Origin of the sequence: Pseudomonas tensinigenes (genome assembly GCF_014268445.2) — a bacterium.
In the GTDB taxonomy this organism is placed as follows: domain Bacteria; phylum Pseudomonadota; class Gammaproteobacteria; order Pseudomonadales; family Pseudomonadaceae; genus Aquipseudomonas; species Aquipseudomonas tensinigenes.
On the sequence record NZ_CP077089.1, the window covers coordinates 3,796,491 to 3,852,362 of the forward strand.

Sequence of the window (55,872 nt, forward strand, 5' to 3'; positions counted from 1 at the left end):
GTTACCAGCCCGCCCTACTTCGGCCTGCGCGATTACGGCGTAGACGGGCAGATCGGTTTGGAGGAAACCCCGGGTGAGTTTATTGCCCGTCTGGTCGAAGTATTCCGCGAAGTGCGCCGAGTACTCCGCGACGACGGCACGGCCTGGGTGAACATGGGTGACAGCTACGCCGCTCGCTCAACAGGGAATCTTTCGTTCCGGCGAGACAAAGCTGCCGTCTCGCCAGATCGCGCACCGCTGACGGATGGGATAAAGGTGAAGGACATGATGGGCATGCCGTGGCGTCTGGCCTTCGCGCTACAGGATGACGGCTGGTATCTGCGCCAAGACATTATCTGGCACAAGCCGAACCCGATGCCGGAGAGCGTGCGCGACCGGTGCACTAAGGCCCACGAGTACATCTTCCTGCTAAGCAAGTCGCAGAAGTACCACTTCGACCAGGGTGCGATCCTCGAACCCTGCTCACTGAATACCCACAACCGGCTTTCGCAAGATGTCCTCGCACAGATTGGCAGCGACCGGGCCAATGGCGGGGCCAAGAGCAACGGCAACATGAAGGCAGTCGCCAGGAAGTCGAATGGAGTCGGATGGGGTCACGGAACAGACGATGAGGAACGCGGCCTGGGGCGAATCAAAGACAACGAGTCGATGAACTCAGCCCTTGCGGTAATGCCGAGTGAGCGGAACAAACGCAGTGTCTGGACCGTATCGACCCACAGCTTCAAAGGCGCCCACTTTGCGACCTTCCCGCCCGATCTGATCCGGCCATGCGTTTTGGCAGGCGCCCCGCGTGGTGGTGTGGTGCTGGATCCGTTCGGCGGTGCCGGTACCACGGCGGTGGTAGCCATGCAGGAAGGTCGTAAGTCGATCCTGTGCGAACTCAACCCGGACTATGCAGCCATGGCCGAGCGCCGTATCGCGGCCGCTTGGCTCGATGGCGCGGCACAAATGGACGTTTTTCACGACTCTGCGCCGGCCGCCTGACCGTTTAAGCAGAAACTCCGTGTTTGATGCAGAAATCATAAAGGGCTGTGCTCGCTTCCGTGGCTTCCTTCTGAAGTTGCTCAAAGACTTCCAGCGCATCTGGTTTTGAAAGATCAAGATTCCGGCGTCGAAAATCATCCTTTTGTTTGATTTTCTCATCCATAAACACTCGGAGCCTCTCTCCGTTCCTAATTGCTTCTTCCTGCGTCAATGCCTGATCCCCCGTTCAAAATTTCCGAACACAAATACCCCACTTCGATGACTTACGCCAGCCGGCGAGGACATAGTCCAACATCAGCCTTTCTTACCTGACGGAGCATTTCCTCTGTGATCGCCCGAAGGGTTCGGCGTTGTACTTGGCCAATTACCACCTGGCCCTGGATGAGTCGAAGGTCCGCGTGAACTGCCGGATCCTTTGCTTGATCCACCTGAATTGCTTGAGCTTTTACCGCCTCCACTTTTGGACATGATGATCTCCTTGGTAATGGGAACAGCCCATTGAGAGTAGGTCATCACGGGCCCACTCATGGCCCGCCTGTCCGGATACCCCACTTCAACGAATCGAGCCAGTCGGCGAGGCAGGCGTAGACACCCTGATGGAGATAAACGTGACGGCCGCTGTCGATGGCTTTCAACGAGCAAAAAATCATTAACTCAAAAGACGTCTTTCATCCAAGACAGAAACCATGGGAAGCATGAGTCTCGCTAGGTAAGAGTTCACATCTTCATCCTTGGACTTTATTTTCCTTTCAAAAACAAGCCAGTTTGCAGACGCAAGACTGGCTTGATCCTCTTTTTCAGGCTTGTATCCAGAACCATCATATATTCTGTTGCACGCTCTGATAGTTTCAGCGCAGTAGTGCTCAAAATGATTTAACCATTTCAACTCAGCTTTGAACTTCCCACGCCAGAGTGCAGCGCATTTCGTTGCGACAAGTTCGAACTCTGATCGCCCTTTTTCAATCTCACCCAGCCAATGATTGAAGTAACTTTCTGGAAGCCCATCATCCTCCAGCCCCATCCAGCAATCGCTCTCAATCTTGTAGATTGCGTGCCCAGCAACCTGCCACGACACGTGCAAAATTTCTTGATATTTGTAAGCAGCAATCAACATCTCCTCAGCGAGCTGATAGTCAGATTTGCCACGCAACTGTTTCTTCCATGCATTCACACCCTGTATCGCGGCAACGGCCGCAATCAACGCCCCAAAAGCAGCCACTCCAGAAAACACCAACCCAAGTATGTCTTTTGTTAACTCTAATTCAGCATCAGTGATCGCGAAACAAATCGACATCCCTATCCCCCCATAAATTCAGTCGCAATATACCGGCGAGGATCCCCTATGTCCGCACAACATCCCCGAATTGTCTGCCAGTTCAGCTGCGGCGCTGCCTCGGCGGTGGCTACCAAGCTGGCATTGGCAAAGTACAGCGCGACACACGACGTGCAGATCATCAACGCATTCCTGGCAAACGAGCATGAAGACAACCGGCGCTTCCTTCTGGACTGCCAAGAATGGTTCGGGCAGAAAATAGTGCAACTGCGTGACGAGAAGTACGGCGCCGACATCATCCAAGTGTTCCTGCGCGAGCGATTCATGAAAGGCCGAACCGGCGCGCCATGCACCAAGTTACTGAAGCGTCGTCAGCTCGATACCTGGAAGCAACCGGGCGACATCATGGTGTTCGGCTATACCGCCGAAGAAGTCGACCGCCTGGAAGACTTTCGCGAGCGCAACCCTAATCGCCCCGTCATCGCGCCTCTGATAGACGCCGGCCTTGGTAAAGACGACTGCAAGGCAATGGTCGAGCGTGCGGGGATCGAGTTACCGCTGATGTACCGCCTAGGCTACGACAACGCCAACTGCATCGGCTGCGTGAAAGGTGGTGAAGGCTACTTTCGAGCGATTCGCGAGGACTTCCAGGAGCAATTTGAAGAGCTTTGCCGTGTTCAGGATGAACTTGGCCCAGGCGCGTACCTGCATCGCAACCGCAAGACCAATATCCGTTTCTCTCTACGCGACCTTCCACTTGGTGAGCCCCGCCGAAACGAGGCACTTCCAGCTTGCTCTTTCTTTTGCGAGATAGCTGAGGCCGACTATCAGCTGAGTACTGGGGACATACCACCAGATCGGTCGTAACCTGATGCTGAGTGAACACTCGAAGCTTTCAGCTCTCTATGCAATACGCGATGACAGTTGGCGCAAAGGCAAAGCAATTGATCGAGTGTTGTCTTGTGATCCTCCCCCATATCAGCAACCTTTACAGAGTCATGATGAACCTCGATGCAGGCTTCACCCTGTTCGCCATAGGTTTCAACTGGATCTAATCCACACCTCTCACAGAAAAGCCCGCCATGAGCTTTGATAAAATCAGCCTTTTTTGCTTTGGCTAGACCTGGAGAACGCTCTCTGCGCAAATGTGTTACCAACTTAAGCTGACCCTCTGCCCACTCTTGCACTTCGGCATCGATAGGTACGTCTATCAACTCAATTGGGTCCCCTTTAGCGATGATTTTGTAGCCCGCAGCTTCCAGCAGCTCGAAACACACAGTCCCCTTTCCCGCAGTGAAATGCTTCGGCATTACCTTGAATTTCAGCGCTTCCGATGCAGCGAGTCCGAAGACCTGCTTAGGAGCCAGCCTGACGTTCGCGTCAACCAAGAGGTCGTAGTCGATAGAGGGTCCAAAATCCTCTGGCAGAGCGCCTTGAAGGAGATATTGGACTGCTTTCCAAATGTACTCAGCAGTAACCTTTCGTAATTCTTCCGCCGGCAAGCGAGCACTGCCCGCCAGCCCAGTCCCGTCTGCGGAAACTAAGGCTTGCTTCGCAATTATTGCTTCAAAATCAGGGGCACCCAAAAGGCTAAAAATTACGTAACCCAATGCAACTGAAATGGCCGCCAGGTAGCAGCCCTGGTTACCGTTACCACTTGACTGGAGAGGTGAATTTTTCTTCGGCAGAAGCTTTAGGATTTTGTCGATATGAGCCTTCGGCGAAATCGGAGTCGATAATGCGATCCAGTTGATCGACACCAAAAATCCCGTAGCAGCCCAGCTTGCGCCAATCGATCCAAATTCTTCTGGCTTTGGAGCTTCTGCGCAATTATTGATTGCGATGCCAATAGCTTTGATCCGTCCATTAGCGTAGGACACCACTACATCCCCAGGCTCCACCTGGGTCAAATTTTCATAAGTTTTGTTGCGAGCGCCATTTTTATTGGTTTTCGGAGACCAAATATAGCCACCGTCAAACTCAGCCTTAAAGGTCTGCTTATGGTTTACCCACCAAAATTTATACCCGGCGGTTAACGTGTCTTCAAAGTCACGTAGGCGTGATGCCGAATGCTCTACTGCCTCCGGGGAAAAAATTTCCGGATGCCTAACCACAACGGCTTCAAATGCGAAATCCTGTAACCCAAGGCTGAGTAGAGCTCTGTAGCCTTGCGTTTCTGCCTCACGGATAACCACTCTCTCGACGCCCGAAACGATCCCGTGTTTTTCGAGCATGCGCCACGTATAAGCAGCGGGCTGTCGCTTCCCATGCTTCTGGAGCAGCGTCTGCTCGTAAGACAACACAGCGAGAATCGACTCAATCTCCGCCGATGAAGTTGCACCAAACCGCTCAAGAGCAATGCGTTCCGCTTCTAGCTTCAGGGTATCAATCTTGTGTGCGTCCATGTTTGCTCTCTCCGGTGAGGAGCAGATTCTAAAGCAGGTAGATGGCATTCCGACATATCTACATTTCACTACCTACCGACGTTCTGCTTACACAGTGCAAATTGAGTATTGGCAAAATTACAGACTGATCTAATAGCTCAGTAACCCCTCCCTTTCAAAGTCAGCCGCTATAGCGGCAAGGAACCCCTATGCTCGATGCAAACATCCACCACTCACTGAACACGCTCACTGCAAGCCAAATGGCGAAGCTGCTCGTCATGCGCAAGGGGCTTGAGTTCGGCTACGCCTACACGTCTACCGATGATAATGGGCAGGACAGCAGCATCGACAATGCTTTTCTGTCCGCCGCACCGGGCGAACTACTCGACACCCTGTTCGGCGAAAATGAGCATGACGACGCCATTAACGAAGTGCGTTATGAGGCTGAAGACGTTCGCGGCATCCCTTCTTGGTGCCACTACAGTTGGGAGCGCAACTACGAGGTTGATGTGAAGGCTTTCATCCTGCCCGATGGTCGTGCTCTTGCCTTTTGTGAGATGAGCGGCGGTGGCAAGCACGGCGAGCCCGACGCCTACCCTTGGGTTGAAGAGGCCAAATTCATCAAGGTCTCCGGCGTCGAAGAGCGCGTCATCAAGACTTACAAGTTTGAGGATATTCCAGAAGCCTCAGAGGTGACGCCATGATCGCCCTGGCCTGGTTCACCTACGTGTACTGCTACAAGGGGCTGCGGTGATGGCCGGACAATCAATCGAATAGTCGGGAAACCGTCAATTCAATACAGCGACGATTGAGGCTCAGCTGAAGAGGAACGCCTCATGAACAGTTTCAAAGAAGCCCTATTGGTTATTCCAACACTGAAAAGTCGCAAGTCCCGAAATCGTTTCTTCCGCGACTTTGATAGGTGGAGCAATCGCATATTCACGAAGGGCCTGATCAATCTCCACCAACGGCAAGAACTACGCCTGCATATCGCAGGCGCCTATATCGCAACACTGATGTAACCCCTCCCCCAACTCAACAGCCTGCCGGTGTGCGGCGGGCGAGGTATTCCTATGCCCGAATTAACGTACGACCAGAAGCTGATCCACTACGCGACAGCACCAAAAGCCACCGCCGGGCCCATCCGCCAGATCGAGGGCCATAGAATCGTCACTTACTGGTGCGGGAAGCTGCGCGGCGACTTCGTCAAATTCGGCGCGGACTGGAAAGCCACCACCAAAGAAGAAGCCATCGAATCCGCTCGCCAGTTCCGCGAACAGTGCAAAACGGAAGCGAAAGCGAAAGGCCTGCTGTCCGCATAACCCATCACCACCTTCTGCCGCCGCGCGCGGCATGGAGTAATACCTAATGGAAACCGAAATCCTCTCCGACGATGAACTAGCCGCACTCACCGGCTACAAGGCCCGAGCCTACCAGCGCCGCTGGCTGATTGATCGCCAGTGGGTGTTCGTCGAAAGCCGCGGCAAGCGCCCGCTGGTGGGCCGCATGTATGCCCGCATGAAGCTGGGCATGATCAGCCCTACGATTGCCGATCCGAACCCGCCGCCGGTTGCACCGGCATGGACGCCAGACTATTCGCGAGTGAACTGATATGCGCCCCCGCAAGACCGAGCACCAGCACCTTCCCCCTCGGATGTATAAGCGCTCACGGAAGCGCAAAAATGGGAGTACCTGGACTGCGTATTACTACCGAGACCTGATCGGCAATGACATCCCTCTGGGCAAGGATCTCGACAAGGCCAGGCTGAGGTGGGCCGAGCTTGAAGCAAAGGAAAAGCCGCTCGACCTGCGCACCATGAAGGGAATTTTCGACCGGTACATTCGCGATGTGGTGCCAAAGAAAGCACCGCGCACGCAGAAGGACAATTTGGCAGAAATCAAGCAGCTTCGGCCGATGTTCGACAGCGCTCCGATCGACTCGATCACGCCAGCAACGATTGCTGGCTACCGAGACGCACGATCGGCGAAGGTCCGGGCGAACCGTGAGATCGCTACCCTCTCCCACATTTTCAACATTGCACGGGAATGGGGGCTGACGACGAAGGAGAATCCCTGCCAAGGTGTGCGCAAGAACAAGGAGACGCCGAGGGACTACTACGCGAATGATGTGGTTTGGGAGGCGGTATACAAGAAGGCAGCTCAGGAGCTGAAGGAAGCGATGGACCTAGCCTATCTGACCGGGCAAAGGCCGGCAGATGTGCTGGTTATGCGGAAGGATGATGTTGAAGGCGGGTATCTGACTGTTCAACAGAACAAGACGCACAAGAAGCTGCGCATTCAGATGACGACCGCCGGAGAGGCTAACAGCCTGGGCATTTTGATCGCGGCAATCACAGAGCGAAACGCTACTCACGTTTCGAGCTACCTGATCATCAACCGGAGCGGTAAACGGATGACTGCGACGATGCTGAGGAAGCGATGGGACGCGGCGCGAGAGAAGGCAAAACTGGAAGCTCTTGAGCAGGGAGACGAGCTGCTGGCTAAGCGGATCGGTGAATTCCAGTTCCGGGATATTCGGCCGAAAGCGGCGTCGGAAATCAGCGATGTTGGTGACGCCAGCCTGTTGCTCGGGCACACAAAAGGCGACATTACTGAGCGGGTTTATCGCCGTGTCGGCGCGATCGCCAAACCCTCAAAATAGACAAAAAATGCGTTCCATAACTCGAAACGCGCCCCTTGTAGAATGCGGTCTGTAGAGGTGCTGCAAAACAAAAGTATTGGAACTAAAAAACGTCTGACGCCGCTTATTCGGCGGCTTTCCATAGCGGTCTTGAAAACCGTCGACTGTAACAGGTCCATGAGTTCGAATCCCATCGCCTCCGCCATATTTGGTACCGACAAAGCCCTGATTATTCAGGGCTTTGTCGTTTCTGGCGTTTGAGATTCTTGCGGCTTTTTGCCCGACATGCCGGAGAACAGCCCCGAGCGGCTGGCGAACCTGCCAGAGCTTTTTAGATTCATATGGCGGACGAAAAAATCACCGCGAGATCCATAAGTCCGCCCCCATCCCCCCACCATCTTATCTACAACAACCCCCCCAATTATTCAGAGCCTCATCGTTCCTAACGTTCGGCAACTGAACCATCACCTTACTTCGGCTTGGTCCGATAAGTCGGCCGGTACTCGGTGTAATACACAGTGTTGTCTGGAATATCCTTGTTCACGAACGCCTGGGCGCCGATCGTCACGTTGTTGCCGATATTGATTTCACCGACGATGCAGACGTTTGCGCCGATTTCGACGTTGTCACCGAGGCGCACGTGACCTTGGGTATAGTCCTTGGAACCGATCGTGGTGTTCTGGCGAAGGCGAAGGTTTCGGCCGATGATGGCCCGGTGGGTAATGACGATGCCGATGCGATGCGAGAAGCAGATACCCGGACCGATTTGTGCCGACAAACCAATGTCGATGTTGTGCTCGCGGATCAGTTTTCGATTTATCCGCTTTGCCCACTTCTTGTAGTTCCAGAACCCGCGAGGCTTGTTGTGCAGGTACTGGGCAATCCTGAACCAGAAAACGTAGTGGTACCGTTCCTTGGCCAGAACCCTGTTGATCAGGGTGCTCAGTTTTACGCTGCCGTCTTCCTTGGTAGCAATTTCCTCCTTCAGGTAAGCGCACAGCTCCTTGAAATCCCTCATTTATCTTTCCGAAATATTGGCCGATTGTAACGGCGTTAATCATGAGGCGGATTATGTCAGGGCTGAAATAGTATCGATACAGATCGTTATGCCCGATCGCTATCTGGAAAAGTGGTGGGATGGAGAGAGCATTGCCTTCAGTGCAAGCAAGTCAATTCAGGGAAGTGCACCGTTTAATCCATGAGCCGCCGGCGGTAAACTCCTGGCTCAGGCCGCCGGCCCATTCGGATCGCTACGCCACCGCGCAGATCCAGCGGTGATTCTGCCGATAAGGCGCGCGAGTGAAGTGGACATCTGCAACCAGATTCAAACCGCGCTCCTTGAGCGCTTCGGTCAGTTGTACGAGTGTCTCTGCCTGGATAGTCATTGCTGTTACCTCGTCAGATTGACTGCGTTCATGATTCTTGACCGGGCAGGCAACTGACTAATTCAAACTTTCTCCGGCGAATACTTTTTGCCTTGCAGGACAGCAACGAATGCCGAAAAAACCACCCGTCGCCCGAGAGGCCGCCACCGCTGCCGACATCGAGCGCGCCATCCAGGCCTTGAACAAAATGGCCGAACGTCTGTGGGGCGATGGTCGAGAAGCAGAAGCCAAAGCGCTGCTCGACGCGCTGGATGCCTTGAACCGGGCGCTCGACCGGATCCGCATCGGCGAGAGTCGCCGAGCGGTGACACTTCATTGAGTCTTACGGCTTGAGAATCAACACGGGCTCGCCCTTCTTCACAACATAAGTCGCCAACTCCGAGCCCTTGTCCGAGCCAATGTTTTTGGCGATATGCGCAACCCCTTCCGGGATGAACAGCGAGTCACCCGCCTTCAGCGTCACCGGTGCCCTGCCCTCCAGTTGATATTCGAAAGTGCCGCTGATCACGTATGCCACCTCGACGCCCGGATGCGCATGCCTTGGTGAGGCCACGCCGGACTCGAAATCGACCCGCGCCTGGATCACTTCGCGATCCGCAGCGCCGAGGTCCTGGCGAACCAGATCGGTGCGGCTAAGTCCTTGCTGCCAGCTCTTGGGTTGCGTGTCAGCGGCGTGTGCGATGCCGGTCAGGGAAGCGAGAATGGCGGTGGTTGCCAGAAAGAGTGGACGGCGCATGATGTAGCCCTCTTGTGCGTAGTGGTGGTGTGACCTCTACTGTGTGTGGGGCATGTAGCGTGGATGTGTCGTGAACCCGTTGTTTGTTATTGACATGTGTATCCGGTGGGGATTGATACACGCTTATACAAACCTTTCGCTGCTTTGGCACTGCGCCAACAGCCATGTCCTCAAGGCGACGATTTTCTTCGAGTTGGCGGTTTCATGGGGCGTCACCAGATAGAAGCCCAGATCATCCTTCAGGCGCAAAGCGAAAGGCGCCACCAATCGTCCGGCTCGCAGGTCATCGTCGACATAGGTCGAGCGCCCGATGCATACGCCCTGCCCGTCAACGGCTGCCTGCACCGCCATCATCGCCAGGTCGAAGGTCAGTCGCGACCCTTTGGCCAGTTTCGCTGGCTGATCCGCCGCGCTCAGCCAGGTGTTCCAGTCTGCGGCGGTCATGCCGCTGACTTGCAGCATCGTGTGGTTGGCCAGATCGGCCGGCGTCTGTAAGGCCTTCCCACCCTTGAGCAAGGCCGGACTGCACACCGGGAAGATTTCATCGGACATCAGCCAGTCCGCACGCAAGCCCTTCCAGTCACCGCGACCATAACGAATCGCCGCATCAATCCCGCCATGGCGAAAATCCACCAGATCGGTGGCGGCGCTGACCCGCACTTCGATATCAGGGAACGTCTGCTGAAAGGCCGGCAGGCGCGGCAACAACCATTTGGACGCGACCGACACTAATGTGCTGATGGTCAGCACCGTGTGGTCGCGTGCCGCGAACAGCTGCTCCGTCGAGTAGCGCAACTCATGAAACGCCGAGCGGATGCCGGGCAAGTAAGCCTGCCCGTCCTCAGTCAGTGCCAGGCCGTCCTTGAGCCGCAAAAACAGCGTCACACCAAGCTCCGCCTCAAGCCTGCGAATCTGATGGCTGATGGCGGTTTGCGTGACGTTCAACTCTTGCGCAGCCTGGGTAAAGCTCATGTGCCGCGCGGCGGACTCGAAGGCTCTCAAGCCATTCAAGGAAGGTAGTCTGGCGACCATATGGCGTTAAACACTCATGAGATTTTGTCATACGCTATCACTTGAAATGACCTTTGCGAAACGCTCAGTGACGATGGATTCTGGCGCCTTCTTTCAAAAAGGATCTGCCATGAAACTGTATTTCGCGCCGATGACCTGCTCGCTGTCATCGCACATCGTGTTGCGGGAACTGGGCTTGCCGTTCGAGCTGATTCGCGTCAATAACCACAGCAAGCGCACTGCCGATGGCCGCGACTTTCGTGAGATCAACCCCAAGGGATACGTGGCTGCCTTGTTGCTGGATAACGGCGAGGTGTTGACGGAGGGGCCGGCGATTCTTCAATACCTGGCCGATCAGGTTCCGCCGCATAAACTGGCGCCGGCCAATGGCACGTGGGAACGCTCGCGTCTGCAGGAGCACCTGAACTTCATCAGCAGCGAAATCCACGGCGCCAGCGCGCCGCTGTTCAACAATGAAATCCCGGAGTCGATCAAGGCGATCTTCAAACAAACACTGTTCAAGCGCCTGGACTTTCTCAGCCAGACACTCGCCCCCCAGGACTATCTCATGAGCACATTCACCGTGGCCGACGCTTATTTGTTCACTGTCTTGCAGTGGCTGCCGACCTTCAATATCGACATTGAAAACTGGCCGGTACTGGCGACCTACATAAAGCACATAGCCGAGCGCCCAAGCGTACGCTCGGCCATCGCGGCAGAACAAGCCACACATCCGGTCTGATCCGTGCCGATACGCAAACGGGCGATGTCGCCAATGAATCTGTAAACTGGCGCGATTTACTCGCTCAGACAAGGGATCAACATGGCCAGCCAAGACATCACCTTCACCCCGGATCCGGACGCAGACTCCATTTCTTCCGACGTAGCGACCTTCGCTGGGATCATGGTGTCGACCCAGATCCCGACCCGCGCCGATGGCAGTCTGGAGCTGGGTGGTATCACCGAGCAAAGTGAGTGCACATTGCAAGCGCTGAAAGTCGCCCTGGAGCGCGCCGGCAGCTCGATGGACCGGGTCATGCACCTGACCATTTACCTGACCGACATGGCTGATCGCGCGGCATTCAACGAAGTTTACAAACGCTACTTCGCCAAGCCATGGCCGGTGCGTGCAGCGGTGGGGGTGGCGTCGCTGGCGGTTGAAGGGATGCGCGTGGAAGTGACTGCCATGGCCGCCAAGGCCTGACACACCACCCCAGCCCCTGTAGGAGCTGTCGAGTGAAACGAGGCTGCGATCTTTTGATCTGAGCTTCAAGATCAAAAGATCGCAGCGTGCCGCAGGCTCCTACAGGTCCGGAGTGGAAGTTCACCATCGGGCAGCACAGGCGTGCCGGGCGCGCGTTTCACGGGTAGAATGCGCGCCTAACCGTGACAGCCTGACTAAAAAAACTATGTCCTTGCCCAAGCATCATCTGGAATTGCTCAGCCCTGCCCGCGATGTCGCCATCGCCCGTGAGGCGATCCTGCACGGCGCCGACGCCGTGTACATCGGCGGACCGAGCTTCGGCGCGCGCCACAACGCCTGCAACGAAGTCGGCGAAATCGCCGAACTGGTGGAGTTCGCCCGCAAGTATCACGCGCGCATCTTCACCACCATCAACACCATCCTGCACGACAACGAACTGGAGCCGGCGCGCAAGCTGATCCATCAGCTGTACGACGCCGGTGTCGACGCGCTGATCGTTCAGGATCTGGGCGTGATGGAGCTGGACATTCCGCCGATCGAGCTGCACGCCTCGACGCAGACCGACATCCGCACCCTTGAGCGAGCGAAGTTCCTCGATCAGGCCGGTTTCTCGCAACTGGTATTGGCCCGTGAGCTGAACCTGCAGGAAATCCGCGCGATCGCCGACGAAACCGACGCAGCCATCGAATTCTTCATTCATGGCGCGTTGTGCGTGGCCTTCTCCGGCCAGTGCAACATTTCCCACGCGCAGACCGGGCGCAGCGCCAACCGTGGCGACTGCTCGCAGGCCTGCCGCTTGCCGTACACCCTCAAAGATGAAAAGGGTGGCGTGATCGCCTATGAAAAACACCTGCTGTCGATGAAAGACAACAACCAGAGCGCCAACATCCGCGCATTGGTTGAAGCCGGTGTGCGTTCGTTCAAGATCGAAGGTCGTTACAAGGACATGGGCTATGTGAAGAACATCACCGCCTATTACCGCCAGCGCCTCGACGACGTGCTCGAAGATCGCCCGGATCTGGCCCGTGCCTCCAGCGGCCGCACCGCGCACTTCTTCCTGCCTGACCCGGAAAAGACTTTCCACCGGGGCAGCACCGATTACTTCGTCACCGATCGCAAGATCGACATTGGCGCTTTCGACTCGCCGACTTTCACCGGTCTGCCGGTGGGTATCGTCGAAAAAGTCGCCAAGCGTGACATGCAGGTGGTGACCCACGAGCCGCTGTCCAACGGCGATGGCTTGAACGTACTGGTCAAACGCGAAGTGGTCGGTTTCCGCGCCAACATCGCTGAAGCCAAAGGCGAGTTCGAAGAAGACGGCGAGAAGCGCTACCGCTATCGCGTCGAGCCGAACGAAATGCCCGAAGGCTTGTTCAAGCTGCGCCCGAACCACCCGCTCAATCGCAACCTCGATCACAACTGGCAACAGGCGCTACAGAAGACCTCTTCCGAGCGTCGCGTGGCCCTGAGCTGGGTCGCGCGTTTGCGTGAAGAACAGCTGGAAGTCACCGCCACCAGTGAAGAAGGCATCAGTGCCAGCGTGACCCTCAACGGTCCGTTCGGCGTGGCCAACAAGCCTGAGCAAGCGCTGGAGCAGTTGCGCGATCTGCTCGGCCAGCTCGGCACCACGCAGTACCACGCCACCGACATCAAACTGGATGCGCCTCAGGCGTTCTTCATCCCTAACTCGCAGCTCAAGTCGCTGCGCCGTGAAGTGATCGAAGCCCTGACCGCCGCCCGTGTCGCTGCGCACCCGCGTGGCGGCCGTAAAGCCGAAACCAGCCCGCCGCCGGTGTACCCGGATTCACACCTGACCTTCCTCGCCAACGTCTACAACCAGAAGGCCCGCGACTTCTACCACCGTCACGGCGTGAAGCTGATCGACGCGGCATACGAGGCTCACGAAGAGCCGGGCGAAGTGCCGGTGATGATCACCAAGCACTGCCTGCGTTTCTCCTTCAACCTGTGCCCGAAACAGGCCAAAGGCGTGACCGGCGTGCGCACCAAGGTTGCACCGATGCAGTTGATCCACGGCGATGAAGTGCTGACGCTGAAGTTCGATTGCAAGCCGTGCGAAATGCACATCATCGGCAAGATGAAAGGCCACATCCTCAACCTGCCGCAACCGGGCAGCGTGGTCGGCCATATCAGCCCCGAAGATCTGATGAAAACCATCCCGCGCGCACCGCACTGAGTGGTTGGCGAGTACGGTGTTTCGGCGCCGTACTCGCCCACCCTTCTGCGAGCACACCAAATCGCAGGCATAAAAAAACGCCAACCTCTTGCGAAGTTGGCGTTTTTTTCGAATATGGCAGGGGCGGCTGGATTCGAACCAACGCATGGCAGGATCAAAACCTGCTGCCTTACCGCTTGGCGACGCCCCTACTGCTCTTTCCAGCTACTTCGTTAGGTTCGCTGTGAGAACGGGGCGCAATTTACCAAGGTTTTTTGGCTTTGGGAAGCGCGAAGTGAAATATTTTTTGTTTTAAAACAGCGACTTATTATTTTGGCCTGAATCAGGTCCAGGCTGAGTCGGTTTAACCGCCGTGTATCACACTGTGTACGAACCCTCTCGCGACACATCGACTTTCGATAAAGCCGTTCTTCGACACAGGCCAGATACGTCCCAACGCTCAAATGCACTCAAGGTTTCAAGGGTTCATTCAGACCCCTTGGCCAAAGGCTCGCAAAGGAGACGTCACCATGAAGATGGCACTGCACACCCGCAAAACCGCGTTCGGTTTGTCGATTCTGGCTTTGTCGTTGTTCGCTTTTGGCAGCGCTCAGGCGCAAACCGCTGAACCCGCCGCCGCCAGCTATTCCGCGCCCTCGCCTTTCGGCCCGCTCAAGCGTGTGAAGGCCGGCGTGCTCGACGTCGCCTACGCCGAAACCGGCCCTGCGAATGGCCCGGTGGTGATCCTGCTGCACGGCTGGCCCTACGACATTCACAGCTACGACGAAGTCGCGCCGTTGCTCGCGGCCAAGGGTTATCGGGTGTTGATGCCGTATGCGCGCGGTTATGGCGATACGCAGTTCCTTTCCAAAGACACCCTGCGCAATGGCCAACCGGCGGCGCTGGCCAGTGACGTCATCGACTTCATGGACGCGCTGAAGATCAAGCAAGCGGTGCTCGGCGGTTATGACTGGGGCGCGCGTTCGGCGGACATCGTTTCGGCGTTGTGGCCGGAACGGGTGAAAGCGCTGGTGTCGGTCAGCGGTTATCTGATCGGCAATCAGGCCGCCGGGCAGAACCCGCTGCCGCCCAAGGCTGAATTGCAGTGGTGGTATCAGTTCTACTTTGCGACGGACCGTGGCCGTGCCGGCTACGAGAAGAACACGCATGATTTCGCCAAGCTGATCTGGCAAACCGCGTCGCCACAGTGGAAGTTTGATGACGCCACGTTCGACCGCAGCGCCAAGGCACTGCAGAACCCCGATCACGTCGACATCACCGTGTTCAATTACCGCTGGCGTCTCGGCCTGGTACAGGGCGAAGCGAAGTACGCAGCGCTGGAGCAGAAGCTCGCCACCGCACCGTCGATCAGCGTGCCGACCATTACCCTCGAAGGCGATGCCAACGGCGCCCCGCACCCGGCGCCGGAGGATTACGCCAAGCGTTTTACCGGCAAGTATCAGTTCCGTTTGATCAACGGCGGGATTGGCCACAACTTGCCGCAGGAAGATCCGCAGGCGTTTGCCAAAGCCGTGATCGACGCCGATCACCTGTAGAAACTAAAAAGCAGTCAGCCGCGAAGGCTGACTGCTTGAGGGTGGGATTGAGGCTTGTGGGATGGTCACGTTTTGCAGATTCTTTGCCTGAACGGACGCCATCGCGAGCAGGCGAACGCCTAAAGGGGGAACGCATTTCAAATGTAGGAGTGAGCCTGCTCGCGATGACGCTAGAACAGACACCCTCAACCCCGACTAACGTGCGCAATCACTCGGTTGGCACAACCAGATCCAACGCTTTGTTCACCGCCAATTCCCCCAACATGACCACTTGCGCAATGCCCAGCAGGGTATGACGATCTGCGCCCTCCAGCATCCCGGCAAAATTACCGAGCATGACCGAGGCGGATGCCAACGATCCGCAAGCATTGGTCAGCAACGCCTCGGTGTCTGCTTGCGGGTTGGCCATGAACAGAGCGTTGGGCGTATAGGGTTCGGCCATGATCGCGGCAGGCAATAGGTAATGGTCGAGCGCCCGTTCTGCCGCTTCGTGGAGCTTTCTTGAATTGGGCGATGCATACGGGGACACCAGGTCTGTGACCTGTGGTTCGGGTGGCTGAGACATCAGCTGAAACTCCAGACAAGAACCGCTTCAGGTTCTTTGATAGAAGGCGTGAAGCGCCGTGATCGCGGACGCTTCCGTGCAAATGAGGGCGCGAGCGCCCTCACCCATCTGCATCGCGACTAGTGCGGCAAGCGCTGGTTATCCAGGACTCGGCCGACCACCAGCTCACTGAGCATGATCACCTGTTGCAGGATCAGCATCTTTTTGCGCTGTGAAGGATCGATCACGTCGGCGAGATCTCGGGCCATGTCACTGGCGCAGGACAAGGTTTCAGTGGCTTCGACGAGCAGGGTTTCGTTATCCACCGTGGGGTCGATCAGGTAGATCTTGCCGGTTTTTCGGGTGGGTATTGAGGTCTTCAGCGCGGAGGGATTGAGGTAGAAGTTGATCGCGCGGTCGGTGGCCTCTTTGATGTTTTGAGGTTCGAGCGCGGCGTCGTAGGGGATTGGATCGGTTTCTGGCGGGTTTGGCGTAATTTTGAACATAGATGACACTCGCTTAACAAAAAATAAGGAGCCATCACTCACGCTACCAAACGAGGTGGTGACCATTGCGCAGGTTGGTAGACCGGTCTAAGCGAGTAAACCCCGGCGCTCCCGAAGGAGCCCCACGCATGGCCACCATATAAAACCGAGCCTCGAAAAGAGACTGCATATAGCGGCGCATTACGCTTAGAAAACGGGCTACCAAACCCGATCACTGTTTTGCAGTGACAAGGAAACGATACAGCCCGCCTCAAGGCGCGTAAGCCGGCGGATTCTGGCGTACGCGTAGGCAACGGCGCAAGGTGTTGTAGCCGTTATGGCGTAACAGTGCGTGTAAGTTAAACGTGCGTGGGTGATGGTGTTTAAGAGCCCCTCACCCTAGCCCTCTCCCCGAGGGAGAGGGGACTGACCGGGGTGTTTGGGGGAGGTACGCCGACGTGGGATACCGAGGTGAACTCAGGTGGGTGACGGCTTGGGTTATTTGACCAGGCGTTTTTCTTTTGATGGGCGATAGCCGAAATATGAGCTGTAGCATTTGCTGAAATGGCTTGGCGAGACGAAGCCGCACGCGACCAGCACTTCCACTTGTGAAAGCTCAGTGTGCTGCAACAACCGTCGCGCTTCGGTGATGCGCAGTTCCAGGTAATAGCGCTGCGGCGTGGTGCCCAGTTGCTCCTTGAACAAGCGCTCCAACTGCCGACGAGAACGGCCGGCATACACCGCCAGTTGCTCCAGCTCCAGCGGCTCTTCCAGATTGGCATCCATCAGCTTCACCACTTCACGCAACGGCGCACTGACGCAGATGTTCTCGTCTGGTTTGATGCGCCGGTAACGCGATTCCTCGAAGGCGAGGATGTCTTCGATCCCTTCGACCAGGGCTTTACCGTGCAGGCTCTTGATCCAGTCCAGCGCCATGTGGAAAGCGCCGGACGGGCTGGATGCCGTGAGCCGGTCGCGGTCGATCACGTAAGGCTCGCTGCTGACATGGGTGGTTTTGGCGATTTCAGTCAGCGCCGGGCGGTGTTCCGGGTGGATCGCGCAGCGATAGCCATCGAGCAATCCGGCGCGGCCGAGAAACCACGAGCCATTCCATAACCCGGCGAGACTGATGCCCCGCTCCGCTGCTGATTTGAGCAGGCCGATGAACTCATCACTCGCGCGCAGTTCGGTGCGATACCCGCCACACACCACCAGCAGATCCAGCTGCTGAAGCGCGGCCGAATCCAGACGTGCATCGGGGCGGATCACCAGGCCCAGGTCACTGATGACTTCACCGTCACCCAAACCAAACGTGCGCGAAGAAAACAGCCCCGGGCGCAGCAGGTTGGTGGTGACAACCGTATCCAGCGCTTGGGTAAAGGCCGGCAGTGAAAAGTGCTCGAGCAGCAGAAAACCGGTGCGGGTCAGGCGCGTGTCATCCGCGCCTTGCTCATTCAGATAGCGGAGGTTTTTCCCCTTCATGCCTCCGCTGAATTGGCGTCGTTCGATCAAGTTGTGGTCCATCGGTCATGTTGTTATGCGCCGATAGTTGGCTTGATCGGTGAAAGAGTCAATCACGCCTGTGGTGGATGGCGGGTGACGCAGTGACCTGCGCCACCACTGGGGCGATGGCAGCGATCCGAATCCAGACTCAAACAGCCGAGAAAAAACCGGCGCCTAAACGCCCCTCGAGACGCCCACACAGCACGTAGTGCTGATAGCCGCTGGAGAACGATCCCTGGGAAATCGCTATCCTGACATCGTCATTCAATCGAAGGTATTGGGCTTCATCAAAGTTCTCTGCGCTGACTTCGCCGGCACGCCCGAGCCGCTCGCTGTCCACCGTGAGACCCTGGCTGGCGAAGTGCTCGAAATCGATGATGCGATTCACCGCGTGCCGCTCCAGCACTCCCTGATTGGGATGCATCGAGTAGATATGCAGGCCTTTATTGGCGCAGCGGTCGCACATGTCGACACAGTTTTTCTGCGTCGATTTGCGCCGCGTCAGTTCTGCAAGCGGCATGTCGAGGTACTTGCCGACCTGATACTCGGTCTGATTGAAGATCGTGCAGCACAGCACCGTGTTGCCATTGCAGTCGATGACCAGCCAGTCATCCTTGAGCGTGCACGCCATCTTGGGAAAGTTCTGGATGACATTGACGAGATCGTCGTACGGCGGCAGTGCGAGGCGTTTCAGGGTATCAAGGTCGGTAGCCGTGACAGACGGGTCACGCTCGACAATGGCCAGTGTCTTCTCCAGCGGCATCATCACGGAATACCCGGTGGTGAACATGAAGCCAAGACGTTCACTGAACTCGCGCATCAGTGATTCTTCTTCGATGTTGTCCAGGTAGCGGTGATAGTAAACATCAACGCGGGTCCTCAGACCGAGGCGCTGTTTGATCTCCTGCAGGGCGATCATGTTTTGTTTTACAACTTCGATATCGCCGCCAACATGGCCCTTTTCGTAGGTCTCCTGATAAAAACCCGAGAGCGAAATACGGAAGTAACTCGGCTCGGCCATCAAGGCCTTTTCCATATTCTTGGCGAGGTTCAGGTTGGTGCTGATGCCGCTGCCCAGGCCGGCAGCATTGATGACCTCGATAAACTCGCCAATTTTTGGATGAATCAGCGGCTCGGTCCAGTTATAGAGGTAGATCGTGTTGACGCCCTCTGTCTTGGCCTTATCGACAATCTGCTTGAACATCTCGAGCTGCATGGCTTTTTTGAAATTGAGATTTTCCGAGTTGCCCATTGGGCAGGACGGGCAGCTCAGATTGCACGCACCGACGATATCGATGTACATATTCATGCGGGTGAAGCTCCTAGAGTTGAAAGCCATGCATCTCATCACTACGGGCTTTCAAGTCGCCTGATTGTGTTGGTATTTTGACGGCACTGGCACAGCAGCTAGCAATAACTGCACCACAATGCTGCTACGCCATCAACTCAACGACCCAATCGATGAACACACGCAATTTCAGACTGACATGCCGGTTCGGCGGATACGCGATGTAGAGCGGCATCGGCGCGAGTTTCCAGTCTTCGAACAGCGGCACCAGCTCACCGCGCGCCTCGTGGGCGGCAGACATGTATTTGGGCAGCCATAACACCCCCATGCCCGCCAGACCTGCCGCGAGATAAGCGTTGCCGTCATCGACTGCCAACACGTGACGCCCCTTGACTTGCAGGTTTTCGCTGGCGTTGTGCAAGGCGTACGGTACCGGTCTGCCGGTGCGTGCCCAGAGAAAAGCGACGACCCGATGATGGCTGTCTTCCAGGTCCCGTGGGTGCGCAGGCGTACCGGCACGGGCCAGGTATTGCGGCGCGGCAAACACGCCCAGTTCCAGATCAGCGACCTTGCGCGCCATCAGCGACAGATCCATGAGTTCGCCCCCGCGCACCACGCAGTCGACGTTCTCATCAATGATGTCGACAATACGGTCGCTGACGCCCATGTCGATCTGAATGTCCGGATAACGCGCGTGAAACTCAGGCAGGGCCGGCACCAGAATCAACCGTGCGAACGGACTCGGAACGTCCACGCGCAATCGCCCTTTGGGCAACGCCGCCGCGCCGGGCAGGCTGGTTTCGGCGTCGTCCATATCCGCGAGTAACTTGATCACCCGTTCGTAATAAACGGCGCCATCGGCGGTGACGTTGACCTTGCGCGTGGTGCGATTGAGCAATTTCACCCGCAGCCGCGCCTCCAACTGCTGAACCAGTTGGGTCACGGTGGTCTTGCTCATGTGCAAGGTTTCCGCCGCTTTGGTGAAACTCCCCGCCTCGACCACCCGGGCAAAGGCCTGCATTGCGTCAAAACGGTCCAAGCTGCGCCCCCCGATTGTTTGGATTTTACAAACAGTGAACGCCAAGCTTGCGCGTTTATCGATCAGCTGCAAATACCTAAAGTGGCCCCCATCAACTCACCGATGGAGACACCCCCGATGACTCAGCGCGATGTAGTTTTCCCACCCGCACGACGCACGCTCTATGAACGCCATCGCTACTCGCCGGCGATTCGTTCCAACGGATTCCTGTTTGTCTCAGGGCAAGTCGGCAGTACCGAGGACGGCACGCCCGAACCGGACTTGGAGAATCAGGTGCGCCAGGCCTTCAACAACCTGAATGCGATTCTCACCGAGGCCGGTTGCAGCTTTGACGACGTGGTCGATGTCACCGTGTTCATCGTCGATCCGCCGTCGAAATTCGAGACGATCTGGAATGTCGTGCTGACAGAGTTCTGGGGCGACGCGCCGCATCCGACGGTGACGGCGGTGGGCGTGACGTGGCTGTACGGGTTTGATTTCGAGATCAAGGTGATTGCGAAGCTGCCTGGATCCTGACATGCATCAAACCTGATGCTGCGGCACGCTGCGATCTGTTGATTTTGATTTTAAAGATCAACATCAACAGATCGCAGCGTGCCGCAGCGCCTACAGGGACAGGGCGTAAAACATCGTAAAGCTCCAATGCTGGCCTTTGCCGCCTCGAATGCGTATAACCTCGCCGTTTCGTCTACCCTGAGTTTGCGCCTCACGTCGCCACTTCAGCCCTTTTGACGCTCACGAAACGGAGAATTCCATGCTCAAACGAACACTGGCACTGACCGCCGGCCTGGCCCTGTCCTTTTCTACTTTGATGGTGCAAGCCGCCGACGTTTTGCGCGTCAGCGCGATTCCCGATGAAGCCCCGACCGAGTTGCTGCGCAAGTTCGAACCGCTGGGTGCCTATCTGGAACAGCAACTGGGCATGAAGGTGCAATTCGTGCCGGTGGCCGATTACCCGGCAGTGGTTGAAGCACTGGCGACCGATCGCCTCGACATGGCCTGGCTCGGCGGCTTCACGTTTGTGCAGGCACGCTTGAAAACCGATGCAACGACGCCGGTCATTCCCTTGGTGCAGCGTGAACAGGATGCGCAGTTCACCAGCAAATTCATTACTGCTGACCCGAATGTGCATAGCCTCGCCGACCTGAAGGGCAAGACCTTCGCTTTCGGTTCGGTGTCGTCCACCTCCGGCAGCCTGATGCCGCGTTACTTTATGCTGAAAAACGACAGCATCAAGCCTGAGGGTTATTTCAGTCGCGTTGCCTACTCCGGCGCCCACGACGCCACCGTGGCCTGGGTGCAGGCTGGCAAGGTTGACGCCGGTGTACTGAACGCCAGCGTCTGGCAGAAACTGGTCGACGCCGGCAAGGTCGACACCAGCAAGGTCAAGGTCTTCGCCACCACCCCGACCTACTTCGATTACAACTGGACCGTGCGCGGCACCCTCGACCCGGCTCTGGCGGCGAAAATCAAAAAAGCTTTCCTCGATCTGGACCCGGCCAACCCGGAGCAGAAAAAGATTCTTGATCTGCAGGCCGCCAGCCGTTTTATCGAGACCAAGCCTGAGAACTACAAGGGCATCGAGGAAGCCGCCCGCGCTGCCGAACTGCTGAAATGACCCTGAGCCTCAACCAGGGCAGCCTGCGCCACGCCAATGGCGTCGACGCCCTGCGCGGTGTCGATTTGCAGATTGGCGTCGGCGAACAGGTCGCGATCATTGGCCCGTCCGGGGCCGGTAAATCGAGTTTGCTCAACCTGCTGGCTACCGCGTTGCGGCCCAGCAGCGGTGAAATTGAAGTGTTGGGTGAACGCGCCTGGCACTTGTCCGCCCGCCAGCGCCAACGCCTGCGTGCGCGAATCGGTCTGGTGCATCAGGCGCCGCCGTTGCCGCCGCGTCAGCGCGTTGTGACAGCCGTATTGGCCGGCAAGCTCGGCCAGTGGAGTCTGGGTAAAAGTCTGTTGAACCTGTTGCATCCGCTGGATGTGGCTGGTGCACGCGCGGCGTTGGCGCGGCTGGATCTGGGCGACAAATTGTTCGCCCATTGCCAGCAACTGTCTGGCGGTCAGCTGCAACGTGTCGGCATCGCTCGCGTGTTGTATCAGGCGCCGGAAATTCTGCTGGCCGATGAGCCGGTGTCGGCGATGGACCCGGTGATGGCCGGGCACACGCTGTCGATCCTCTCGCGGCATGCCCGCGAACATAACGTCACGCTGGTGGCCAGCCTGCATGCGGTGGATCTGGCGTTGTCGCACTTCCCTCGGATCATCGGTTTGCGCGACGGGCAGATTCTGTTCGACAGCCCTTCTGATCGCGTCACCCCGGAAATGCTCGACGCGCTGTACGCCAACGAAAAACTGCAATCGCCGACCGCTGCGGTGGCGCCTTTGACTGTGCAGATTCCACGATGCTGAAAGCCGATTCACGCGATCCCGCGGCGTGGCCACGGCTGCTGCTGACGCTATTGGCGATTGCCTTGCTGTGGCCGGGCATTCAGCTCAGCGAGTTGAATCTGGGCGTGCTGCTGCCCGATAGCCAGAATGAAATGGGCCGTTTTGTCGCGCAATTCTGGCCACCAGCGCACGACGAAGCGTTTCTCCAGTTACTGCTCAAAGCCACTCTGCAAACCCTGGCCATCGCCACCGCCGGCATGGCATTGGCGCTGTTGCTGGCGATACCGGCCGGCCTGATTGCCAGCCGCGCGCTGTCGCTGTCCGCCGCCTCGCGCGGTGGTGTACCCAGTCGTCTGGGGCGTCTGCTGCGCTGGCCGGTTCGCGGTTTGCTGATCTTTTTGCGCAGCGTTCCGGAAATCGTCTGGGCGCTGTTGTTTGTCCGCGCTGTTGGACTGGGTACGGCGGCGGGCGTACTGGCGATCGCCATCACGTACAGCGGCATGCTCGGCAAGGTCTACGCGGAGATTTTCGAGTCGACTGACCAGCGCCCGGCACACGCGTTGTTGCAGGCCGGTAGCGGCCGACTGGCAGCGTTTGCTTACGGCACGTTGCCCAATGTCGCGTCGGAACTGCTGTCGTATACGGTCTATCGCTGGGAGTGCGCGATCCGCGCATCCGTGGTGATGGGCTTTGTTGGCGCCGGAGGGTTGGGTCAGCAGATTGACCTGTCGATCCGCATGTTCGCCGGCGGTGAAGTCGCCAGTATTCTGCTGTGCTTCCTGATTCTGGTGCTGGCCGCCGATCAACTCAGCCGCTTGTTGCGCTGGAGGCTGACATGAATCGCCTGCTCAACCTGCTGCTGATCGCGGCCATTGCGTTGGCGGTCATCGCCTCCTTCGTTTATCTGGGGCTCGATCTCGGCGAACTGGGCAGCGCCACCAGCCTCAAGCAGATGGGCGCGTATGTGCAGCGTTTTCTCAGCCCGGATCTGAGCGCGGATTACCTCAAGGCAATCTTCCACGGTTCGTTGGAAACGTTGGCGATGTCGGCCCTCGGCACGCTACTCGCGGCGGTGTTCGGCATAGTCCTTGCGTTGCCTGCCGCCGGACGGTTCGGCTGGCCGCTGCAAAGCGCCTCGCGCCTGCTGCTCAATGCCTTGCGGGCGATTCCGGAACTGGTCTGGGCGGCGCTGATGGTGCTTGCCGCCGGCCTCGGCCCGAACGCCGGCACCCTCGCCCTCGCTCTGCACACCACCGGCGTGCTCGGCCGCTTGTTCGCCGAAGCTCTGGAAAACACCCCGCCGCAACCGGCCGAAGCGATTCGATTGCAGGGCGGCAATCCAATCCTTGCGTTCTGCTACGGCACACTACCGAACTTGGCGCCGCAGCTGCTCGCCTACATTCTGTATCGTTGGGAAAACAATATTCGCATGGCCAGCGTGCTGGGTTTTGTCGGTGCCGGTGGGCTTGGGCAGATGCTTTATGTGAGCCTCAGCCTGTTTCAGGAAGCGCAAGCCAGTACGGTAATTCTGGCAATGCTGGTGCTGGTGTTTGTGGTCGACTGGCTGAGTGCGTGGAGTCGTCAGCGCTGGGTCAAAGCCTGATGCGCGGGCCGGCGGGTGGATATCTGGCAAAAGCTGATTATGCTTCAGGAAACCTTGCAGCAATGCGAGGCAGTCAGACTGTGCAAGTTTCACGCGAGAGCAGTTGCGGCATACGCCACAAGGCCAGAGTGCGATAAGCGGTAACGGGGACTCCGGCCTTCAACAATAAGCACGACGGAGAACACCCATGGCCACAATCGACACAGCATCCACCGGCAGTCCACCGCGCAGCGGCGGCATCACCAAGGAGGAGCGCAAGGTCATCTTCGCGTCTTCCCTGGGCACGGTTTTCGAGTGGTACGACTTTTACCTGTACGGCTCACTGGCGGCGATCATCGCCAAGCATTTCTTCGCCGGCGTCAACGAAACCACCGCGTTCATTTTTGCCTTGTTGGCCTTCGCGGCGGGGTTTGCGGTGCGGCCATTCGGAGCGATTGTGTTTGGCCGGCTCGGTGACATGATCGGGCGCAAACACACGTTCCTCATCACCATCGTCATCATGGGCGTCTCGACCGCGATTGTCGGTATTTTGCCTGGCTACGCGACCATCGGTGTCGCTGCCCCGGTCATCCTGATTACCCTGCGCCTGCTGCAAGGTCTGGCACTGGGCGGCGAGTATGGCGGCGCCGCGACCTACGTGGCCGAACACGCGCCGCGCAACAGGCGTGGTTTCTTCACATCGTGGATTCAAACCACCGCGACCCTCGGCCTGTTTCTGTCGCTGTTGGTCATCCTCGCCTGCCGCACGGCGCTGGGCACTGAAGCCTTCGAAGCGTGGGGCTGGCGGATTCCATTTCTGCTGTCGATCCTGCTGCTGATCGTCTCGGTGTACATCCGCCTGCAACTGAGCGAGTCACCGGTATTCCAGAAAATGAAGGCCGAAGGCAAGGCGTCGAAAGCGCCGCTGACCGAATCCTTTGCACGCTGGGACAACCTCAAAGTGGTGATCATGTCACTGCTTGGCGGCACGGCCGGGCAAGCGGTGGTCTGGTACACCGGGCAGTTCTATGCGCTGTTTTTCCTGCTGCAAACGCTGAAGATCGACCCGCAAACCGCCAACCTGCTGATCGCCGGTTCACTGCTGATCGGCACGCCGTTCTTCGTGATTTTCGGCAGTCTCTCCGACCGCATCGGGCGCAAGCCGATCATCATGGTCGGCTGCATTCTGGCGGCGCTGACCTACTTCCCGATCTTCCACGCGCTGACCCAGTACGGCAACCCCGACGTGTTCATCGCCCAGGAGAAAAACCCGGTCAAGGTGATCGCCAACCCGGACCAGTGTTCGTTCCAGTTCGACCCGGTGGGCAAGGCCAAATTCACCAGTTCCTGCGACCTGGCCAAGACCCTGCTGGCGAAGCGGGCGATCCCGTATGAGAACGTGATCGCCGAACCCGGCACCGTCGCGCAAGTGCGCATCGGTGACAAAGTCGTCGAGAGCTTCGAAGGCAGTGCGCTGCCAGCCGCCGACTTCAAGACGCGCAATGATGCGTTCACCGCGACCCTCGGCACCGCACTTAAGGAGGCTGGTTATCCGGAGAAAGCCGACCCGGCGAAAACCAACTACCCGATGGTGTTGCTCCTGCTGACCGTGCTGGTGATCTACGTGACCATGGTTTACGGCCCGATTGCCGCGTGGCTGGTCGAGCTGTTCCCGACCCGCATCCGCTACACCTCGATGTCGCTGCCCTATCACATCGGCAACGGCTGGTTCGGCGGCTTCCTGCCGACGGTGGCGTTTGCCATGGTCGCAGCGACCGGGGATATCTATTACGGGCTGTGGTACCCGATCGTGATCGCGGTGATGACGGCAGTACTGGGCACGTTCTTCCTGCCGGAAACCAAGGATCGCGACATTCTCAAGGACTGAAAACCGTCAGCGCGCCCTCTCCATCGCGGGAGGGCGCCATTCGGCACAACCCGGCAAAAATATCGAACGCCTGCCGCACTGCCTGCCTCCAATGTTTACACCACTGGAGGTCACCAACATGAACAGCAACGATAAAACCCCGAACGCCCCGCCAACCGATACGTCCGGCAAATCGGTGAATGTGGTCGAGCGCGATCTTCAAGACCGGGACGATGACAGCGAAGCCGTGGATAAGGTCATCACGCCCTCGTCCACAAGAGTGAAGGAGCAGGACGCCGAGACGCTGCAGCGCAAGATCGATGAGATAGAGCGCAAAGTGGCCGATGGTAATTAGTGTTTTTTCAGGCGATCGCAACCGTCTGCTGGCTCTACCCCCTCACCCCAGCCCTCTCCCCCCAGGGGGCGAGGGGGAAAGGGAGCCGATTTGTGTGCTTTTCAAATCTTGCGTTCAACTCGGTATTTCAAGTCGGCGTAACTTGCACAAACACCTCGGCCAGCCCCCTCGCCCCGCGGGGCGAGGGGGAAAGGGAGCCGATTTGTGTGCTTTTCAGATGTTGCGTTCAGCTCGGTCTTTCAAGTCGGCGTAACTTGCACAAACACCTCGGTCAGTCCCCTCTCCCCGCGGGGCGAGTGGGAAATGGGCCCGATTTGTGTGCTTTTCAGATCTTGCGTTCAACTCGGTCTTTCAAGTCGGCGTAACTTGCACAAACACCTCGGTCAGTCCCCTCTCCCCACGAGGCGAGTGGGAAAGGGAGCTGATTTGTGTGCTTTTCAGATCTTGCGTTCAGCTCGGTCTTTCAAGTCGGCGTAACTTGCGCGAGCAACGCGGTCAGTTCCCTCTCCCCACGGGGAGAGGGGTAAAGGGAGCCGATTTGTTAGCTTTTCAAATCTTGCGTTCAACTCGGTATTTCAAGTCGGCGTAACTTGCACAAACGACTCGGTCAGTTCCCTCTCCCCACGGGGCGAGTGGGAAAGGGAGCTGATTTGTGTGCTTTTCAGATCTTGCGTTCAACTCGGTATTTCAAGTCGGCGTAACTTGCACAAACGACTCGGTCAGTCCCCTCTCCCCCTGGGAGAGGGTTAGGGTGAGGGCTTTTTCGCCAGGTTGAGTTTCACGGCCGCCTGAATCTGCGCCAGCGTCAAGGCGTTGCCCAGCGCTGCGCCGCTGGCGGTGTTGTCGAAAATGCACCAGGTCGCGGCACCTGCTGCGGCCGCTGACTGCAGGGCTTGTGCAAGGTTTTGCAGATAAGTGGAATCGTAGGCGCTGTGGTAAATGCGCGGTGAACCGTGCAGGCGCCAGTAACGGGTGCCCGCCCAGCCACTGGGCGCTGCATCACCGCTGATGCGCGAGGGATCGACGGCCGCTTGGGCGATCTGAAAAGTCTTCAACACTGGCTCAGCGCTGACCCACGATTCATGCCGTGGCTCAAGCAGCACAGGGCCAGAGAAGCGCTGACGCAATATCACGAAGAAGGCTTCGGCGATGGCTTCGTTGTACGCCAGCGATGGCGGCAATTGCACCAATAAGCAGCCAAGGCGCTCGCCCAACCCGCCGCATTCAGTCAGAAACTTGTCCATCGCTGATTCGCACCCGGCGAGGCGCAATTCATGACTGATGTGTTTGGGCATTTTCACCGAAAAGCGAAAGCCCTCCGGCACGCCATCCGCCCAGCGCGCATAGGTCTGCCGGCGATGCGGACGATAGAACGAGCTGTTGATTTCCACGCCATTGAGGCGCGCGGCATAGCGCTGTAAATGCGTGCCCTCTACGGGAAATGCCGGCCAGTGTTCGCGCCCCAGACTCCAGCCTGCACAGCCGATAAAAATCAAAAACACACCTCCTCACCTGTAGGCGCTGATCGTTCCCGCGCAGAGCGCGGGAACGATCAACCTGTGTGTTAACCGGTTATTTCTTGCCGGGCAACACCGCTCCCAGCACCTGTTTCGCAGTCTGCACGATCACCCCCGCCTCATCCGGATCGCCCTTGAGCAATGTCGTGGCGAATTTCTTCGCCTGTTCAAGCTTGATGTGCGGCGGTAACGGCGGCACGTTCGGGTCGGTCTTGAACTCGATCACCACCGGCACCTCCGAGGCCAGTGCCTTTTCCCAGGCAGCGGCGACGTCTTCTTCGCGATCGACAAAAATGCCTTTCAGGCCTATGGAAATGGCAAACAAGTGATAAGGCACGTCCGGAATACTTTGCGAAGCTTCGAACTTCGGATCGCCCTCCATCACCCGCTGTTCCCAGGTCACCTGATTGAGATCTTCGTTGTTGAACACCGCGCAGATCCATTTCGGGCTCGCCCATTGCCGCCAATACTTGGCGACGGTAATCAGTTCGGCCATGTTGTTCATCTGCATTGCGCCGTCACCCACCAGCGCGATCACCGGACGTTCGGGATAAGCAAACTTGGCGGCAATTGCGTAAGGCACTGCCGCCCCCATGGACGCCAGACCACCGGACAACGAGCATTGCATGCCACGGCGGATTTTCAGGTCACGGGCAAACCAGTTGGCGCACGAGCCGGAGTCGCTGGTGATGATTGCCTCATCGGGCAGGCGCGGCGACAGCTCATACACCACCCTTTGCGGGTTGACCGGGTCGGCTTTGGCCATCGCACGCCTTTCCAGGGTTTTCTCCCAGCTACCGCGCCAGCCTTCGACTTTCTTGCGCCACTTGCTGGAGGTTTTCTGTTCGAGCAGTGGTAATAACGCGGCGAGGGTTTCCGCCGAATCGCCGACCAGATTGACCTCCATCGGATAGCGCAGGCTGAGCATGTCGGGTTGCAAATCGATCTGCACGCCACGGGCCTGACCTTCCTTGGGCAGGAACTCCGAGTACGGAAAACCCGAACCGATCATCAGCAAGGTGTCGCATTCGCTCATCAATTTGTAGCTGGGTTCAGTGCCGAGCAGGCCGATGCTGCCGGTGACCCAAGGCAAATCGTCCGGCAACACGGCTTTGCCCAACAGCGCCTTGGCGACGCCGGCGCCGAGTTTTTCCGCCACCGCGATGACTTCATCAGTCGCTTGCAATGCCCCGGCGCCGACCAGAATCGCGACCTTTTCGCCCGCGTTCAAAACGTCGGCGGCACGCTGCAGATCGACGTCATAAGGCAGCACTTTGGGTTTCGTGTAACCAACCCCGGAATGCGCGGTGCCATGGGCGCGCGCCGGTGCTTGGTATTTCAGCTCCTGCAAATCGTTGGGCAGAATCAGCGCAGTTACCCGACGCTCGCCCACGGCGGTCCGCACTGCCCGATCGAGCAAATGCCGCACCTGCGAAGGCGCGGATGCTTGCTGCACAAATGCCCCGGCGACGTCTTTGAACATCGACACCAGATCGAGCTCTTGCTGGTAGTGACTGCCGAGCGCCGTGCGCGCCTGCTGACCGACGATGGCCAACACCGGCATGTGGTCCATGCGTGCGTCGTAGAGGCCAGTGATCAGGTGCGAGGCACCTGGCCCGGAAGTGGCGATGCACACACCCAACTCACCGGTGAACTTGGCATGTGCCGAGGCCATGAACGCGGCCATTTCTTCATGCCGCGCCTGGACGAATTCGATCTTTCCCTTGGCCCGGCTGAGCGCGCCGAACACGCCGTTGATGCCATCCCCCGGATAGCCAAAAATCCGCGTAACGCCCCACTCGCTGAGCCGTTCAACCAGAAAATCTCCCACTGTCATCGTCATCTCGATCCTCGTCTTTCTCCGCTGCATGGAGCTGTCCCGGCAGAACATCTGCCAAGAGGTGTAAGGGTCTGGACAGTCGGGTTGTTGGCGAAGTTTCGATGGATTTCCTCAGGCCAATCCTTGTTTGTTTTTTTGAGTCCCCCACAAGACCTGTCGATCAACGGTGAGGCTATTCGCGAGCAGGCTCGCTCCCACAGGGAATTGAGTTGAAATGTGGGAGCGAGCCTGCTCGCGAAGGCGCCAGAACAGTTACTGCTGAGGCGGGGCTTTTTCAACGATGCGGATGCACCGTCCACGCCACCAGTTTCACCACAATCGGCCGCACGACGAGGATGCACAAAAACGCCACGGGCATCGCCAGCTTGTAGGCGTGCAAGGCATTACTCAGGTAGTCTTTATCAATGCCCGAGTTGGCGGCGGTGATCACCAACGACATCAGAAACGCCATGATCGTCGCCATGTACAACGCGAACACATACGGCGTGGCACGTGGCGACAGCTTGCGACGGCTGATAAGCAAGGCTTCGGAGCTTGTCGGTTGATTCATATGGCGTTTCCATCCGTTGACAGGGAGACCGCACGTTAGCAAAGCCGCCCCCGTGCAACTAGACGCTCAATCGCAGGTACTTTATAAAGCAGAACTTACGAATCAACCCTGAACGGGACGATGAATGAATCTGTTAACTGCGATTGCCAGTTTTATCAAAGTGGTGGAATCGGGCTCGATTGTCGGCGCCGCCAAGACGCTGGGCGTGAGCGCGGCGGCGGTAAGCCAGACGATCAACCGGCTGGAAGCACACCTCGGCGCTCGCTTGTTGCAACGCACCACGCGCAGCATGGCACTGACCGAAAACGGCGCGGTGTATTACGAGAAAGTCCGGCGCATTGCAGCGGATCTGGAGTCCGCGCAGAGCTCGATCAATAGCGATGAAACCGAATTGCAGGGCCGTCTGAGCATCGCCTCTACATCCGCATTCGGCCGCCATGTATTGGCGTCACTGATCGCCGGTTTCGCCGCGCAACACCCACGCCTGCTCATCGAACTCTCGACCACCAACGGCAAGATCAATCACATCCACGACGGCTTCGATCTGAGCCTGCGGATCAAGCCGCAACTGGAGGACGGTATCGTCGCGCGCAAGATCGTTTCACTGCCCTTCATCATGTGCGCCGCGCCGGCCTATCTGCAGCGCGCTGGGTGGCCGCAATCGCCAGATGACTTGCACAACCACGCCTGCCTGGCCTTTCGTTATCCCTTGGACGGGCGCTTTCTGCGCTGGAGTTTTATCCGTGACGGCCAGCGTTTCGACGCCAATATCAATGCCACCGCGATCAGCGATGACATCGATGCGCTGGCGCAAATGGCTGTTCACGGGGCCGGGGTCACGAGGCTGGCAGAGTTCGTGGCGGCACCTTATCTGGCGAGCGGGCAACTGGTGCCGCTGCTCGAACATAGCGACGCCGTCGTCGAGCCGATGGATATCTACGCCTGTGTTCAGGAGCGTGCGGCGATGACGCCGAAGGTCAAGGCCTTCCTGGATTATCTGAGCGCAGATTTGATCGCACGCTGGCCGACAACAAATGTTTTCGTCGAAGGGTTCAAAGACACTCGCTGAAGCACACGAAATCAGTCAAAGTCCGCTTCGCACAATCGGCCTATCACGGAAGATAACAACAATGAAAAAATCTCTCGGCGCGCTACTTCTGATCGGCTTGAGCAGCCACGCATTCGCTGACGCTCAGCCCGTTGGTTTCCAGTACGCCACGCTGGCGGATCCACGTAACGAGCGCCCAGTGGAAATGGTCGTCTGGTACCCCGGTTCGACCACGGCCAAGACGCCACAATTATTTGGCGACAACCCGGTCTTCGTTGGCGCACCGGCGGTGCTCGACGCCCCGGCCGCCAAGGGCGAGCATCCATTGGTGGTGCTGTCCCACGGCAATGGCGGAAGCTGGATCAACCAGACCTGGCTGGCCAGTGCGCTGGCGCATCAGGGTTACATCGTCGCGGCAGTCAACCATCCCGGCACCACCAGTCGCGACCGCAGTCCGCAAGCCGCGGCACAGTTGTGGCAGCGTCCCGTTGACCTCAGTCGGGCCATCGATGCAGTGACGGCGCAACCGGAAAAATTCGGCGCAGTGGCCAAGGATCGAATTGCCATCGTCGGCCATTCTCTCGGCGGCTGGACGGTACTCGAAGCCGGCGGTGCACGCTTCGACCCCGAGCGCTTTGCCGAAGACTGCAAAGCCCATCCGCAACTGGCCAGTTGCACGGCGTACAACCAAATGAACACGGCAAGCACCGCGCAATCGAAAGCCCGACTGGCCGCCGATTTGCGTGACAAGCGCGTGACTGCCGTGGTTTCACTGGACCTGGGTCTGTCGCGCGGAATGACCGATGCAAGTCTGGCGGCCTACCCCGTGCCGATCCTGGTGATCGCTGCCGGCGTACCGTCGAAAGAATTGCCTGCGCAACTGGAATCCGTCGATCTCGCCAAACGCCTGCCGAAAACCTTATCGCGTTACGTCGAGATCAGCGACGCCAGCCATTTCACGTTCATGGCGATCTGCAAACCTGGGGCCGTGGCCATGCTTGACGAGGACGTGCCAGGCGACAGCATTATCTGCACCGATGGCGAGGGTGGCCGCCCGCGTGCGCAGATCCAGCAACAAGTGATTTCCCTCATCACCGGGTTCCTGGCGCAGACACCTGACCATTTGAAACAAGCCATCACTTACAAGGAACCGCAATAACAATGCTGACGCCCTCCCCTCAGACCTTCCGGGGCAGTTGCCTGTGCGGAGCGGTGAAATACCAGATCCGCTCACGGCCCAAAGCGCTTTCGCACTGCCATTGCAGCCAATGCCGCAAAAGCCACGGCGCGGCGTTTGCCAGCTATGGAAGCGTGCTGCGCCAGAACCTGGAACTGCTGGAGGGCGCCGAACAGCTCAAGGCCTATCAGTCTTCGCAATCGGTACAACGCCAGTTCTGCCTGAACTGCGGCTCGTCGCTGTTCTGGGCAAACCATCAGGATGAGTACCGCGACTGGATTTCGGTAGCCCTGGGCACGCTGGACACGACGTTCACCACGGAAAAACAGCAACACGTCGAAGTGACGTCGAAGGCGCCATGGTTTGAAATCAAGGATCAATGGCCGCAGCGCTGAGCGTGAAAGATTCAATCATCAAACGTTGCTTCACCCTTTGGAGATCAGATGAAACGCTCAAAAATAGCGGCCTTCTCTGCGCTGGTAATGGCCGCAATAAGCGTCATTGCGCTGCAGATGTTTCTGTACGACGCCGAAATAACCATGGCTCAGGCATCCATGGGCAGCGTACCAGTTCAATTGGTCGCAGAAATCCTGATCACCATCGCCACTCATCTGTTCGTCGTCCTGATGGTGCCAATGCTCTTGATCGCCTACAGGAAATACCTCGCCGGCTATGCAGTGCTTGCCCTGTCCCTCGCGGCCTACACCCAGATGACCACAGGGCTGGGTGTGATCGGGCCGATGGTCGCGATCATCGCCGTCTCGATCCTGGGTTTTTATGGCTTCAGAAAAGCCAGCGAATGGGTTCGCTACCTGCGCGCGAAATGACTGATGCGACCGATCAATCGCGGTGCAAATCACCGTCGACCTGAAGCAAGCAGGCGCTCATCGCTTCGCTCAGCCATGTCCTGAAGGCTGTGCTGTTGGCGCAGTTCTCGAACGGCCGCGGTGATTTGGCCAGTCTCAGTGCAGCGGGCAATTGCAAGCACAGAAATCCATCGCGCTCTGGAATACGAAGCCGGTTCTGTGGTGTCCTGTCTATTCTCAGCAGGTATTTTTCCACTCGCCAACGATGAGGCCCCTTACATGAGCAAAACGCCGTACGTTCCGCCCCAGGTCTGGAAAAACGAAGCCCCGTCCGGTGGCCAGTTCGCCAGCATCAATCGGCCGATTGCCGGCCCTACCCACGACAAGACGCTGCCGGTCGGCAAGCATCCGTTGCAGCTGTATTCACTGGCCACGCCCAACGGCGTCAAAGTGACGATTCTTCTGGAAGAGTTGTTGGCGTTGGGTCACAGCGCTGCCGAGTACGATGCGTGGCTGATCCGCATTGGCGAAGGCGATCAGTTCTCCAGCGGTTTTGTCGAGATCAATCCGAACTCGAAAATACCGGCGTTGCTGGATCACAGCGTTGAACCGCCGATTCGCGTGTTCGAGTCGGGTTCGATCCTGCTGTATCTGGCGGAGAAATTCGACGCCTTCCTGCCAAAAGATCCTGCTGGCCGCACCGAAACCTTGAACTGGCTGTTCTGGCAGATGGGCTCGGCGCCGTATCTGGGCGGCGGTTTCGGGCATTTCTACGCCTACGCACCGGAAAAAATGGAGTACCCGATCAACCGCTTCACCATGGAAGCCAAGCGGCAACTGGATGTGCTGGATCGGCGTTTGGCGCAAAGCGCCTACCTGGCCGGTGACAGTTACACCATCGCCGACATCGCCGTCTGGCCGTGGTACGGGCAATTGGTGCGCAACAATGTCTACTCCGCCGCCGAGTTTCTCGCGGCCCACGAATACACGCATGTGCAGCGCTGGGCCGAGGACATTGCCAGGCGGCCGGCGGTTATTCGCGGCCAGCGCGTCAACCGCACGTGGGGCGATGAGGCGACTCAGGTGCCCGAACGTCATCAGGCTGATGATCTGAACTGACGCCTTTACTCCCGCACATCCGCAGGGCCGGTCGCACGCTTTTGTGATCGGTCCGCTGCGCCTCGCTTCGCCCCCTCGCACGCGCCTAAAAAATCGCAACTCTGCGCCAACCCTCGACGCAGAGCGCTTGGACGATTGTGAAAAATTCGTTAACTAACTGACTCGTACGGCTTTCTTCAGTCGGAATGATCTGACACACTAATGCGAATAATTCCTACACGCACTCGCACTGGATTCGTTTTCGTATCATTTGGGGAAGCAGATTGATGTCGTTTCGCACCATTTACCGTCGTCCAAACCGTTCACCGAACCTCCTGGCGCTGGCCATATGCATGGCCAGCATCACCCCTGCGCTGGCAGATGAAGCATTACCCGCTACGCCTGAAAAAGCCGCGCCGGCGAGCACGCTGGAACTGGACGCCACCGAAATCGGCGCTACCCAGATGAGCAGCACCACCGAAGACACCCAGTCCTACACCACCGGCCCGATGCGGACGGCGACCAAATTGTCATTGACCATGCGCGAAACGCCTCAGGCGGTGACGGTCATCACTCGTCAGCGCATGGACGACCAGAACATGACCAGCATCAACGATGTGGTGAAAGGCACACCGGGACTGTTTCTCAGCCAGACCAGCGGTCCGGGACGGCAGACGTACAAGGCGCGCGGTTTCGACATCGACAACATCATGTACGACGGCCTGCCCAGCGCGTACTCGCCTTACACCATGGCGGTGCAACCAAACCTGGCGATGTTCGACCGTGTCGAAATCGTCCGCGGTGCAACCGGGCTGGTCACCGGTGCCGGCAACCCGTCGGCGGCGATCAACATGGTGCGCAAACGGCCGACCGCCGATCAACGCGTGACCCTCACCGGCGCAGCAGGCAGTTGGGACGACTACCGTGGCGAAATCGATGCCTCCAGCCCGCTGAACGACAGTGGCACCTTGCGCGGCCGAGTGGTGAGTTCCTATCAGGGCGCCGACAGTTTCCGCGACAAGGAAGAGAACGACCATGGCCTGTTCTACGCCATCGGTGAGGCCGACCTGAGCGACAGCACCACCGCGACCCTCGGGTTCTCCCGGCAGAATGAACAGACCAACTATTTCTGGGGCGGTCTGCCGCTGGGCACCAATGGCCACCACCTCGATCTGCCCCGTTCCACCTATCCGGGCACCGACTGGGAAAACCGCAAACTGCAAATCGACACCGTGTTCGGTGAAGTGGAGCATCGTTTCGACAACGACTGGAAACTGCACGTCGCCGGCTCCTCGTCGACCCTCGACGGCGAGTTCTCAGGAACCTACCTGTCGCGTTACGCCGGTCCACTGGAAACCACGGCTTATCAATCCCATCACACCGACAAGCAGCGTGCGTTCGACGCCTTCGCCAGCGGCCCGTTCGAAGCGTTCGGCCGCACCCATGAACTGGTCGTTGGCGCGAGCAACCGTGTGTATGACGGGACCACCAAAGAGTACGACCCGTACACCACCGCCTGGCCGATCGGCGCGCCCAAGCCCGACTTCGTCCGTGACGGCAAAACCCGCAGCGTCACCACCCAGGACGCCGTGTACCTGACCACCCGCCTGAGCCTGGCCGACCCGCTGACGCTGATCCTCGGCGGCCGCCTCGACTGGTACGACTACGATGACCGCACGGCCGACGGCGATTACAAGGTCACCCGCAACCTCACCCGTTACGCCGGCCTGATCTACAAGCTGGACGACCATCACTCGGTGTACGCCAGCTACACCGACATCTTCACCCCGCAAACCCAGAAAGACCTCGGCGGCAAAGTGCTCGAGCCGATCGTCGGTGAAAACTACGAAGTGGGCATCAAGGGCGAGTACTTCAACGGCGCCCTCAACGCGAGTCTGGCGGTGTTCCAGATGGATCAGACCGGCCGCGCCACCTTGGCCGACAACCAGTTCGGCTGCCCGGTCATGACCTGCTACAACACATCAGGCAAAGTGCGCAGCCAAGGCGTGGACATGGAACTGCAAGGCGCCCTGACCGAAAACTGGCAGGTCGGCGCCGGCTACACCTACACCCGCGCGCACTACATCAAGGACGAAAACCCGGCCAACAACAATCAGCGTTTCGATACCGACACGCCAGAGCATCTGTTCAAGGTGTCTACGGTGTACCGCTTCCAGGGCCCGCTGCAGAATCTGCGCGTGGGCGGCAACGTCTACTGGCAGAGCCGCATGTACAACGACATCACCCTGGCCAATAACGGTAGCTACCGCCTCGAACAGGGCGGTTATGCGGTCACCGACCTGATGGCCGGGTACGAAGTCAACAAACACCTGGATCTGCAAGTCAACGCGAACAATATCTTCGACCGCGTCTACTACTCCGCCATCGGCTCCGATGTCACCTGGGGTTCCACCGACAACTATGGCAACCCGCGCAGCTACATGCTGACCGCCAAGTACAAGTTCTGAGTCGATAACGTTCGATCTGTCACAACAAACAAGGGCGCCGGGGAAATCCGCGGCGCCCTTGTTTTTTCTACCCGCCGCATTAGTCATGAACGGCAATACCAGATAGTCTGTAAGCGAACTCATCTCGAAGCATCGCCCATGACCAACCCGGACTTTGCACCCGACATCGAAGCCATTCGCAGTATTGACTCGGTGCCGGTCATCCTGAGCATGGTCAAACACCTCACCGGCATGCGTTTCGCCGCGGTGGCACGGGTCACCGAAAGCAACTGGGTGGCGTGCGCCGTTGATGACTCGATTGATTTCGGGCTCAAACCCGGTGGCGAACTGGTGCTCGAATCAACCATCTGCCACGAGATCCGCCAGCATCAGCAGCCGGTGATCTTCGGTCATGCCAGTACGCACCCGGTCTTTTCGCTGCACCACACGCCGAAAACCTATGGGCTGGAAAGCTACATTTCCATTCCCATCGTCAAAGCCAACGGCGAGTTCTTCGGCACGCTGTGCGCCATCGACTCGGTCCCGGCCAATATCGATGAACCGGCCATTACCAAAACACTCACCTTGTTCGCTCAATTGATCGCCATGAACCTGGACACGCACCGTCATCTGGAAGCGACCCAGATCGAGCTGAACAACGCCAATGAACTCGGGCGCCTGCGCGAGCAGTTCATCGCCGTACTCGGCCATGACCTGCGCACACCTCTAAGTGCGGTGCGCATGAGCGCCGACCTGCTGGAAAGCAAAACCGAAGACAAACGTTCGCTCAACCTGATTGCGGCAATTCGCAACAGCTCGGTACGCATGGGCGTGTTGATCGAAAACATCCTCGACTTTGCCCGAGGACGACTGGGCGGCGGGATTCCGGTACAGCGCAAGCTGGTGGATGACTTGCAGCAGACCCTGCAATTGACGCTCGCTGAGGTTAAAGCCTCGCACCCGCAAGCGATTTTCATCGATGAGCTGGACGTGCCGGCGGGCGTCTATTGCGATGAGTTGCGCATCAGTCAGTTGCTTTCCAATCTGCTGGGCAATGCCGTCACCCACGGCTCGAACAGCACACCGATCATCCTCAAAGCCTGTGCAGAAAACGACGAGATCGTGATTTCCCTGACCAATCAGGGCACGCCGATTTCAGCGCAGCTGATGCCCTTGCTGTTCGAACCCTTCTCCCGCGCCGAAGCCGGGCAACGTTGCGAGGGCTTGGGACTGGGGCTTTACATCGCCTCGCAGATAGCGATGGCACACAACGGCACGTTGAGCGTGACCTCGAGCGCCGAGTCGGGAACCTGCTTCGTGGCGAGCTTCCCGGCCCGATTCAAATGGGTTTAAGCCGTCTGCCGACGCATCGTCAGAATCGCCGCACCAAAACCGATAAACGTAGACCCGACCACCCGGCTGACCCAACGAGACAACGCCGGACGAGTCAACACACCCTTGGCCCGCGAAGCCAGCGCGGCATAAACGCTCAGTGACGACACCGACAACGCCATGAAGATCGAAGTCAGGATCAGAAACTGCGGCAGCAGCGCGGCGTCCTGATCAATGAACTGTGGGAACAGCGCCGTAAAAAACATCGTCGCCTTGGGGTTGGTCACCGCGGTCAGGAATGCCGATTTGTACAACTTGCCGCGCGTCGGCCGCACCTTGCTCGCATCGCCCTCGACTCCCTCAGGCAGCATCGGGCCTTTCTTGAACAGCTGCTTGACGCCGAGGTAGAACAGATACCCGGCACCGATGATCTTCACCGCATTGAACAGCAGTTCCGAACTGGCCAACAACGCCCCCAACCCCAACATCGCCGCCGCCGACAGACAGAATAAGCCACTGGCGTTACCCAACGACGACCAGATCGTGCTGCGCTGCCCATGTGCGAGGCTATTGTTGATCGCCATCAACGTCGCCGGCCCCGGACTGGCGATGGCAATTGCGGCGACCAGAGTGAAGGTCAATATCGAGTGAGAATCCATTTTCGCTGCTCGCAAGATTGAAGTTGCCGCATGTTACAACAACCGGCTGCATAGCCCAGATCAAAAGCCCCTCACCCTAACCCTCTCCCAAAGGGAGAGGGGACTGACGGTGGTGTTTGGGAGAGTTACGCCGACGTGCGATACCGCGTTGAACTCAGATGTTGAAAAGCCCACAAACCGGCCCCCTCTCCCTCGGGAGAGGGCTGGGGTGAGGGGCAAATCCACCACAAAACCAAAGCCGAACACCCGCGCCCTTCACCACTCAATAGGCCGAGTGTCAGCTCGCCTGCTCTTGATCTTGATCCACGGGCGACGTCGGAAGGCTGAGTGGAGGGATTGATCCGGGCGTGGGAGCGCAGCGACCGTTTGGCGCAGCCAAACACAGCGAGAGGAGGTGCAGCGAAGCAAACCGTAGGCGCTGCGCCCGGATCGATCCCGCAGCGAAGGAACCCCGAGCCCCAGCGAGCGGGCCGCACGTAGGAGCAAGCGTTTTTTGCTTACTTTTTTTGGCGTTTGAAAAAAAGTGAGTCGCCGTAAGGGCGAAACCGTAATAAGCCATCACCGCAGCAACGGATATTCACAAAGAACACCCCGAGCCTGGTCGGCCCAAAGGCCGCCAAGAACCAAAAAAAAAGCCCCGCAACCGAATAAACAGCGCGAGGCAAAAAATTGGTTGGTTGCGGCCAACCAAAGGAGCTCAGTCAAATACACACAACGGGCAAAATCAGATGCAATCCTGCGCAGCCCGTTCAAAACTCGAAGGCAAAAGATTCGAAGCCAACAAATGCCGCTCGTAGATAAACACCTTTCCGCCACTACCCGCCTTGTACGCCTCCAGCACGTTGTCAGCCGAAACCTTGCTCGGCACCACAATCCGGTAGCTGCGCTGAGTCTGCGAAACCGTCGGGTTCAACGCACTGCCCTGCAACTTCGGCACAACACAATCGGCGTACTGCGCAGGCGTCTTGCTGGTCTGCAAAGTCAAGCTCGGGTTATTCGGCGCCGAAGCGCAACCGGCGAGCAGCAAAGAGGCAACGGCCAAAGCAGGCACAAAGAAAAGACGCATCGGTGTCATCCTGAAAATAAAGGTTCGGTTCAACCGGCAACGGTTCAGCCTCACGGAGCCGCCGTCGCCATTCATGTTTTAAGTGTTCAGCTCGACGCCACCAGCGCCTTGAGCGACACATCAAATTGCTTCAAGGCGTTGAGTTGCAAGTCACGCTGCTTGTCGATTTGTGCAGCAATGGCCGGCGCCGCCTGGTTATGCACCCAGACCGATGGCAACTGTTTCTCGACGGCGCCTTCAGCCTTGCCGATGTATTGCAGGTCGGCGTCGTAGAAACGTGCGGTGAAGCGCGCTTCGACCAGGCTGTTTTGCTGCGTCAGCAAGCGATTGAAGGTGTCGAGCTTCACCACCACGTCCGGATGCGCCTGCACCAAGGCATCAAGGTTGTCGTATACGGTCACCGACAAGAACTGCTGTTGCAATGAACTCACCAGCCAGTCGATGGCCAGTTCCGGATCGGAACTGCTGACAAAGGCTTCGCGAATCCGCGAGTCGAGCGCATCTTTCGCGCCGTTGACCGCCATGTCGTGGTAACGCTCAAGGTATTGCAGGTTGTCCAGGGTATTCTCGCTGAGCAACACACCCACGGTTTGCGAATGTTGCAACGTGGCACTGCTGCCCGTGATGGTCTGGAAATGACACGACCCGGCGTCCGCTGCGTAAGTCGGAGCTGTGAACAGTGCGCCGCCTGTTAGCAGGGCGACCATAGCCAGTCGGGTCAGTGTGTTCATCGCGCAGATTCCTTGAGCGGCGTGTTCGATGGAGGCGATTTTCCGCCGATTGCCGACAAAGCAGAACTTGCGTTTCTTGATGGTCACTATTACTTCTAGCAATAGTTGCGCGACGTGCAGACTGATACACACTCAATACAAGTAGAAAAAGACCCATGAGGAACCTTCCTTGAGAACGTTTGACCTGATCCGAGACGCCGTTCTGCCCGACTTCCGCGAGCGTGTGGCCGAGTACCTGGTCCAGTACGAAAGCATATTGCTGGACAAAAACCTCACAGACCCGCAGCTAATCATCGACACCGCCAATCAGTTGCGCGGTTACCTGCGCGGGCTCAACACCACGCGCGTGCTGGGCATGGCGTACTGGGAAGAGCTGGATCGTCGAGTCGTCGACACCTGGCTCACGCCCGAGCAATGACCGATCCGCGCAGTGGTTGGGGCGGCGGCGAGCAACCGCGCCCTCCCCGCTGCCAGTGGTCTGCGCGGCAACACGACCTCTGCGAAAAAGCCGCCCGAACGCTTACAATCGCCGGTCTCACTGCCAATCAGACAGGCTCATCCAGAAATGCCGCTCGACCCACCTACGATGCTGACCATTTCCATCGCCCTCGCAGCCGCCGCCGCGCTGTATCTGGCGATCGAGTGGCGCAGCATTCGTGAGCCTTCGCTACTGTTCTGGAGCGCCGGTTTCGCCACCATCACCGTCGGTTCCACCCTGGCCCTGTTGCGCAGCAGCGGTTTTCTGCTGATCGGCATCTGGTTTGCCAACGGGCTGCTGGTGACCGCGCATTTTCTGTTCCTGCTCGGCGTGGCACGCTTTACCCAGATACGGCTGTCGCCGGCCTGGTACCTGATCTTCGTCACCTGGCTGGTCATGCTGTTGCTGCCGGACGGGCCGCTGTGGTCGAAGGTCATGTTGGCGGCCAATTCGCTGCTGGTGGCACTGGCGACGCTCAAGGCCAGCTCACTGCTGCGCCCCCACGGCAAGTCGTTGAGCGTCGGCGCGGTGCAGTTGCGTTACGTTTTGCTCGGTCACGGGATCTTCTATGTGGCCAAAGCCCTGACCGTGGTGATCCCCGGCACGCTGATCGATCTGGCGGCGTTTCGTGGCGAGATCATCCAGATTTCCCTGGTCGAAGGTGCGATGGCGATCATGTTGATCGCCCTGTCGATGACCGGCACCGAACGCTATCGCCGGGAAAAACAGATCGCCCGCCTCGCCGAGCGTGATCCGCTGACCGCCCTGTACAACCGCCGCGCTCTGGAAAAACGCGCACCGCGCCTGCTCGAACAGGTTTCGCCGGAGCATCCCGGCGCCCTGCTGCTGATCGACATCGACAACTTCAAACTGGTCAACGACCAGTACGGCCACACCGCCGGGGATCGTTTGCTGATCGCACTGAGCGAGATGATCCGCTCGGTGCTGCCGCGCAATGCGCTGACGGCGCGTCTGGGCGGTGACGAGTTTGTCATCCTACTCAACAGCACATCAGGCGAGCGCGTCATGGAACTGGGCAATACATTGCGCGAGCAGTTTCTGAGCACCACCTCACAGACATTCCCCACTACCGCGGCCGTGACACTGAGCATCGGCGCCAGCCTGTTCGACAACACGCCCGTCAACCTGACGGCACTGATCGAACAAGGCGACGCGGCACTCTACGAATCGAAACGCGGCGGGCGCAATCGCCTGCGCCTGACCGGACTCACTACGCCAGGATAATAAAAACCATGTCCAGCCTCGATACTCCCCTGCAAGACCTCGCTGCCCCCGAAGGCGTCTGCTACGGCTGCGGCGGCCGCAATCCACACGGCTTGCACGTCAAAAGCCATTGGCATGAAGACGGCGTGCACGTCATTGCCGAACACCTGCCGGAGGCCAAGTACTGCGGCTGGCCGGATCTGGTCTACGGGGGGCTGATCGCCATGCTGGTCGACTGCCATTCCAACTGGGCGGCGATGGCTTACCACTACCGTGCGGAGAACCGCGAACCTGGCAGCCTGCCGCGTATCGACTGTGTCACCGGTAACCTCGGCATCAAGTTCATCAAACCAACACCGATGGGCGTACCGCTGACTCTGCGCGCGAAAGTCGAGGGTGACGTCGGACGCAAGACGCGGGTGATCTGTGAGGTGTTTGCCGGGGATCTGCTGACGGCAGTGGGTGATTCGGTGTTTGTGCGGGTCGATACAGGGCAACTGGCGGATTCGGCGCATGGGCGAAAAAGCCAAAGCCCCTCACCCTAACCCTCTCCCATAGGGAGAGGGGACTGACCGAGTTGTTTGGTTGAAATACGCCGACCTGAGATATCGAGCCGAACTCGGGTTTTGCAAAATCCTCACCTCAGCCCTCTCCTTGGGAAAAGGAGACTGACCGAGGTGGCTGGTTGAAATACGCCGACCTGAGATATCGAGTCGAACTAGGATTTTGAAAAGCTCACAAATCGGCTCCCTCTCCTAGGGGAGAGGGCTGGGCGGGCGGCGTTCCGATGAGGGGTGAATCCACCGCCGAACTCAATGTGAAACCGGCTTAAACCTGCTTCACATTCGCCCGCGCCGTATGCAACTTCTTATAGCTCTCGATCAAGCGCAAATGCCGATCCAGCCCTTCCAGCTTCATGCTGGTCGGCGTCAACCCATAGAACCGCACGCTGCCGTTAACCGAACCAATCGCAGCATCCATACGCTCGTCGCCAAACATGCGGCGGAAGTTGGCTTCGTAGTCTTCCAGTTCCAGATCTTCGTCCAGTTCCATCTCCAACACCACGTTGACTGCTTGATAGAACAAGCCGCGCTCAACGGTGTTGTCGTTGTACTGCAGGAAGGCTTCGACCAGATCCTTGGCTTGCTCGTACTTCTGCAGCGCGAGGCAGATCAGCAAGCGCAATTCCAGAATGGTCAACTTGCCCCACGGCGTGTTGTCGTCGAACTCGATGCCGATCAGCGTGGTGATCTCGGTGTAATCGTCCTGTTCGCTGTTTTCCAGGCCTTGGGCGAGGTTGCGCAGGCCGACTTTGCTCAGGTTGTGCAGGTTGAGGATGTCGGCGCGGAATTGCAGGGCTTTGTTGGTGTTGTCCCAGATCAGGTCTTCGACCGGGTAGATCTCCGAGTAGTCCGGCACCAGAATGCGGCAGGCCTTGGCACCGATGTGCTCGTAGACCGCCATGTAGACTTCCTTGCCCATGTCTTCAAGGATGCCGAACAGCGTCGCGGCTTCTTCGGCGTTGGAGTTTTCGCCCTGGCCTGAGAAGTCCCACTCGACGAATTCGAAGTCTGGCTTGGCGCTGAAGAAGCGCCACGACACCACGCCGCTGGAGTCGATAAAGTGCTCGACAAAGTTATTCGGCTCGGTGACCGCCTGACCGGAGAACGTCGGCTGCGGCAAGTCGTTGAGGCCTTCGAAACTGCGACCCTGCAACAGCTCGGTGAGGCTGCGTTCCAGCGCCACTTCCAGGCTCGGATGCGCGCCGAACGAGGCAAACACGCCGCCGGTGCGTGGGTTCATCAGGGTCACGCACATCACCGGGAATTCACCGCCCAGCGACGCATCCTTGACCAGCACCGGGAAGCCCTGCTCTTCCAGGCCTTTGATGCCAGCGAGGATGCTCGGGTACTTCTCCAACACTTCTTGCGGCACGTCCGGCAGGGCCATTTCGCCTTCGAGGATTTCGCGTTTGACTGCGCGCTCGAAGATCTCCGACAGGCACTGCACCTGCGCTTCGGCGAGCGTGTTGCCGGCGCTCATGCCGTTGCTCAGGTAAAGGTTTTCGATCAGGTTGGACGGGAAGTACACCACTTCATTGTCCGACTGGCGCACAAACGGCAGCGAGCAGATGCCACGCTGGGTGTTGCCGGAGTTGGTGTCGAACAGGTTCGAGCCACGCAACTCGCCGTCACGGTTGTAAATCTTCCGGGTGTATTCGTCGAGGATCTCGCTCGGCAACTCGTCTTTCGGGCCCGGCTTGAACCATTGCTCGTCCGGATAGTGGACGAACTCGGCGTTGGCGATCTCTTCGCCCCAGAACTGGTCGTTGTAGAAGAAATTGCAGTTCAGGCGCTCGATGAACTCGCCCAATGCCGAGGCCAGTGCGCCCTCTTTGGTCGCGCCCTTGCCGTTGGTGAAGCACATTGGCGAATGCGCATCGCGGATGTGCAGCGACCAGACGTTGGGCACGATGTTGCGCCACGAGGCGATTTCAATCTTCATGCCCAGATCGGCGAGAATGCCCGACATGTTGGCGATGGTCTGCTCCAGCGGCAGGTCCTTGCCGGCGATGAAGGTGCCTGCGTCGGAACCGGCCACCGGCATCAACAGCGCCTGAGCATCGGCGTCGAGGTTTTCGACTTCTTCAATGATGAATTCCGGGCCGGTCTGCACGACCTTCTTCACCGTGCAGCGATCGATGGAACGCAGGATGCCCAGGCGATCTTTCTCAGAGATGTCCGCCGGCAACTCGACCTGGATCTTGAAGATCTGGTTGTAGCGGTTTTCCGGGTCGACGATGTTGTTCTGCGACAGGCGAATGTTTTCCGTCGGGATATTGCGCGTGTCGCAGTACAACTTCACAAAGTACGCCGCACACAACGCCGACGATGCCAGAAAATAGTCGAACGGCCCCGGTGCCGAGCCATCGCCCTTGTAGCGGATGGGCTGATCGGCGATCACCGTGAAGTCGTCGAACTTGGCTTCAAGTCGAAGGTTGTCGAGAAAGTTGACCTTGATTTCCATGCGGGATTACCAGAATACGGCTAAACGAATGGCCGCCATTATCCGGTTTTTGCGCGGGAAGTCTTGCCCTTTCGGGATTGGCCGCTGATCGGCGTCCTGCTCTTGGGAAGACAAATCGCGCGGGGTTCACTACGCTTTCAGAGCAGTCGCCGAGAACAATCTGAACATTGCGCCCGCGCCGTGGTTCTAGATTCAGAAGACAGCGGATCAAGGACGAGCACATGGACCTTTCCAGCTATGCAGCCCCGCTTCCACCGCGCCAGAGCGCCGTCACCCGCCGCCTGGCCTTCGCGGTCGGAGCGCTGTTTGTCAGCGGCGTGATTGCGGCGGCGGTCGCTTTGCTGGGTATCGCCGAGCGCCTGGACAGCGAAGAGATCAACAAAACCCGCTTTTACTCGGCTCGCGCGCTGGAAAACCGCATCACTGCCTCGAAAAACTACATCACCAGCTACGCCTACTGGACCACCGCCTATGAGCATTTGAGTGGTCAGGTCGACACCGACTGGGCGTACACCGAGCAGAACCTCGGCAAAACCCTGTTCACCAGTGACGGCTATGACGGCGTGTTCGTCCTCAACCGCCAAGGCACCCGTTACGCGGTAGTGCGCGGGCAAATGGTCGATGCCGAGCTGTCCGCGTTCGTTCAAGTCAGCGCCACGCAGTTACTCGATCAAGTGTTGGGCCAAGGTGATCTGACCAAGCCGGTCAGCCGCTATTCACTGTTCGAAGGCTGGCCGGCGCTGGTGTCGGCGGCAGCGATCATTCCCAACGATGAGCGGCCCCTGGGCGATCCGCAGACCTCTTCGGTGCTGGTCTTCGTCGACAAACTCACGCCGACCAAATTGCGTCTGATTGGCAGCGGTTACGGCTTGAACAACCTGACCCTGGCGCCGGACGAGACGATCGACCCGCAGCGCCCTCGGGTGCCGCTGGACAGCACCGGTTACAGCCTGGTCGCTGATCTGGAACGGCCCGGGCAACATTTATTGTGGTCATTGCTGCCGCCACTCGGCGCGACGATTGTGGTGCTGATGCTGCTGACCGCGTACTTCTTCCGTCACGCCTTGCGATCATCGCAGTACGTCGACCAGAGTTTTGCCGTCATGCAAACCTCAAATCAAGCACTGGAAAACGCCAACCGGGAGCTGGAAGCCAGCGAAGAACGCTTTCGCGCGGTGGCCGAAGCGGCTTCGGACTGGATCTGGGAAGTCGATCGCGACCTGGCGCTGACGTACCTGTCGGCGCGCTTCAGCGAAGTGACCGGTTACCCGCAAACCCTGTGGCTGGGGCAAGACATCGGCCAGTTGCTGTTTTGCGACACCACGCCACTGGAACTGTGGCTGAAGAAACTCACCGAAGAAAACAGCGCCAGCGATTTACGCTGCACCTACCGTGACCACGCCGGCCAGCAACGCCACTGTCGACTGTCCGCCCGGCCGATCTTCGCCAAATACGCGGTCATCGGCTATCGCGGCACCGCCAGCGACATTACCGACGAAGTCGCCGCCCATGCGCAGATCCAGCATTTGTCGATGCACGACGCCCTCACCGGCCTGCCCAATCGCAACAAACTCGCGCGTTATCTGGATGAAGCGCTGCTGCTCAAGGAACACGCGCCGCCACTGTCGTTGCTGATGATCGACCTCGATAACTTCAAACCGATCAACGATTCACTTGGCCATCCGGCCGGTGATGCCGTATTGCAGGAAGTCGCTGTGCGCCTGCGTGAATGCACCCGCGAGCATGACATCGTCGCGCGACTGGGCGGCGACGAATTCATCGTGGTGCTCAACGGCATGGACAGTCCGCACGAAATCGACAAATTCTGCACCCGTCTGATCGGCAGCCTGCATCAACCGGTGGTCTTCGAGCATCATCCGCTGCATATCGGCGCCAGCATCGGCATCGCGCTCAGCCGACGCCACGGGTATGTGCCCAGCGATCTGATCCGTTATGCCGACATCGCTCTGTATCAGGCCAAATCCGAGGGCAAGAACACTTGGTGTTATTTCGAAGCGCACATGAGCGATCAGATCCAGACGCGCCGGCAGATGGAGGATGACTTGCGTCACGCGCTCAAACACAACGAATTCATCCTGCACTATCAGCCGCGCTACAAGGTCGATGGCAAGCACATCGTTTCGGTCGAAGCGCTGGTGCGCTGGCAACACCCGACCAAGGGCTTGCTGGGTCCGGACTTGTTCATTCCCTTGGCAGAGCAGACCGACCTGATCGTCCCGCTCGGTCGCTGGGTGCTGCGCGAAGCCTGCGAAACCGCGCTGGGCTGGCCGGAGGATATTCTGCTCTCGGTCAATCTGTCGCCGGCGCAGTTTGCCGTCAGCGATGTGGTCGAGGATGTTCGCGAAGTGCTGGTGCAAACCCGCTTCCCGGCCAGTCGCCTGGAGCTGGAGATTACCGAGAACGTAATGCTCAATGATACCGACGGCGCCCTGACCACGATGAATGCCCTGAAAGAACTCGGCGTGCGCCTGAACATGGACGACTTCGGCACCGGGTACTCTTCGCTCGGCTACCTGCGCGCCTATCCGTTCGACGGGATCAAGATCGACAAGCGCTTCATTGCCTCTATCAGCAGCGGCACCAATGATCGCGCGGTGGTGCAGGCGATCATCGGCCTGGGCAAAGCCATGGGCCTGACCGTGACCGCCGAAGGCGTCGAGACCGAAGAGCAGCTGGATATTCTCGGGGTCGATCAATGTAACGAAGTGCAGGGTTACTTCATGAGCCGGCCGATCGACAAAGCAGCCTTTGCGCGGTTGCTACAAGATTCCAGAAGCGCCACCCTGAAAGCGAAAAAGGGTCGCGTGACTTGAGCGATTCAACCGTTGATTCGACTCGAGTCAGCGGTAAACACGTTGCCCGCATCACGCACCAACTGCCGCCACTCGGCGCTGGTGATCAGCCCTTGCTCTTCCATTTCATCGGCAGCCTTGAGCAGTTCGTCGTACTGTTGTTCCGGGTCCAGGCGCATCTGCGTTTGCGTCGCCAGTTTTCGCCATGCTGCCAGTTTTTCTTGTTTTTCTTGTTTGCGCTGATTGAACATCGGGGGTGATCTCGTGGGGGACTTCCTTGATAGAAAGACACGAGATCGCAGTGGTTCAGCACAATCGACGGATGGACTGCTTGCTTCTAAAGGACTTGCCGATCAGCAATCATGGATACACCACTGAACCTTGTAGGAGTGAGCCTGCTCGCGATAGCGGATTGCCTGTGGCGGATGTGTTGGCTGGCACACCGCTATCGCGAGCAGGCTCACTCCTACAGGGATTGGGGCGGTTTGTCAGAACTTCTCGGCCACGCGCCGGTATGGATAATCCGGATCCCGGTATTTGCCCGGTTTCTGCCGTTTGGGCAATTCGACCTTCTCGCGTTTCACATCCTCATAAGGAATGCTACTGAGCACATCGGTGATGATGTTCAGCCGTGCACGGCGCTTGTCGTTGGAATCGGCCACCCGCCACGGCGCGTGTTCGGTGTCGGTGTACTTGAACATGTCATCCCGTGCCCGTGAGTAGTCGTACCAGCGACTGTAGGACTTAAGATCCATCGGTGTCAGTTTCCAGGTCTTGCGTCCGTCGTTGATGCGCGCCTCAAGCCGGCGGGTCTGCTCTTCGGGACTGACTTCCAGCCAATACTTGAGCAGGATCACCCCGGACTGGACGATGGCGTGTTCGACCCACGGAACGGACTTGAGAAACTTGTCAGCCTGCTCGTCCGTACAGAAGCCCATCACCCGTTCGACGCCAGCGCGGTTGTACCAACTGCGGTCGAAGATCACCACTTCACCGCCCGCTGGCAGATAAGGCAAATAACGCTGCACATACATCTGGCTTTTCTCGCGATCGGTCGGCGCCGGCAGCGCCACCACGCGGAAGACACGCGGGCTGACGCGTTCGGTCAGTGCCTTGATCGTGCCACCCTTGCCGGCGCCATCACGCCCTTCGAAGACAATGCAGACCTTGACGCCCTTGGCGATCACCCACTCCTGCAACTTGACCAGTTCGACGTGCAGCTTGCGCAACTGCTCAAGGTAATCCTTGTTTTTCAACTTGGGACTTTCAGGCGCCTTGGCGGCGTTCTTTTTGTCTTTTGCCATGACCTTGGCCCTCTCCAATAAATGCAGAAACAGACTGTTGATTGACGGGATGCACCAGACACGTGAGGTTAGTTCATGCCGTGCTGTTTGCCATTGCCGGGCAAAAAGCCAAATTGCCATGTGTTTCGTTCGTTCTTTGTTACGTCGCACTGTTCATTGCCCTGCCCTTGTCTGCCTGGAGTTTTCTCGATGCCCGCGTCCAAATCACTGCCCGCCGCCCTGCTCGGCTTGGCCCTCGCCTGCCCGGCAATGGCCGAGACTCAAGGTCTGGAATTGGGGCAAGTGCTGATTTCGGCCGACGAGCAAAGCGTTTCAGACGCGAGCGTCGAAGAAGCCAAAACCCGCCTCGAACAGGTGCCCGGCGGCACCAACGTGGTCGACATGCGTCAGCCATTGCAGGGCCGGGTGGCGAGCAATCAGGATGTGCTGGCTTATCAGCCCGGGGTTTATGCGCAGTCGGCGGGCAACGAAGGCGTGAAGATCTCGGTGCGCGGCTCGGGCATCAACCGCGCGCCGGGCGCGCATGCGTCGGGGCTGTATACGATGCTCGACGGCCTGCCTCTGACTGGCCCGGGCGGCACGCCGTATGAATTGCTCGAACCGCTGTGGGTCGATCACGTTGAAGTACTACGCGGCGCCAACGGCTTTGATCGCGGTTCGCTGGCCTTGGGCGGCGCCATCGACTACGTCAGCCACACCGGTTACACCGCGCCGAAACTGCAGGTGCGCTACGCCACCGGCAGCCACGGCTATCAGCAGCGCCAGGTCAGTTCCGGGCAAGTGCTCGGCGATTTCGATTACTACGTGTCGCTCACCGATTCCAACGCCGACGGCTATCAGGATCACACCGCCAGCGAGAGCAAAGGCCTGATCGCCAACTTCGGCTATCGTTTCAACCCGAACCTGGAAACCCGCTTCTATATCCGCTACCGCGAAACCGACAACGACCTCGCCGGCCGAGTGACCAAGCATTCGATCGAACACTCGCCTCGGGCGGCGAATCCATCCTATGTGGCGCGCGATGACAGCCGCAAACAGCCGGGCAGCACGTTCATCGGCAACAAGACCACCTATTACATCGACGACGATTCGAGCATCCAGACCGGCCTCGTTTACCACGACTACCCGATGGACCTGCGTGAAGGCCCGAACCGCTTGAAGGTCGCCTACACCGACGTCAGCGGCACCTTCGATTACAAACGCCGCGATACGATTTTCGGCATGGAAAGCCGCAGCAATGTCGGCTTGCGCGTGACCAAACATTTGCCCAACGACGGCGCCAGCGAGTTCGTGCGCATCCCCACCGGCAACACCGCCAGCTACGTGCCGGGCACGCGCATGCGCAACTTCACCTATCAGGGTTCCGACACCGTTCTGCACTTTGGCAACGATCTGGAAATCGCCGACGACCTCTGGCTGACTACCGGCCTCGCCGCCATCTACACCCGCCGCGAAAGCGCTGTGACCTACCCACAGAGCGGCGGCAAAACCAGCATGAACGACTGGGACTACGCACCGCGCCTTGGCCTGCGCTACCAGATCACCCCGGATCTGCAGGTGTTCGGCAACCTCAGCCGCTCGGTTGAGGCGCCGCATCCGTGGTCGTTGATTTACAGCTCCAACGTGCGTTTCCCGGCGGGCAACGGAGCTGCGACCGGTACGCAGAAAGACCCGATCAAACTGCAGAACCAGACCGCGACCACACTGGAACTGGGCGGCCGTGGCGACAGCGCCGTCGGCGAATGGAGCCTGGCGTGGTACTACGCGCAAGTACGGCATGAATTGTTGTCGGTGTTGCCGGATCCCAACGCTGTCACACCGTATGAGCTCAACGCCAGCCCGACCGTGCACCAAGGCATCGAAGCGAGCCTCAACAGCAAACTCTGGTCGGCCGCCGATGGCCGTCAGTTGAGCTTGCGTCAGGCGTATACCTTCAGCGATTTCCACTATCGCGATGATGATCGTTTTGGTGACAACCGCTTGCCGGGGTTGCCGATGCATTACTACCAGGGCGAATTGCGTTACGACTGGCCGCTGGGTTTCTTTGCGGCGGTGAATACGCAACTGGTGTCCAAAGTTGCGGTGGATTACGCCAACAGTTACTACGCCGATCCTTACGCACTGTTCGGCGCGACGCTGGGGTACAACGCGCCGAAGGGTGACTGGCAGGGTTGGGTGGATATGCGCAATTTGACCAACAAGCACTACGCGGCGACGGTCACGCCGGGGTATGACGACAAAGGCCTGGATGCCGCACGGTCGACGCCGGGTGAAGGGATGGGGGTTTATGTCGGGGTTTCGTGGAGTCTGCTCTGATACCTAACCCTGTGGGAGCCAGCCTGCTGGCGATGGCGGTGTGTCTGTTGCGAAGAAGCTAACTGACCCACCACCATCGCTTGCAGGCAAGCTCCCACAGTGATTTGCGCTGCACCCGAATTTTATGATCTATACACAAACCGGTGGCAACAGGTTTGCCCGCGAAGATCTTAGCCGAACACGCGTCGATGTACCTGTTCTATGCCCTGTTTCAGAACGAGTCACGGATGAACACCATGGATACCCAACCAGAAAACCTGCTGGAAAAAAGCCTCAAACTGGCCGCCGACGAACCGGCACATCGTCCCGAGTTTTTCAACACCCTGTTGAATTCGAACGTTTACATTCTCGGCACCGCCGGAGAGGCAGACGGCCACGTCAATCTCCAAGCCGGCAGCAACATCAGCATCGCCCATTGGCAAAAACCGGACGGCACACCGGTCATCCCGTTTTTCTCGTCACTGCAAACACTGCAACAGTCCATCGACAGCGAGCAGTCCTACCTCGAGATACCCGCCCGATCGTTGTTCGAAATCACACTGGGCGCCCTGCTCTGTCTGAATCCGAAGTCGCCGTACGGCAAAGAGTTTTTCCCGCAAGAGGTGCACAATTTGCTCGCCGATGCCGTTGGCCAGACCGCCACGCAACGCACGGTCGAGAAAGAAACCAAGGTGTTGCTCGGCCAGCCCACCGAATACCCATCCCAAATGGTCCACTCGCTCGCGCAATTGCTCGCCAAGCATTCCAATGTGAAGCGCGCGTTTCTCGCATTGATGCATGACACCTCGCAGGGTGAAAAACCGCACTTGATCGTGGGTATCGAGGCGGACGGCGATATTGACCGTGTTATGCGTGAGGCGGGGAATGTTGCCGGAGATACCGCGCCGCAGGGAGAGCCGGTTGATTTGTGCCGGGTGTCCCCAGGTGAAGCCGGCCTGAGTGATTACTTTCTCAGGGAAACCACGCCCTTCTATGAGCGCAAGTGGGGCAATAAACTGCGTTCTTTCCTGGGGTTTGGTAAAGCGTGATTGAACATGCACCAAAACCCAACCCTCTCCAATGCCCACCGAGTCAGGAAATGAATGAACTTCACCGATGAAATGGCGGCCGCTTTTCCTGCGGGCAATCCGATGCCCGCACGCCTTCGCCAAGCACTTGAGTTGTTGGAAGAACATGGTTGCGTGCGCAGTCACCGCGATGGCACACGCTATATGACGCTGCATCCGGACCCTGCACACAGCGATGTGGCGACAACCGTTTTTTACCTGCCAGTACCTGCCGACACCGCCCGCTGGACTAACAGCGATGATCCTGACGTAAACCAGCGCCTGACCCTATTCCTCAGAACCGGTGGGGACGGCTCGTGGGCCGGGCTGTGGCTGGACGACAGCGGGCAACAGCGATTCGTCCATCTGGGATCAGGATCCGGGTCAACGATGCTTTGCGTCCTGACCGACACGACTGAAGACTTGTTGAGGCTGCTGGCTATCGGTTACGACGAGCTCTGCTGGCCGGAGCAGTTTCAACTGACACCGGATCAAGTACGCGAAGAAGAATACGCCGAAGACGATTACCCTCCTCCGCCTCTTCTGTTGCGAGGCCACGTCGAGCGAACGCTCGGGCTGAGCATACCGGCGCGAGCAGCGGATCTGGTCCGCGGTACAGAGTGCATGGATGTGAGCGAATCGAACGACCCCTTCTGGAACTGGCTCAAGCAGGTCAGTCGGCATTAATGGCGACACTGTTCGATCACTTCCACTCCAAACCAGTACTCGCCCCTCCCAAGGAAGGCATGTTGTGAATGACGTTAAACCCGACAATCGAAACACCCTGAATCGCGCTTGGCCGCTGTTTTTGCTGCTGGCATCGACAGCTCTGCTTAACACGGGCTGCTCCCATCCTCCGCCGCCGATCGAACGCGACCCCTGCCTGGATGAAGGCCCAAGCCACAGTGCCGCTTACGATGACTGCGTGGTTGACCGTAATGACGAACGCGCTGCTGCACTCAATGCCATTCTTGGCAATGGCCCAGATCTTTACCCGCAAATGCGCCTCGCCGAGCCGGGCGAGGACACTTTTCAGGCGTCCGACTATCCGGACATCCCCAGCCCCATGAGTTACCGGACTGCTCGCTCAATTTCCGCGACGGAGCAGCAGGCGCTGCTGTTCAAGATGAGAGTCCGCTGGAATTACACCTCCAGGAAACTCCTGCCGCGACCTCGTGATCTTGTACGCATGAATGAGATGGAGGCCCTTTTACTGTCGGCCGCGGCGGATGACGGGCTCGCGAAGTGGGTGTGCACGGTCACTGGAGAACACCGTCGGGAGTGGATCTTCTACGCCCGAAGTGACACTGATTTCATGAACCGGATGCAGGCGCTGCTGGCACCGAGCGGACCTTATCCTGTCGAATGGAGCGGTCGTAAAGAGCCTGCGCGCAATGCCGAGAGGGCCAATAGTGCCGACCCGTCCGGAGAAATCCGCATTACCCCGAAACGGTGTTTGGAGTGAGAGACAGGGACACTTGTGGCGCTCTCTGCACTTACAGATCATTCAAGGAAAAATGCTCATGAGCATGAAAAAAATTATGCTGGCTGTATTGGCCGCAGCGGCGCTGGCGGGTTGTGGGGGTAACAAGGACAAGGCGCAGGCGTTCGTCGAGTCCAGTGGCATGACCAAGCAATACACCAGCATGGTCGAGACCGCGTCCAGCGGTTATGCCTCCCGCTACCCGATGCTCGAACACGAGCAAATTCGCAACGTCGTGCGAGAGAACATCGATCCTGACGACCTGAAGGGCATGGTCGTGGAAATCTATGCCAATCACTTCAACAACGAGGAGCTTGACCTGCTGACTCGCGCCAACCAGCATCCCGAGCAGGCGATGACGATCATCCTGAGTTCGAAAAAGGGCCGCGATCTGGCCGAAAAATTCATGGCCGTCCAGAGCACCCTCGCTAAAGATATGCGAGATGCAATGGCCGACAGCGATGAGGCAATCATCGATGCGCTGGATGATTTGAAGGATCAAGCGCAGGGCTAAAACGGCGCCATGAGCGCTCGCCTCTTCGCGGGCTTGCCCGCGAAGTCGGAAACTCATTCAGCCTTACAACCAATGAAGTGTCGCTGAAAGAAAGGCGCGTGCCCCTCACCCGCGCTTCGGCAGCTTCCAGTTCGGCCGAATGAAATGGCAGGTGTAGCCATTCGGAATGCGCTCAAGGTAATCCTGATGCTCCGGCTCCGCTTCCCAGAACGGCCCCGCCGGTTCGATTTCAGTCACCACGCGGCCCGGCCACAGTTTTGAGGCGTCGACATCGGCAGCCGTGTCTTCAGCGACATCGCGCTGTTCTTCGCTGAGGTAGTAAATCGCCGAGCGATAGCTGCGACCGAGATCATTGCCCTGACGGTTTGGCGTGCTCGGGTCGTGGATCTGGAAGAAAAACTCGAGGATCTGTCGATAGCTGATCACCGCCGGATCGAAGGTGATTTCGATGGCTTCGGCGTGATCGCCATGGTTGCGATAAGTGGCGTTCGGCACATCGCCGCCGCTGTAACCGACGCGGGTCTGCAACACACCGGGATAACGCCGCAGCAGATCCTGCATGCCCCAGAAGCAGCCGCCAGCGAGGATGGCGGTTTCGGTTTGAGTGGTCATGGCGTGTCGTTCCTCTTCGGGGTGTTGGATATAGCGATGGTTATGAGGGCGGGTTGGCGGATTCCAAGGGGCTGAGCCAATAGAACTACTGACGCGCTGAAACCTGATTGGCTTCCTCGAGCAAAGAACCCGTAATCCTTCGGCCGCTGTAATCACTGACAAAGTAATTGATTCGGTTAGCCAGATGCTGAATCGATAACCAGCCCAAACCGTGGTAGTCACGCATTTCCTCGGCGTTGAGCTTGATCATGGACTGGTACCCCAAAAAAGACGCTTCACATTCAACGAGGATGTAGACAGAACCATCTGCGACCTTGAAAAGTCGCCAGTAGCTGTCGTTGGTGTGATATGCCGCGGGGGTGAGTCGAACCAGTTCCATGATT

Annotated in this window: 58 protein-coding genes and 1 tRNA gene (1 of these 59 cut by a window edge); 35 read left to right on the forward strand and 24 right to left on the reverse strand. The window is 58.3% G+C overall.

Features of this window, described 5'->3' with window-relative positions; genetic code table 11:
- Positions 1–984, forward strand: the 3' portion of a protein-coding gene (locus HU718_RS16745; protein WP_186615652.1) for a DNA-methyltransferase. It extends 81 nt beyond the left edge of the window; 984 of the gene's 1,065 nt are visible here — the last part of the coding sequence; its start codon lies off the left edge, out of view; the stop codon is at positions 982–984.
- Between the two features lie 4 nt (positions 985–988).
- On the opposite strand, the gene HU718_RS16750 is transcribed toward HU718_RS16745, so the two are convergent.
- Entirely contained in the window at positions 989–1,147 is a 159-nt protein-coding gene (locus HU718_RS16750; RefSeq protein WP_186615654.1) for a hypothetical protein, read from the reverse strand.
- Between the two features lie 486 nt (positions 1,148–1,633).
- On the reverse strand, positions 1,634–2,278 hold the full coding sequence (locus HU718_RS16755; RefSeq protein WP_186615656.1) for a hypothetical protein: 645 nt from the start codon (positions 2,276–2,278) through the stop codon (positions 1,634–1,636).
- Positions 2,279–2,326: 48 nt separating this feature from the next.
- Between HU718_RS16755 and HU718_RS16760 the strand changes: the two genes are divergently transcribed.
- Entirely contained in the window at positions 2,327–3,124 is a 798-nt protein-coding gene (locus tag HU718_RS16760) for a hypothetical protein (protein ID WP_186615658.1), read from the forward strand.
- On the opposite strand, the gene HU718_RS16765 is transcribed toward HU718_RS16760, so the two are convergent.
- Complete coding sequence (locus tag HU718_RS16765) at positions 3,085–4,662, reverse strand: HNH endonuclease (protein WP_186615660.1); 1,578 nt, start codon at positions 4,660–4,662, stop codon at positions 3,085–3,087. The genes HU718_RS16760 and HU718_RS16765 overlap by 40 nt on opposite strands.
- A 188-nt stretch (positions 4,663–4,850) precedes the next feature.
- On the opposite strand from HU718_RS16765, the gene HU718_RS16770 reads away from it, so the two are divergent.
- The 5 genes from HU718_RS16770 (at position 4,851) to HU718_RS16790 (ending at position 7,303) form a co-directional block, all read left to right on the forward strand.
- Entirely contained in the window at positions 4,851–5,345 is a 495-nt protein-coding gene (locus HU718_RS16770) for a hypothetical protein (protein WP_186615662.1), read from the forward strand.
- A gap of 132 nt (positions 5,346–5,477) precedes the next feature.
- Positions 5,478–5,663: a hypothetical protein gene (locus HU718_RS16775; protein WP_186615664.1), complete on the forward strand. Its 186-nt coding sequence runs from the start codon at positions 5,478–5,480 to the stop codon at positions 5,661–5,663.
- A gap of 51 nt (positions 5,664–5,714) precedes the next feature.
- Positions 5,715–5,963 carry a hypothetical protein gene (locus HU718_RS16780; protein WP_186615666.1) on the forward strand — a complete coding sequence of 83 codons (249 nt, stop codon included), beginning with the start codon at positions 5,715–5,717 and terminating at the stop codon, positions 5,961–5,963.
- Positions 5,964–6,009: 46 nt separating this feature from the next.
- Complete coding sequence (locus HU718_RS16785; protein ID WP_186615668.1) at positions 6,010–6,252, forward strand: DUF4224 domain-containing protein; 243 nt, start codon at positions 6,010–6,012, stop codon at positions 6,250–6,252.
- Between the two features lies 1 nt (position 6,253).
- On the forward strand, positions 6,254–7,303 hold the full coding sequence (locus HU718_RS16790) for a tyrosine-type recombinase/integrase (protein ID WP_186615670.1): 1,050 nt from the start codon (positions 6,254–6,256) through the stop codon (positions 7,301–7,303).
- A gap of 448 nt (positions 7,304–7,751) precedes the next feature.
- Here HU718_RS16790 and HU718_RS16795 read toward each other — a convergent pair whose 3' ends face one another.
- Both HU718_RS16795 and HU718_RS29840 read right to left on the reverse strand, forming a co-directional pair.
- Complete coding sequence (locus HU718_RS16795) at positions 7,752–8,300, reverse strand: serine acetyltransferase (RefSeq protein ID WP_102898974.1); 549 nt, start codon at positions 8,298–8,300, stop codon at positions 7,752–7,754.
- A 232-nt stretch (positions 8,301–8,532) separates the two neighbouring features.
- Positions 8,533–8,667 carry a hypothetical protein gene (locus HU718_RS29840; protein ID WP_262416079.1) on the reverse strand — a complete coding sequence of 45 codons (135 nt, stop codon included), beginning with the start codon at positions 8,665–8,667 and terminating at the stop codon, positions 8,533–8,535.
- Positions 8,668–8,776: 109 nt separating this feature from the next.
- On the opposite strand from HU718_RS29840, the gene HU718_RS16800 reads away from it, so the two are divergent.
- Positions 8,777–8,986 carry a hypothetical protein gene (locus tag HU718_RS16800; RefSeq protein WP_016983430.1) on the forward strand — a complete coding sequence of 70 codons (210 nt, stop codon included), beginning with the start codon at positions 8,777–8,779 and terminating at the stop codon, positions 8,984–8,986.
- 3 nt (positions 8,987–8,989) lie between these two features.
- Here HU718_RS16800 and HU718_RS16805 read toward each other — a convergent pair whose 3' ends face one another.
- Both HU718_RS16805 and HU718_RS16810 read right to left on the reverse strand, forming a co-directional pair.
- On the reverse strand, positions 8,990–9,403 hold the full coding sequence (locus tag HU718_RS16805; protein WP_180698753.1) for a cupin domain-containing protein: 414 nt from the start codon (positions 9,401–9,403) through the stop codon (positions 8,990–8,992).
- 123 nt (positions 9,404–9,526) lie between these two features.
- Positions 9,527–10,435 (reverse strand): transcriptional regulator GcvA, encoded by a 909-nt coding sequence (locus HU718_RS16810; RefSeq protein ID WP_186615672.1) that lies wholly within the window; start codon positions 10,433–10,435, stop codon positions 9,527–9,529.
- A gap of 109 nt (positions 10,436–10,544) precedes the next feature.
- Here HU718_RS16810 and gstA point away from each other — a divergent pair, with 109 nt between their 5' ends.
- The 3 genes from gstA to HU718_RS16825 all read left to right on the forward strand — a co-directional run bounded on the left by gstA (position 10,545) and on the right by HU718_RS16825 (position 13,812).
- Positions 10,545–11,156, forward strand: coding sequence for a glutathione transferase GstA (gene gstA / locus HU718_RS16815; RefSeq protein ID WP_186615674.1), 612 nt, complete (start codon positions 10,545–10,547; stop codon positions 11,154–11,156).
- A gap of 81 nt (positions 11,157–11,237) precedes the next feature.
- Positions 11,238–11,618, forward strand: a complete 381-nt coding sequence (locus HU718_RS16820) for a RidA family protein (RefSeq protein WP_186615676.1) — start codon at positions 11,238–11,240, stop codon at positions 11,616–11,618.
- Between the two features lie 205 nt (positions 11,619–11,823).
- Positions 11,824–13,812: a peptidase U32 family protein gene (locus HU718_RS16825; RefSeq protein ID WP_108224824.1), complete on the forward strand. Its 1,989-nt coding sequence runs from the start codon at positions 11,824–11,826 to the stop codon at positions 13,810–13,812.
- A 115-nt stretch (positions 13,813–13,927) separates the two neighbouring features.
- Here HU718_RS16825 and HU718_RS16830 read toward each other — a convergent pair.
- Positions 13,928–14,002: transfer RNA gene (locus HU718_RS16830), tRNA-Gln, on the reverse strand.
- A 319-nt stretch (positions 14,003–14,321) separates the two neighbouring features.
- Between HU718_RS16830 and HU718_RS16835 the strand changes: the two genes are divergently transcribed.
- The gene (locus HU718_RS16835; protein WP_186615678.1) at positions 14,322–15,347 is read left to right on the forward strand and encodes an alpha/beta fold hydrolase; all 1,026 of its coding nucleotides are present in this window, start codon (positions 14,322–14,324) and stop codon (positions 15,345–15,347) included.
- Positions 15,348–15,555: 208 nt separating this feature from the next.
- On the opposite strand, the gene HU718_RS16840 is transcribed toward HU718_RS16835, so the two are convergent.
- From HU718_RS16840 to HU718_RS16860, 5 genes are all read right to left on the reverse strand, one after another.
- Entirely contained in the window at positions 15,556–15,912 is a 357-nt protein-coding gene (locus HU718_RS16840) for a DUF6124 family protein (protein ID WP_186615680.1), read from the reverse strand.
- A gap of 119 nt (positions 15,913–16,031) precedes the next feature.
- Complete coding sequence (locus tag HU718_RS16845) at positions 16,032–16,397, reverse strand: DUF6124 family protein (RefSeq protein ID WP_110718657.1); 366 nt, start codon at positions 16,395–16,397, stop codon at positions 16,032–16,034.
- Between the two features lie 477 nt (positions 16,398–16,874).
- Entirely contained in the window at positions 16,875–17,900 is a 1,026-nt protein-coding gene (locus HU718_RS16850) for a GlxA family transcriptional regulator (protein WP_186615682.1), read from the reverse strand.
- A gap of 127 nt (positions 17,901–18,027) precedes the next feature.
- Positions 18,028–19,188, reverse strand: coding sequence for a radical SAM/SPASM domain-containing protein (locus tag HU718_RS16855; protein WP_186615684.1), 1,161 nt, complete (start codon positions 19,186–19,188; stop codon positions 18,028–18,030).
- 124 nt (positions 19,189–19,312) lie between these two features.
- Positions 19,313–20,206 (reverse strand): LysR family transcriptional regulator, encoded by an 894-nt coding sequence (locus tag HU718_RS16860; RefSeq protein WP_150708476.1) that lies wholly within the window; start codon positions 20,204–20,206, stop codon positions 19,313–19,315.
- 117 nt (positions 20,207–20,323) lie between these two features.
- Between HU718_RS16860 and HU718_RS16865 the strand changes: the two genes are divergently transcribed.
- The 7 genes from HU718_RS16865 to HU718_RS16895 all read left to right on the forward strand — a co-directional run bounded on the left by HU718_RS16865 (position 20,324) and on the right by HU718_RS16895 (position 26,401).
- Complete coding sequence (locus HU718_RS16865; RefSeq protein WP_102898985.1) at positions 20,324–20,722, forward strand: RidA family protein; 399 nt, start codon at positions 20,324–20,326, stop codon at positions 20,720–20,722.
- Positions 20,723–20,960: 238 nt separating this feature from the next.
- On the forward strand, positions 20,961–21,824 hold the full coding sequence (locus HU718_RS16870) for a putative selenate ABC transporter substrate-binding protein (protein ID WP_186615686.1): 864 nt from the start codon (positions 20,961–20,963) through the stop codon (positions 21,822–21,824).
- Positions 21,821–22,618, forward strand: coding sequence for a phosphonate ABC transporter ATP-binding protein (locus tag HU718_RS16875; RefSeq protein ID WP_186615688.1), 798 nt, complete (start codon positions 21,821–21,823; stop codon positions 22,616–22,618). The genes HU718_RS16870 and HU718_RS16875 overlap by 4 nt, the downstream gene beginning before the upstream one ends.
- On the forward strand, positions 22,612–23,436 hold the full coding sequence (locus tag HU718_RS16880) for a PhnE/PtxC family ABC transporter permease (protein ID WP_186615690.1): 825 nt from the start codon (positions 22,612–22,614) through the stop codon (positions 23,434–23,436). Before HU718_RS16875 ends, HU718_RS16880 begins: the two co-directional genes overlap by 7 nt.
- Complete coding sequence (phnE, locus tag HU718_RS16885) at positions 23,433–24,200, forward strand: phosphonate ABC transporter, permease protein PhnE (RefSeq protein ID WP_095118605.1); 768 nt, start codon at positions 23,433–23,435, stop codon at positions 24,198–24,200. The genes HU718_RS16880 and phnE overlap by 4 nt, the downstream gene beginning before the upstream one ends.
- Before the next feature lie 187 nt (positions 24,201–24,387).
- Positions 24,388–26,067 carry an MFS transporter gene (locus HU718_RS16890; protein ID WP_186615692.1) on the forward strand — a complete coding sequence of 560 codons (1,680 nt, stop codon included), beginning with the start codon at positions 24,388–24,390 and terminating at the stop codon, positions 26,065–26,067.
- Between the two features lie 118 nt (positions 26,068–26,185).
- Positions 26,186–26,401: a hypothetical protein gene (locus HU718_RS16895; RefSeq protein ID WP_186615694.1), complete on the forward strand. Its 216-nt coding sequence runs from the start codon at positions 26,186–26,188 to the stop codon at positions 26,399–26,401.
- Between the two features lie 746 nt (positions 26,402–27,147).
- Here the strand turns inward: HU718_RS16895 and HU718_RS16900 are convergent.
- The 3 genes from HU718_RS16900 to HU718_RS16910 form a co-directional block, all read right to left on the reverse strand.
- Positions 27,148–27,897 carry a DUF72 domain-containing protein gene (locus HU718_RS16900; RefSeq protein WP_186615723.1) on the reverse strand — a complete coding sequence of 250 codons (750 nt, stop codon included), beginning with the start codon at positions 27,895–27,897 and terminating at the stop codon, positions 27,148–27,150.
- Positions 27,898–27,973: 76 nt separating this feature from the next.
- Positions 27,974–29,761, reverse strand: coding sequence for a thiamine pyrophosphate-requiring protein (locus HU718_RS16905; RefSeq protein WP_186615696.1), 1,788 nt, complete (start codon positions 29,759–29,761; stop codon positions 27,974–27,976).
- A 271-nt stretch (positions 29,762–30,032) separates the two neighbouring features.
- Entirely contained in the window at positions 30,033–30,308 is a 276-nt protein-coding gene (locus HU718_RS16910) for a DUF2798 domain-containing protein (RefSeq protein WP_186615699.1), read from the reverse strand.
- Between the two features lie 124 nt (positions 30,309–30,432).
- Between HU718_RS16910 and HU718_RS16915 the strand changes: the two genes are divergently transcribed.
- The 7 genes from HU718_RS16915 (at position 30,433) to HU718_RS16945 (ending at position 38,237) form a co-directional block, all read left to right on the forward strand.
- Positions 30,433–31,377 carry a LysR family transcriptional regulator gene (locus tag HU718_RS16915; protein ID WP_186615701.1) on the forward strand — a complete coding sequence of 315 codons (945 nt, stop codon included), beginning with the start codon at positions 30,433–30,435 and terminating at the stop codon, positions 31,375–31,377.
- Between the two features lie 61 nt (positions 31,378–31,438).
- Positions 31,439–32,515: an alpha/beta hydrolase family protein gene (locus HU718_RS16920; RefSeq protein ID WP_186615703.1), complete on the forward strand. Its 1,077-nt coding sequence runs from the start codon at positions 31,439–31,441 to the stop codon at positions 32,513–32,515.
- A 2-nt stretch (positions 32,516–32,517) separates the two neighbouring features.
- On the forward strand, positions 32,518–32,928 hold the full coding sequence (locus tag HU718_RS16925) for a GFA family protein (RefSeq protein ID WP_150708486.1): 411 nt from the start codon (positions 32,518–32,520) through the stop codon (positions 32,926–32,928).
- A gap of 48 nt (positions 32,929–32,976) precedes the next feature.
- Positions 32,977–33,360: a hypothetical protein gene (locus HU718_RS16930; protein ID WP_186615705.1), complete on the forward strand. Its 384-nt coding sequence runs from the start codon at positions 32,977–32,979 to the stop codon at positions 33,358–33,360.
- Positions 33,361–33,618: 258 nt separating this feature from the next.
- On the forward strand, positions 33,619–34,458 hold the full coding sequence (yghU, locus tag HU718_RS16935) for a glutathione-dependent disulfide-bond oxidoreductase (RefSeq protein ID WP_110718670.1): 840 nt from the start codon (positions 33,619–33,621) through the stop codon (positions 34,456–34,458).
- 266 nt (positions 34,459–34,724) lie between these two features.
- Positions 34,725–36,905: a TonB-dependent siderophore receptor gene (locus HU718_RS16940; protein WP_186615707.1), complete on the forward strand. Its 2,181-nt coding sequence runs from the start codon at positions 34,725–34,727 to the stop codon at positions 36,903–36,905.
- A gap of 138 nt (positions 36,906–37,043) precedes the next feature.
- Positions 37,044–38,237 (forward strand): GAF domain-containing sensor histidine kinase, encoded by a 1,194-nt coding sequence (locus tag HU718_RS16945; protein WP_150731579.1) that lies wholly within the window; start codon positions 37,044–37,046, stop codon positions 38,235–38,237.
- Here the strand turns inward: HU718_RS16945 and HU718_RS16950 are convergent.
- The 3 genes from HU718_RS16950 to HU718_RS16960 all read right to left on the reverse strand — a co-directional run bounded on the left by HU718_RS16950 (position 38,234) and on the right by HU718_RS16960 (position 40,672).
- A complete protein-coding gene (locus HU718_RS16950) occupies positions 38,234–38,875 on the reverse strand; it encodes a LysE family translocator (protein WP_186615709.1) in 642 nt (213 codons plus the stop codon). The genes HU718_RS16945 and HU718_RS16950 overlap by 4 nt on opposite strands.
- Positions 38,876–39,599: 724 nt before the next feature.
- The gene (locus tag HU718_RS16955; RefSeq protein ID WP_034155837.1) at positions 39,600–39,941 is read right to left on the reverse strand and encodes a hypothetical protein; all 342 of its coding nucleotides are present in this window, start codon (positions 39,939–39,941) and stop codon (positions 39,600–39,602) included.
- Between the two features lie 86 nt (positions 39,942–40,027).
- Positions 40,028–40,672: an ATPase gene (locus HU718_RS16960; protein WP_186615711.1), complete on the reverse strand. Its 645-nt coding sequence runs from the start codon at positions 40,670–40,672 to the stop codon at positions 40,028–40,030.
- A 169-nt stretch (positions 40,673–40,841) separates the two neighbouring features.
- Between HU718_RS16960 and HU718_RS16965 the strand changes: the two genes are divergently transcribed.
- The 3 genes from HU718_RS16965 (at position 40,842) to HU718_RS16975 (ending at position 42,919) form a co-directional block, all read left to right on the forward strand.
- Positions 40,842–41,090: a hypothetical protein gene (locus HU718_RS16965; RefSeq protein ID WP_150708491.1), complete on the forward strand. Its 249-nt coding sequence runs from the start codon at positions 40,842–40,844 to the stop codon at positions 41,088–41,090.
- Between the two features lie 147 nt (positions 41,091–41,237).
- Positions 41,238–42,395, forward strand: coding sequence for a GGDEF domain-containing protein (locus HU718_RS16970; protein WP_150729019.1), 1,158 nt, complete (start codon positions 41,238–41,240; stop codon positions 42,393–42,395).
- Between the two features lie 8 nt (positions 42,396–42,403).
- Positions 42,404–42,919, forward strand: a complete 516-nt coding sequence (locus HU718_RS16975; RefSeq protein WP_150729020.1) for a PaaI family thioesterase — start codon at positions 42,404–42,406, stop codon at positions 42,917–42,919.
- A gap of 283 nt (positions 42,920–43,202) precedes the next feature.
- Here the strand turns inward: HU718_RS16975 and HU718_RS16980 are convergent, their stop codons facing one another.
- Complete coding sequence (locus HU718_RS16980) at positions 43,203–45,401, reverse strand: OsmC domain/YcaO domain-containing protein (protein ID WP_186616065.1); 2,199 nt, start codon at positions 45,399–45,401, stop codon at positions 43,203–43,205.
- 221 nt (positions 45,402–45,622) lie between these two features.
- Here HU718_RS16980 and HU718_RS16985 point away from each other — a divergent pair, with 221 nt between their 5' ends.
- Complete coding sequence (locus HU718_RS16985; RefSeq protein ID WP_186616066.1) at positions 45,623–48,235, forward strand: bifunctional diguanylate cyclase/phosphodiesterase; 2,613 nt, start codon at positions 45,623–45,625, stop codon at positions 48,233–48,235.
- A gap of 5 nt (positions 48,236–48,240) precedes the next feature.
- Here HU718_RS16985 and HU718_RS16990 read toward each other — a convergent pair whose 3' ends face one another.
- The gene (locus tag HU718_RS16990; RefSeq protein ID WP_186616067.1) at positions 48,241–48,465 is read right to left on the reverse strand and encodes a hypothetical protein; all 225 of its coding nucleotides are present in this window, start codon (positions 48,463–48,465) and stop codon (positions 48,241–48,243) included.
- A gap of 237 nt (positions 48,466–48,702) precedes the next feature.
- Positions 48,703–49,518 carry a polyphosphate kinase 2 gene (gene ppk2 / locus HU718_RS16995; protein WP_186616068.1) on the reverse strand — a complete coding sequence of 272 codons (816 nt, stop codon included), beginning with the start codon at positions 49,516–49,518 and terminating at the stop codon, positions 48,703–48,705.
- A gap of 189 nt (positions 49,519–49,707) precedes the next feature.
- Between ppk2 and HU718_RS17000 the strand changes: the two genes are divergently transcribed.
- From HU718_RS17000 to HU718_RS17020, 5 genes are all read left to right on the forward strand, one after another.
- Positions 49,708–51,834 (forward strand): TonB-dependent receptor family protein, encoded by a 2,127-nt coding sequence (locus tag HU718_RS17000; RefSeq protein WP_186616069.1) that lies wholly within the window; start codon positions 49,708–49,710, stop codon positions 51,832–51,834.
- A gap of 236 nt (positions 51,835–52,070) precedes the next feature.
- Positions 52,071–52,862 (forward strand): enhanced serine sensitivity protein SseB, encoded by a 792-nt coding sequence (sseB, locus tag HU718_RS17005; RefSeq protein WP_225936802.1) that lies wholly within the window; start codon positions 52,071–52,073, stop codon positions 52,860–52,862.
- A gap of 54 nt (positions 52,863–52,916) precedes the next feature.
- The gene (locus HU718_RS17010) at positions 52,917–53,567 is read left to right on the forward strand and encodes a hypothetical protein (protein ID WP_016987903.1); all 651 of its coding nucleotides are present in this window, start codon (positions 52,917–52,919) and stop codon (positions 53,565–53,567) included.
- A 64-nt stretch (positions 53,568–53,631) separates the two neighbouring features.
- Entirely contained in the window at positions 53,632–54,345 is a 714-nt protein-coding gene (locus HU718_RS17015) for a DUF695 domain-containing protein (protein WP_225936803.1), read from the forward strand.
- A 58-nt stretch (positions 54,346–54,403) separates the two neighbouring features.
- Positions 54,404–54,877 carry a DUF2059 domain-containing protein gene (locus tag HU718_RS17020; RefSeq protein WP_186616070.1) on the forward strand — a complete coding sequence of 158 codons (474 nt, stop codon included), beginning with the start codon at positions 54,404–54,406 and terminating at the stop codon, positions 54,875–54,877.
- A gap of 105 nt (positions 54,878–54,982) precedes the next feature.
- Here HU718_RS17020 and msrA read toward each other — a convergent pair whose 3' ends face one another.
- Both msrA and HU718_RS17030 read right to left on the reverse strand, forming a co-directional pair.
- Positions 54,983–55,489 (reverse strand): peptide-methionine (S)-S-oxide reductase MsrA, encoded by a 507-nt coding sequence (msrA, locus tag HU718_RS17025; protein WP_186616071.1) that lies wholly within the window; start codon positions 55,487–55,489, stop codon positions 54,983–54,985.
- Positions 55,490–55,574: 85 nt separating this feature from the next.
- Positions 55,575–55,868 carry a hypothetical protein gene (locus tag HU718_RS17030; protein ID WP_186616072.1) on the reverse strand — a complete coding sequence of 98 codons (294 nt, stop codon included), beginning with the start codon at positions 55,866–55,868 and terminating at the stop codon, positions 55,575–55,577.
- Between the last annotated feature and the right edge of the window lie 4 nt (positions 55,869–55,872).

Excerpts from the sequence above, each read along its gene's own strand:
- HU718_RS16750 (WP_186615654.1), bottom strand. The coding sequence starts at position 1,147 with ATGGATGAGAAAATCAAACAAAAGGATGATTTTCGACGCCGGAATCTT.
- HU718_RS16755 (WP_186615656.1), bottom strand. The coding sequence starts at position 2,278 with ATGTCGATTTGTTTCGCGATCACTGATGCTGAATTAGAGTTAACAAAA.
- HU718_RS16760 (WP_186615658.1), top strand. The coding sequence starts at position 2,327 with ATGTCCGCACAACATCCCCGAATTGTCTGCCAGTTCAGCTGCGGCGCT.
- HU718_RS16765 (WP_186615660.1), bottom strand. The coding sequence starts at position 4,662 with ATGGACGCACACAAGATTGATACCCTGAAGCTAGAAGCGGAACGCATT.
- HU718_RS16770 (WP_186615662.1), top strand. The coding sequence starts at position 4,851 with ATGCTCGATGCAAACATCCACCACTCACTGAACACGCTCACTGCAAGC.
- HU718_RS16775 (WP_186615664.1), top strand. The coding sequence starts at position 5,478 with ATGAACAGTTTCAAAGAAGCCCTATTGGTTATTCCAACACTGAAAAGT.
- HU718_RS16780 (WP_186615666.1), top strand. The coding sequence starts at position 5,715 with ATGCCCGAATTAACGTACGACCAGAAGCTGATCCACTACGCGACAGCA.
- HU718_RS16785 (WP_186615668.1), top strand. The coding sequence starts at position 6,010 with ATGGAAACCGAAATCCTCTCCGACGATGAACTAGCCGCACTCACCGGC.
- HU718_RS16790 (WP_186615670.1), top strand. The coding sequence starts at position 6,254 with ATGCGCCCCCGCAAGACCGAGCACCAGCACCTTCCCCCTCGGATGTAT.
- HU718_RS16795 (WP_102898974.1), bottom strand. The coding sequence starts at position 8,300 with ATGAGGGATTTCAAGGAGCTGTGCGCTTACCTGAAGGAGGAAATTGCT.
- HU718_RS29840 (WP_262416079.1), bottom strand. The coding sequence starts at position 8,667 with ATGACTATCCAGGCAGAGACACTCGTACAACTGACCGAAGCGCTCAAG.
- HU718_RS16800 (WP_016983430.1), top strand. The coding sequence starts at position 8,777 with ATGCCGAAAAAACCACCCGTCGCCCGAGAGGCCGCCACCGCTGCCGAC.
- HU718_RS16805 (WP_180698753.1), bottom strand. The coding sequence starts at position 9,403 with ATGCGCCGTCCACTCTTTCTGGCAACCACCGCCATTCTCGCTTCCCTG.
- HU718_RS16810 (WP_186615672.1), bottom strand. The coding sequence starts at position 10,435 with ATGGTCGCCAGACTACCTTCCTTGAATGGCTTGAGAGCCTTCGAGTCC.
- gstA (WP_186615674.1), top strand. The coding sequence starts at position 10,545 with ATGAAACTGTATTTCGCGCCGATGACCTGCTCGCTGTCATCGCACATC.
- HU718_RS16820 (WP_186615676.1), top strand. The coding sequence starts at position 11,238 with ATGGCCAGCCAAGACATCACCTTCACCCCGGATCCGGACGCAGACTCC.
- HU718_RS16825 (WP_108224824.1), top strand. The coding sequence starts at position 11,824 with ATGTCCTTGCCCAAGCATCATCTGGAATTGCTCAGCCCTGCCCGCGAT.
- HU718_RS16835 (WP_186615678.1), top strand. The coding sequence starts at position 14,322 with ATGAAGATGGCACTGCACACCCGCAAAACCGCGTTCGGTTTGTCGATT.
- HU718_RS16840 (WP_186615680.1), bottom strand. The coding sequence starts at position 15,912 with ATGTCTCAGCCACCCGAACCACAGGTCACAGACCTGGTGTCCCCGTAT.
- HU718_RS16845 (WP_110718657.1), bottom strand. The coding sequence starts at position 16,397 with ATGTTCAAAATTACGCCAAACCCGCCAGAAACCGATCCAATCCCCTAC.
- HU718_RS16850 (WP_186615682.1), bottom strand. The coding sequence starts at position 17,900 with ATGGACCACAACTTGATCGAACGACGCCAATTCAGCGGAGGCATGAAG.
- HU718_RS16855 (WP_186615684.1), bottom strand. The coding sequence starts at position 19,188 with ATGAATATGTACATCGATATCGTCGGTGCGTGCAATCTGAGCTGCCCG.
- HU718_RS16865 (WP_102898985.1), top strand. The coding sequence starts at position 20,324 with ATGACTCAGCGCGATGTAGTTTTCCCACCCGCACGACGCACGCTCTAT.
- HU718_RS16870 (WP_186615686.1), top strand. The coding sequence starts at position 20,961 with ATGCTCAAACGAACACTGGCACTGACCGCCGGCCTGGCCCTGTCCTTT.
- HU718_RS16875 (WP_186615688.1), top strand. The coding sequence starts at position 21,821 with ATGACCCTGAGCCTCAACCAGGGCAGCCTGCGCCACGCCAATGGCGTC.
- HU718_RS16880 (WP_186615690.1), top strand. The coding sequence starts at position 22,612 with ATGCTGAAAGCCGATTCACGCGATCCCGCGGCGTGGCCACGGCTGCTG.
- phnE (WP_095118605.1), top strand. The coding sequence starts at position 23,433 with ATGAATCGCCTGCTCAACCTGCTGCTGATCGCGGCCATTGCGTTGGCG.
- HU718_RS16890 (WP_186615692.1), top strand. The coding sequence starts at position 24,388 with ATGGCCACAATCGACACAGCATCCACCGGCAGTCCACCGCGCAGCGGC.
- HU718_RS16895 (WP_186615694.1), top strand. The coding sequence starts at position 26,186 with ATGAACAGCAACGATAAAACCCCGAACGCCCCGCCAACCGATACGTCC.
- HU718_RS16905 (WP_186615696.1), bottom strand. The coding sequence starts at position 29,761 with ATGACGATGACAGTGGGAGATTTTCTGGTTGAACGGCTCAGCGAGTGG.
- HU718_RS16910 (WP_186615699.1), bottom strand. The coding sequence starts at position 30,308 with ATGAATCAACCGACAAGCTCCGAAGCCTTGCTTATCAGCCGTCGCAAG.
- HU718_RS16915 (WP_186615701.1), top strand. The coding sequence starts at position 30,433 with ATGAATCTGTTAACTGCGATTGCCAGTTTTATCAAAGTGGTGGAATCG.
- HU718_RS16920 (WP_186615703.1), top strand. The coding sequence starts at position 31,439 with ATGAAAAAATCTCTCGGCGCGCTACTTCTGATCGGCTTGAGCAGCCAC.
- HU718_RS16925 (WP_150708486.1), top strand. The coding sequence starts at position 32,518 with ATGCTGACGCCCTCCCCTCAGACCTTCCGGGGCAGTTGCCTGTGCGGA.
- HU718_RS16930 (WP_186615705.1), top strand. The coding sequence starts at position 32,977 with ATGAAACGCTCAAAAATAGCGGCCTTCTCTGCGCTGGTAATGGCCGCA.
- yghU (WP_110718670.1), top strand. The coding sequence starts at position 33,619 with ATGAGCAAAACGCCGTACGTTCCGCCCCAGGTCTGGAAAAACGAAGCC.
- HU718_RS16940 (WP_186615707.1), top strand. The coding sequence starts at position 34,725 with ATGTCGTTTCGCACCATTTACCGTCGTCCAAACCGTTCACCGAACCTC.
- HU718_RS16945 (WP_150731579.1), top strand. The coding sequence starts at position 37,044 with ATGACCAACCCGGACTTTGCACCCGACATCGAAGCCATTCGCAGTATT.
- HU718_RS16950 (WP_186615709.1), bottom strand. The coding sequence starts at position 38,875 with ATGGATTCTCACTCGATATTGACCTTCACTCTGGTCGCCGCAATTGCC.
- HU718_RS16955 (WP_034155837.1), bottom strand. The coding sequence starts at position 39,941 with ATGCGTCTTTTCTTTGTGCCTGCTTTGGCCGTTGCCTCTTTGCTGCTC.
- HU718_RS16960 (WP_186615711.1), bottom strand. The coding sequence starts at position 40,672 with ATGAACACACTGACCCGACTGGCTATGGTCGCCCTGCTAACAGGCGGC.
- HU718_RS16970 (WP_150729019.1), top strand. The coding sequence starts at position 41,238 with ATGCCGCTCGACCCACCTACGATGCTGACCATTTCCATCGCCCTCGCA.
- HU718_RS16975 (WP_150729020.1), top strand. The coding sequence starts at position 42,404 with ATGTCCAGCCTCGATACTCCCCTGCAAGACCTCGCTGCCCCCGAAGGC.
- HU718_RS16980 (WP_186616065.1), bottom strand. The coding sequence starts at position 45,401 with ATGGAAATCAAGGTCAACTTTCTCGACAACCTTCGACTTGAAGCCAAG.
- HU718_RS16985 (WP_186616066.1), top strand. The coding sequence starts at position 45,623 with ATGGACCTTTCCAGCTATGCAGCCCCGCTTCCACCGCGCCAGAGCGCC.
- HU718_RS16990 (WP_186616067.1), bottom strand. The coding sequence starts at position 48,465 with ATGTTCAATCAGCGCAAACAAGAAAAACAAGAAAAACTGGCAGCATGG.
- ppk2 (WP_186616068.1), bottom strand. The coding sequence starts at position 49,518 with ATGGCAAAAGACAAAAAGAACGCCGCCAAGGCGCCTGAAAGTCCCAAG.
- HU718_RS17000 (WP_186616069.1), top strand. The coding sequence starts at position 49,708 with ATGCCCGCGTCCAAATCACTGCCCGCCGCCCTGCTCGGCTTGGCCCTC.
- sseB (WP_225936802.1), top strand. The coding sequence starts at position 52,071 with ATGGATACCCAACCAGAAAACCTGCTGGAAAAAAGCCTCAAACTGGCC.
- HU718_RS17010 (WP_016987903.1), top strand. The coding sequence starts at position 52,917 with ATGAACTTCACCGATGAAATGGCGGCCGCTTTTCCTGCGGGCAATCCG.
- HU718_RS17020 (WP_186616070.1), top strand. The coding sequence starts at position 54,404 with ATGAGCATGAAAAAAATTATGCTGGCTGTATTGGCCGCAGCGGCGCTG.
- msrA (WP_186616071.1), bottom strand. The coding sequence starts at position 55,489 with ATGACCACTCAAACCGAAACCGCCATCCTCGCTGGCGGCTGCTTCTGG.
- HU718_RS17030 (WP_186616072.1), bottom strand. The coding sequence starts at position 55,868 with ATGGAACTGGTTCGACTCACCCCCGCGGCATATCACACCAACGACAGC.